The sequence below is a fragment of the Pseudomonas sp. HLS-6 TE3448 genome (assembly GCF_053629555.1).
Genome location: NZ_JBRJIO010000001.1, coordinates 2854886 through 2912183 on the forward strand (window position 1 = coordinate 2854886; position 57298 = coordinate 2912183).

53 protein-coding genes (1 of these 53 only partly in view) are annotated in these 57298 nt (G+C 59.3%); 51 read left to right on the forward strand and 2 right to left on the reverse strand.

Going from position 1 to position 57298, the window contains the following annotated elements; all coding sequences use genetic code 11:
• The 51 genes from flgK to AB7M23_RS13525 all read left to right on the forward strand — a co-directional run.
• Positions 1 to 1684 carry the 3' portion of a flagellar hook-associated protein FlgK gene (flgK, locus tag AB7M23_RS13275; protein WP_454241017.1) on the forward strand. Its footprint begins 362 nt before the window's first position, so 1684 of the gene's 2046 nt are visible here — the last part of the coding sequence; its start codon lies beyond the left edge, outside the window; its stop codon occupies positions 1682 to 1684.
• A gap of 13 nt (positions 1685 to 1697) precedes the next feature.
• Positions 1698 to 3266, forward strand: a complete 1569-nt coding sequence (locus AB7M23_RS13280) for a flagellar hook-associated protein 3 (protein WP_454241018.1) — start codon at positions 1698 to 1700, stop codon at positions 3264 to 3266.
• Positions 3267 to 3359: 93 nt separating this feature from the next.
• A complete protein-coding gene (locus tag AB7M23_RS13285; RefSeq protein ID WP_454241019.1) occupies positions 3360 to 6929 on the forward strand; it encodes a glycosyltransferase in 3570 nt (1189 codons plus the stop codon).
• Positions 6930 to 7074: 145 nt separating this feature from the next.
• Positions 7075 to 7848 carry a glucose-1-phosphate cytidylyltransferase gene (gene rfbF / locus AB7M23_RS13290; RefSeq protein ID WP_454241020.1) on the forward strand — a complete coding sequence of 258 codons (774 nt, stop codon included), beginning with the start codon at positions 7075 to 7077 and terminating at the stop codon, positions 7846 to 7848.
• Complete coding sequence (rfbG, locus tag AB7M23_RS13295; protein ID WP_454241021.1) at positions 7830 to 8912, forward strand: CDP-glucose 4,6-dehydratase; 1083 nt, start codon at positions 7830 to 7832, stop codon at positions 8910 to 8912. Before rfbF ends, rfbG begins: the two co-directional genes overlap by 19 nt.
• Positions 8909 to 9469 carry a dTDP-4-dehydrorhamnose 3,5-epimerase gene (gene rfbC, locus AB7M23_RS13300; RefSeq protein ID WP_163939308.1) on the forward strand — a complete coding sequence of 187 codons (561 nt, stop codon included), beginning with the start codon at positions 8909 to 8911 and terminating at the stop codon, positions 9467 to 9469. Before rfbG ends, rfbC begins: the two co-directional genes overlap by 4 nt.
• 11 nt (positions 9470 to 9480) lie before the next feature.
• Positions 9481 to 10338: an NAD-dependent epimerase/dehydratase family protein gene (locus AB7M23_RS13305; RefSeq protein ID WP_454241022.1), complete on the forward strand. Its 858-nt coding sequence runs from the start codon at positions 9481 to 9483 to the stop codon at positions 10336 to 10338.
• The gene (locus AB7M23_RS13310; protein WP_454241023.1) at positions 10328 to 11395 is read left to right on the forward strand and encodes a class I SAM-dependent methyltransferase; all 1068 of its coding nucleotides are present in this window, start codon (positions 10328 to 10330) and stop codon (positions 11393 to 11395) included. Before AB7M23_RS13305 ends, AB7M23_RS13310 begins: the two co-directional genes overlap by 11 nt.
• An 18-nt stretch (positions 11396 to 11413) precedes the next feature.
• Positions 11414 to 12151, forward strand: coding sequence for a cephalosporin hydroxylase family protein (locus AB7M23_RS13315; protein WP_454241024.1), 738 nt, complete (start codon positions 11414 to 11416; stop codon positions 12149 to 12151).
• Between the two features lie 49 nt (positions 12152 to 12200).
• Entirely contained in the window at positions 12201 to 15131 is a 2931-nt protein-coding gene (locus AB7M23_RS13320; protein ID WP_454241025.1) for a TIGR00180 family glycosyltransferase, read from the forward strand.
• 311 nt (positions 15132 to 15442) lie between these two features.
• Positions 15443 to 16372, forward strand: coding sequence for a ketoacyl-ACP synthase III (locus AB7M23_RS13325; protein WP_454241026.1), 930 nt, complete (start codon positions 15443 to 15445; stop codon positions 16370 to 16372).
• Positions 16373 to 16717: 345 nt separating this feature from the next.
• The gene (locus tag AB7M23_RS13330; protein WP_454241027.1) at positions 16718 to 17569 is read left to right on the forward strand and encodes a flagellin domain-containing protein; all 852 of its coding nucleotides are present in this window, start codon (positions 16718 to 16720) and stop codon (positions 17567 to 17569) included.
• A 72-nt stretch (positions 17570 to 17641) separates the two neighbouring features.
• Positions 17642 to 17989, forward strand: coding sequence for a flagellar protein FlaG (locus AB7M23_RS13335; RefSeq protein WP_454241028.1), 348 nt, complete (start codon positions 17642 to 17644; stop codon positions 17987 to 17989).
• Positions 17990 to 18059: 70 nt separating this feature from the next.
• Positions 18060 to 19475 carry a flagellar filament capping protein FliD gene (gene fliD / locus AB7M23_RS13340; RefSeq protein WP_454241029.1) on the forward strand — a complete coding sequence of 472 codons (1416 nt, stop codon included), beginning with the start codon at positions 18060 to 18062 and terminating at the stop codon, positions 19473 to 19475.
• Between the two features lie 129 nt (positions 19476 to 19604).
• Positions 19605 to 19985 (forward strand): flagellar export chaperone FliS, encoded by a 381-nt coding sequence (gene fliS / locus AB7M23_RS13345; RefSeq protein WP_065759980.1) that lies wholly within the window; start codon positions 19605 to 19607, stop codon positions 19983 to 19985.
• A gap of 24 nt (positions 19986 to 20009) precedes the next feature.
• Positions 20010 to 20306, forward strand: coding sequence for a flagellar protein FliT (locus AB7M23_RS13350; protein ID WP_099773916.1), 297 nt, complete (start codon positions 20010 to 20012; stop codon positions 20304 to 20306).
• A 173-nt stretch (positions 20307 to 20479) separates the two neighbouring features.
• Positions 20480 to 21955: a sigma-54 dependent transcriptional regulator gene (locus AB7M23_RS13355; protein ID WP_454241030.1), complete on the forward strand. Its 1476-nt coding sequence runs from the start codon at positions 20480 to 20482 to the stop codon at positions 21953 to 21955.
• Positions 21956 to 22159: 204 nt separating this feature from the next.
• Positions 22160 to 23368: a sensor histidine kinase gene (locus AB7M23_RS13360; RefSeq protein WP_454241031.1), complete on the forward strand. Its 1209-nt coding sequence runs from the start codon at positions 22160 to 22162 to the stop codon at positions 23366 to 23368.
• A complete protein-coding gene (locus tag AB7M23_RS13365; protein WP_454241032.1) occupies positions 23365 to 24756 on the forward strand; it encodes a sigma-54-dependent transcriptional regulator in 1392 nt (463 codons plus the stop codon). Before AB7M23_RS13360 ends, AB7M23_RS13365 begins: the two co-directional genes overlap by 4 nt.
• A gap of 120 nt (positions 24757 to 24876) precedes the next feature.
• Complete coding sequence (gene fliE, locus AB7M23_RS13370; RefSeq protein ID WP_065759985.1) at positions 24877 to 25206, forward strand: flagellar hook-basal body complex protein FliE; 330 nt, start codon at positions 24877 to 24879, stop codon at positions 25204 to 25206.
• A gap of 15 nt (positions 25207 to 25221) precedes the next feature.
• The gene (fliF, locus tag AB7M23_RS13375) at positions 25222 to 27000 is read left to right on the forward strand and encodes a flagellar basal-body MS-ring/collar protein FliF (RefSeq protein WP_330523228.1); all 1779 of its coding nucleotides are present in this window, start codon (positions 25222 to 25224) and stop codon (positions 26998 to 27000) included.
• Positions 26993 to 28012 carry a flagellar motor switch protein FliG gene (fliG, locus tag AB7M23_RS13380; protein WP_065759987.1) on the forward strand — a complete coding sequence of 340 codons (1020 nt, stop codon included), beginning with the start codon at positions 26993 to 26995 and terminating at the stop codon, positions 28010 to 28012. The genes fliF and fliG overlap by 8 nt, the downstream gene beginning before the upstream one ends.
• Before the next feature lie 135 nt (positions 28013 to 28147).
• Entirely contained in the window at positions 28148 to 28909 is a 762-nt protein-coding gene (fliH, locus tag AB7M23_RS13385) for a flagellar assembly protein FliH (RefSeq protein ID WP_065759988.1), read from the forward strand.
• On the forward strand, positions 28899 to 30257 hold the full coding sequence (fliI, locus tag AB7M23_RS13390) for a flagellar protein export ATPase FliI (protein ID WP_099773922.1): 1359 nt from the start codon (positions 28899 to 28901) through the stop codon (positions 30255 to 30257). Before fliH ends, fliI begins: the two co-directional genes overlap by 11 nt.
• Positions 30258 to 30263: 6 nt before the next feature.
• A complete protein-coding gene (gene fliJ / locus AB7M23_RS13395) occupies positions 30264 to 30716 on the forward strand; it encodes a flagellar export protein FliJ (protein WP_454241033.1) in 453 nt (150 codons plus the stop codon).
• Between the two features lie 88 nt (positions 30717 to 30804).
• Entirely contained in the window at positions 30805 to 31107 is a 303-nt protein-coding gene (locus tag AB7M23_RS13400; RefSeq protein ID WP_454241034.1) for an STAS domain-containing protein, read from the forward strand.
• Between the two features lie 8 nt (positions 31108 to 31115).
• Complete coding sequence (locus AB7M23_RS13405; protein ID WP_454241035.1) at positions 31116 to 32819, forward strand: ATP-binding SpoIIE family protein phosphatase; 1704 nt, start codon at positions 31116 to 31118, stop codon at positions 32817 to 32819.
• 25 nt (positions 32820 to 32844) lie between these two features.
• Positions 32845 to 33192, forward strand: coding sequence for an Hpt domain-containing protein (locus AB7M23_RS13410; RefSeq protein ID WP_099773926.1), 348 nt, complete (start codon positions 32845 to 32847; stop codon positions 33190 to 33192).
• 97 nt (positions 33193 to 33289) lie between these two features.
• Entirely contained in the window at positions 33290 to 34657 is a 1368-nt protein-coding gene (locus AB7M23_RS13415) for a flagellar hook-length control protein FliK (RefSeq protein WP_454241036.1), read from the forward strand.
• A 164-nt stretch (positions 34658 to 34821) separates the two neighbouring features.
• A complete protein-coding gene (gene fliL / locus AB7M23_RS13420; RefSeq protein ID WP_454241037.1) occupies positions 34822 to 35319 on the forward strand; it encodes a flagellar basal body-associated protein FliL in 498 nt (165 codons plus the stop codon).
• Positions 35320 to 35328: 9 nt separating this feature from the next.
• Entirely contained in the window at positions 35329 to 36297 is a 969-nt protein-coding gene (gene fliM / locus AB7M23_RS13425; RefSeq protein ID WP_065759996.1) for a flagellar motor switch protein FliM, read from the forward strand.
• A gap of 48 nt (positions 36298 to 36345) precedes the next feature.
• The gene (gene fliN, locus AB7M23_RS13430; RefSeq protein ID WP_065759997.1) at positions 36346 to 36810 is read left to right on the forward strand and encodes a flagellar motor switch protein FliN; all 465 of its coding nucleotides are present in this window, start codon (positions 36346 to 36348) and stop codon (positions 36808 to 36810) included.
• On the forward strand, positions 36811 to 37260 hold the full coding sequence (gene fliO / locus AB7M23_RS13435; protein ID WP_330523232.1) for a flagellar biosynthetic protein FliO: 450 nt from the start codon (positions 36811 to 36813) through the stop codon (positions 37258 to 37260).
• Entirely contained in the window at positions 37260 to 38012 is a 753-nt protein-coding gene (gene fliP, locus AB7M23_RS13440; protein WP_065759999.1) for a flagellar type III secretion system pore protein FliP, read from the forward strand. The genes fliO and fliP overlap by 1 nt, the downstream gene beginning before the upstream one ends.
• 11 nt (positions 38013 to 38023) lie before the next feature.
• Positions 38024 to 38293 (forward strand): flagellar biosynthesis protein FliQ, encoded by a 270-nt coding sequence (gene fliQ, locus AB7M23_RS13445; RefSeq protein WP_065760000.1) that lies wholly within the window; start codon positions 38024 to 38026, stop codon positions 38291 to 38293.
• Between the two features lie 7 nt (positions 38294 to 38300).
• The gene (gene fliR, locus AB7M23_RS13450; protein ID WP_065760001.1) at positions 38301 to 39077 is read left to right on the forward strand and encodes a flagellar biosynthetic protein FliR; all 777 of its coding nucleotides are present in this window, start codon (positions 38301 to 38303) and stop codon (positions 39075 to 39077) included.
• Between the two features lie 2 nt (positions 39078 to 39079).
• Complete coding sequence (gene flhB, locus AB7M23_RS13455; protein WP_454241038.1) at positions 39080 to 40216, forward strand: flagellar biosynthesis protein FlhB; 1137 nt, start codon at positions 39080 to 39082, stop codon at positions 40214 to 40216.
• A 180-nt stretch (positions 40217 to 40396) separates the two neighbouring features.
• Positions 40397 to 42526, forward strand: a complete 2130-nt coding sequence (gene flhA / locus AB7M23_RS13460; RefSeq protein ID WP_454241039.1) for a flagellar biosynthesis protein FlhA — start codon at positions 40397 to 40399, stop codon at positions 42524 to 42526.
• An 11-nt stretch (positions 42527 to 42537) separates the two neighbouring features.
• Positions 42538 to 43848 carry a flagellar biosynthesis protein FlhF gene (gene flhF, locus AB7M23_RS13465; protein WP_454241040.1) on the forward strand — a complete coding sequence of 437 codons (1311 nt, stop codon included), beginning with the start codon at positions 42538 to 42540 and terminating at the stop codon, positions 43846 to 43848.
• Between the two features lie 120 nt (positions 43849 to 43968).
• A complete protein-coding gene (fleN, locus tag AB7M23_RS13470; RefSeq protein ID WP_065760005.1) occupies positions 43969 to 44802 on the forward strand; it encodes a flagellar synthesis regulator FleN in 834 nt (277 codons plus the stop codon).
• The gene (fliA, locus tag AB7M23_RS13475) at positions 44799 to 45539 is read left to right on the forward strand and encodes an RNA polymerase sigma factor FliA (protein WP_065760006.1); all 741 of its coding nucleotides are present in this window, start codon (positions 44799 to 44801) and stop codon (positions 45537 to 45539) included. Before fleN ends, fliA begins: the two co-directional genes overlap by 4 nt.
• A 106-nt stretch (positions 45540 to 45645) precedes the next feature.
• Positions 45646 to 46020 carry a chemotaxis response regulator CheY gene (locus AB7M23_RS13480; RefSeq protein WP_176717425.1) on the forward strand — a complete coding sequence of 125 codons (375 nt, stop codon included), beginning with the start codon at positions 45646 to 45648 and terminating at the stop codon, positions 46018 to 46020.
• A 20-nt stretch (positions 46021 to 46040) separates the two neighbouring features.
• Positions 46041 to 46829, forward strand: coding sequence for a protein phosphatase CheZ (locus tag AB7M23_RS13485; protein WP_409278269.1), 789 nt, complete (start codon positions 46041 to 46043; stop codon positions 46827 to 46829).
• A gap of 12 nt (positions 46830 to 46841) precedes the next feature.
• Positions 46842 to 49064 (forward strand): chemotaxis protein CheA, encoded by a 2223-nt coding sequence (locus AB7M23_RS13490; RefSeq protein ID WP_454241041.1) that lies wholly within the window; start codon positions 46842 to 46844, stop codon positions 49062 to 49064.
• A 45-nt stretch (positions 49065 to 49109) separates the two neighbouring features.
• Positions 49110 to 50225 (forward strand): protein-glutamate methylesterase/protein-glutamine glutaminase, encoded by a 1116-nt coding sequence (locus tag AB7M23_RS13495; RefSeq protein WP_454241042.1) that lies wholly within the window; start codon positions 49110 to 49112, stop codon positions 50223 to 50225.
• Positions 50225 to 50965, forward strand: coding sequence for a flagellar motor protein (locus AB7M23_RS13500; RefSeq protein WP_065760011.1), 741 nt, complete (start codon positions 50225 to 50227; stop codon positions 50963 to 50965). Before AB7M23_RS13495 ends, AB7M23_RS13500 begins: the two co-directional genes overlap by 1 nt.
• Before the next feature lie 3 nt (positions 50966 to 50968).
• Positions 50969 to 51856, forward strand: coding sequence for a flagellar motor protein MotD (gene motD, locus AB7M23_RS13505; RefSeq protein WP_065760012.1), 888 nt, complete (start codon positions 50969 to 50971; stop codon positions 51854 to 51856).
• Positions 51857 to 51901: 45 nt separating this feature from the next.
• A complete protein-coding gene (locus AB7M23_RS13510; RefSeq protein WP_065760013.1) occupies positions 51902 to 52690 on the forward strand; it encodes a ParA family protein in 789 nt (262 codons plus the stop codon).
• The gene (locus AB7M23_RS13515; protein ID WP_454241043.1) at positions 52690 to 53559 is read left to right on the forward strand and encodes a CheW domain-containing protein; all 870 of its coding nucleotides are present in this window, start codon (positions 52690 to 52692) and stop codon (positions 53557 to 53559) included. The genes AB7M23_RS13510 and AB7M23_RS13515 overlap by 1 nt, the downstream gene beginning before the upstream one ends.
• Before the next feature lie 67 nt (positions 53560 to 53626).
• Entirely contained in the window at positions 53627 to 54106 is a 480-nt protein-coding gene (locus AB7M23_RS13520; RefSeq protein ID WP_065760015.1) for a chemotaxis protein CheW, read from the forward strand.
• Between the two features lies 1 nt (position 54107).
• Positions 54108 to 54500 carry a DUF2802 domain-containing protein gene (locus tag AB7M23_RS13525; protein ID WP_065760016.1) on the forward strand — a complete coding sequence of 131 codons (393 nt, stop codon included), beginning with the start codon at positions 54108 to 54110 and terminating at the stop codon, positions 54498 to 54500.
• Between the two features lie 839 nt (positions 54501 to 55339).
• On the opposite strand, the gene AB7M23_RS13530 is transcribed toward AB7M23_RS13525, so the two are convergent.
• Positions 55340 to 55675, reverse strand: a complete 336-nt coding sequence (locus AB7M23_RS13530; protein ID WP_454241044.1) for an EscU/YscU/HrcU family type III secretion system export apparatus switch protein — start codon at positions 55673 to 55675, stop codon at positions 55340 to 55342.
• Positions 55672 to 57243 (reverse strand): flagellar hook-length control protein FliK, encoded by a 1572-nt coding sequence (gene fliK / locus AB7M23_RS13535; RefSeq protein WP_454241045.1) that lies wholly within the window; start codon positions 57241 to 57243, stop codon positions 55672 to 55674. Before fliK ends, AB7M23_RS13530 begins: the two co-directional genes overlap by 4 nt.
• Positions 57244 to 57298: the final 55 nt, after the last annotated feature.

Genomic DNA, 57298 nt, shown 5'->3' on the forward strand with positions numbered 1-57298 from the left:
GGCCAAGCCGACCGAAGACGCCTCGCGGCAGTTGCTGTTGACCAGTGCCCAGTCGCTGAGCAAGCGCTTCAATACCATTTCCGCGCAGCTCAGCGAGCAGAACAGCAACATCAACGGCAACCTGGCGTCGATGGCTGAGCAAGTCAACAAACTGTCAGCCACCATTGCCCAGTACAACGATCAGATCTCTCGTGTTTCGGCCGTGCAAGGCAGCCCCAACGACCTGCTCGACCAGCGTAACGAAGCCGTGCGCCAGCTCAACGAGTTGGTCGGTGCTCAGGTGGTCGAGCGTGAGGGTAACTTCGACGTTTACCTGGCCAATGGTCAGCCGCTGGTGCTGGGCAAGACCATCAATACCCTGGAAACCGTGCCGAGCAAAAGCGACCCTACCCGGATGAGCCTTCAGCTCAACCGTGGCAGTACCAGCATGGACATCACCTCCAGCATTACCGGCGGTGAAATGGGTGGTCTGCTGCGCTACCGCAGCGAGGTGCTGGATCCGTCGATGAACGAACTGGGGCGTATCGCCCTGGTGGTTGCCGACAGCATCAACCAGCAGCTGGCCCAAGGCATCGACAAGAACGGTGAGTTCGGCGCAGCATTGTTCGGCGATATCAACAGTGCAGCCTTGATCAGCCAGCGCAGCATTGCCCAGGCTGGCAACAGCGCAGGCGCTGGCAATCTGGATGTGACCATCAGCGACACCGGCAAGCTGAGCACGTCCGATTACCAGGTGACCTTCAGCAGTGCGACCCAATATACGGTCAAAAAGCTGCCAGACGGCGATGCCCAAGGGCCTTACGACATCACGGCAACCCCCCCGCAGGAGATTGATGGCTTCAAGCTTGCCCTCAACGGCGGGGCGCCCAGCGCCGGTGACAGCTTCAAGATCACCCCGACCCGCAACGCGGCAGCCAAGCTCGACACGGTGTTGACCGATCCCAAGCGTATTGCGCTGGCGGCGCCCTTGTCGGCGGTCAGCGGCTCCGGCAATCAGGGTACCGGGGTTATCACCCAGCCCGAACTTACCTCGGAGCTGGATATCTATGATTCGACCCAGCGCATTGATCTGCAGAACGGCCTGAAGTATTCCACGCCGGTGAAGTTGGTTTTTGGCGATGAAACAACCAACCCGCAAACCTACAAGCTGTTCGATGCCAAAGGCACCGAATTGTCCTCCGGGACCATTATTCCGGGTGAGAGCAACACGCTGCAATTGAGCGTGCCGATGGTCGATGCCAGTGGCAACCCGATCAAGGACGGCGCGACTCAGAAAACCTTCACTTTTGAAATGACTGTCGCCGGTTCGCCGAAAAACGGTGATAACTACACCGTTTCGCTGACCGGTGCAGGTTCTGCCGACAACCGCAACGGCCAGGCGGTGATCGACCTGCAAACCAAGGCCACGGTTGAAGTCGGGGCTAACGGTAAGGGCATCAGCCTGACCGATGCCTACGGCAAACTGGTTGAAAACGTGGGTGGCAAGACCGCGCAAGCGCAAATGGACAGCAATGCGACGAATGCCCTGCAGACCTCGGCCAAGGCAGGCCGTGATTCGCTTTCTGGTGTCCAGCTCGATGAAGAGGCCAGCAACCTGATCAAGTATCAGCAGTACTACACGGCCTCGTCGCAAATCATCAAGGCTGCCCAGGAAATCTTTACCACGCTGATCAACAGCCTTTAAGGAGTCGTAGACCGTGCGTATTTCTACTTCCCAGTATTACGAAAGCAGCACTTCAACCTATCAGCGTAACTTTGCCAATGCGGTGAGGTCTGGCGAGCAGGTCAGTGACAACTTGCGTATACGTACTGCAGCGGATGACCCGGTCGGCGCAGCGCGGCTGTTGCAACTGGAGCAGCAAAGCAACCTGCTGGGCCAGTACGGTGATAATACGACCAATGTGCGTAACTCGCTGGGCGCCTCTGAGGGTGTACTTAACGGCATCAGTGCGATTTTGCAGCGGGTCAACGAACTGACTATCAGTTCTGGTAACGCTGGTTTCACTGACGCCGATCGCAAGGCCAACGCCCAGGAGCTGGGGCAGCTTGAAGAGCAACTCTATTCGCTGATGAACAGCCGTGACGAGAACGGTAAATACCTGTTCTCCGGTTCGCGAGGCGATACCCAGCCGTATGTGCGTAATTCGGATGGCACCTACACCTATCAGGGTGACCAGGGCACCTTGAACTTGCAGGTGGGCGACATGCTCACAATGGCGACCAATGAAAGTGGTTATGCCGTGTTTGAGCAGGCACTCAATACCAGTCGTAGTGAGACGAATCTGATTTCGCCTGCTGTTGATGATGGCCGGGTTCAGTTGTCTAATGGCCAGGTGTCTGGCAGCACGACCTACAATGACCGCTTCCGCAGCGGTGAGCCCTATACCATCACCTTTCTCAGCAGCACGCAGTTCAAGATCACCGATGCGTCCAATAACGACGTCACGCTTGAGGCCACCCAGGGCGGCACGTTCGACCCGGCCTCCAGCAACAAGATGATCAACTTCCGTGGCGTTGATATGCGTCTGGATATCAACTTCCAGGCGGGCGACAGTGCTGACCCGGATGCTGCTATTGCGGGCCACGCGTTCACGCTGTCGGCCAAACCCGACTCCATTTCGGGTTCACGCAGCCCAGGCAACAGTTCGTCGGCACAGGTCACCGGTGCATCCATCACCGATTCGACGGTTTACAACAGCGCCTTCCCGGGTGGCGGCGCTATTCTGAAGTTCACCAGCGCCACTAACTTTGAACTGTATGCGCAGCCGCTAACTGCCGACAGCAAGCCGGTGTCGACCGGTACGGTCAGTGGCTCTACCGCCACGGCGGCCGGGGTGACCTTTGACCTGGCCGGCGCACCTGTCGCGGGTGATCAGTTCTCGATACAGGTCGATACTCATCAGACCCAAAACGTCCTCGACACTATCAGCAAGCTGCGCACGGCATTGGCCCTGCCAGTCGACAGTGATCCACTGGCCAAGCAACAGTTTCAGGCGGCGCTGGATTCGGCCGTGGGTAACATTGCCAGCGGCTCCAACCAGATCGCCTCGGCCATCAGTGACATTGGTGCTCGTGGTGCAGCACTGGATGTTCAGGCTGAAACCAATGAAAGTTTGAAAATGGCCAACACCAAGACGCAGAGCTCGATACGCGATGCAGATCCGGCTGAGGTGCTGATTCGTCTAAACCTGCAGCAGACCATGCTGCAGGCCTCTCAGCTCGCGTTCAGCAAGATTTCGTCGTTGAGCCTGTTCAACAAGCTCTAAGTTTCTTGGCCCTGAGGGCCTGGTTCCGTTCCAGCTTCAAGGGCGCCTCGCCAGGTATTGGCCAGGCGCCCTTCGTTTGAGAGTGCCCCCTCCGTGACTACAGTCCCCCTCGTCAGCATCGTTATCCCGGCGTTCAGCGCCCGCTTTTTCTCGGTGACCCTGCACAGTGCGCTAAGCCAGACTTACGAGAACCTTGAGATCGTTGTCTGTGATGACAGTCGGGACGATGAAATCGAGCGGATCGTTGCTTCCTTTGAAGGGCAAGGACGGGCCCGTATTCGCTATTTGCGCAACCCGCAGCGCCTGGGATTCCGGCGTAATGTGTTGCGCTGCGTGGAGGAGGCGCAGGGTGAGTACGTCAAAGTGCTGTGTGATGATGACCGACTGTTTTCCCGGTGCATTGAATTACAGGCACAGGTACTTATCGCCCATCCCGATGTCAACCTGGTGCAATCTCATCGATTGCAGGCCGACGCTGATGATTTCGTGCTGCCCATACGTGCTGACAATTGCCCGTTTGCCTTGGTTGATTCGGTGTTCAAGGGCGAAGACCTGCTAGCGATTCAGGAAGGGAGTGCTATCCATTTTCTAGGTAACTTCTCATCTGCCCTGATGCGAACCGGTGATGTCCGGCAGTTGTTGCAGACGTTGATCACTGCGGGTGAGGGATTTGTCGCATTGCTCGACCAGGCGTTGTTTGTTTGCCTGTTGCGGCGGGGCAACATGGCACTGCTGACCCATGTACTGAGCGTTGAACGTTTGCACCCGGCGCGCTTGAGCAGGCAGCCTGAAATCATCCAGGCAGCAACAACCGAGTGGGGCTGGTTGCGTCAAATGCTTGCCGCACGTACCGGAGAGGGAGCGCCTGCCCGTGGTTGGGTTCGCTATGTCGAGCTGGCCGATGCCAATGAGTCAGTTCGCGACTGGAAAGAGTTGTACCTGGTGCGTGCACTGAGCAACTGGCACACCGTGATTCAGGGGCGTGTGGGGAGCAATTGCGAAAGTTATGCCGAGCTTTACCAGCAATGGCTTGCGGCACGACGCTTCTCGGATGTTCAGCGGCGTGTGGTGTGTGAACAGGTGGTCAAATGGCCTTCGCAGCCGAAAATCGTGCCGGTTATTGTCGACCCGGAGCAGGACAAGGCCGCGCTGAACATCACCCTCGATAGCCTTGCCGCTCAGCTTTATGCGCCGACGGCAGTGTTGTTGCTGTCCAACGCCGACTGCGTGGTCGAGCAGCATGTTGTGCATTTGCCGCTCGCCGAGAACTGGGCGGCGCAGGTCAATAGTGCGATGCCGGCGCTGGAAGGCGTGGACTGGATCTACCTGCTGAGGGCTGGCGATCGGTTGAGTGAGTCGGCGTTGCTGCTGCTTGCTGAACGCATTGCTGCGACACCTGGTATGCGTTGCGCCTACAGCGATGAAGGTGCCGTGTTGAACGATGAGTCCTGCGACCCGGTGTTCAAGCCTGACTTCAATCTCGATCTGATGCGCGCCTACCCCTATGTTGGTCGAACCCTGGCGTTCGAGCGCCAACAGGTGCTTGCGCTTGGAGGTTTCGATTCGTCGCTGGGGGAGCTTGCACCTCATGACATGGTCTGGCGTATTGCAGAGTCCAATGGCCTGTTTGCAGTCGAGCATATTGCCGAGATTCAGGTGGAGTCTGCATTCTCCTACGCCCAGTGGCTGTCGTTGCCGTCGGTGATCGAACGGAGCAGTGCGTTGGTCACCGCGCATTTGAGCCGATTGGGGATCGAGCATCGTGTTCATCATGACGCGTTGCCGTTGCTCAACAGAATTGACTACCTGCACCCTGAGCAGCCGCTGGTCTCGCTCATCATGATCGCGGGTGATGACGTGCCGGCCATACAGCGCTGCGTTGAAAGTGTGCTGGAGAAAACCGCGTACAGTCGATATGAGTTGCTGATCGTCGGTCGGTCCGAGTGCAGTGCTCAGATGCGTGACTGGCTCGCCGCGATGGCACAGATGGGCGGTGGCCTCTTGCGCGTGCTGGAGGCGCCGCAAGGTGCCTGTGTGGCGGCTATCAACAACCTTGCTGCCGAGCAGGCGCGGGGCGAGTACCTGCTGTTCTTTGCAGCTGACAACCTGGTTTGTCAGGCCCAATGGCTGGCTGAGCTGCTTAATCATGCGCAGCGACCGGAAGTGGGTGTCGTTGGCGCACGCCTCGTTGATCCCAAAGGCAAGGTTGCCAATACCGGCGTCATTCTCGGCTTGGGTGGTGCGGCAGGGCCAGCGTTTGCCGGTGAGCTTTCGGATGCGCGGGGGTACATGCAGCGTCTTCAGGTTGCTCAGAACTGGAGTGCGGTGAGCGGAAGTTGCCTGATGGTACGCGCGGAGGTATTTGCGAGCCTGGGTGGTTTCGATGAGGCGACGTTTGCCCAGAGCCTGGCCGACATTGATTTGTGTTTGCGGGTTGGCCAGGCGGGTTACCTGGTGGTCGGAACGCCTTATTCAATCGTCGTTCAGACGCGTGAAGACAAGCCGTGCTACTTGGGGGCAGAGGCTGGAAAGCCAGAGCAGGAAGCGTTGATCCAGCGCTGGCTGCCGCAGGTGATCAGGGACCCTGCCTACAACCCCAGCCTGAGTCTGACCCGTTCGGCGTTTACGTTGGAGCCCAGCTTGCGAGACAGTTGGAACCCTCTGGTCCTGCGTACACTGCCGTCCATTCTGGCGTTGCCGGTCAACAACACCGCAGTGGGTCATTATCGCGTCAATCAGCCGCTGCGTGAGCTTGAGGCCGTAGGGCGGGTGTTCGGGCGAGTCAGCTTTGAAGTGCCACCTTCGTTCGAAATCGCACGCATGAATCCGGATGTGGTCGTCATCCAGCTTCGCCATTCCACAGAAAGCGTCGATGACATCGAGCGGGTCAAACGTATCACGTCGGCCCGCAGGATCTACGAGATTGATGACTACGTTCTGGAGGCGCCGAAGAAAAATGACCATGCTCGTAATTCGCCGCGCGATACCGAGCAACAGTTGCGCCGAGGCATCGGCTTGTGTGATCGAGTAGTGGTTACCACTGATGCCCTGGCCAATGCCCTTTCCAGTATGCACCGAGATATTCGCGTGGTGCCGAACATGCTGGCGCCGCATTTGTGGCTGGGCCTGAACAGCAAGCGTGGCACGTCGAACAAGCCACGGGTGGGTTGGGGAGGCGGTACCAGCCATGGCGGCGACCTGGAAATCATTGCCGAGGTGGTGCGTGAGCTGGCCAATGACGTGGAGTGGGTGTTCTTCGGCATGTGCCCGGAGAACCTCAAGCCTTACATCCACGAGTATCACCCTGGCGTTTCGCTGAGCAAATACCCCGCGAAGCTGGCCAGCCTGAACCTGGACCTGGCGTTGGCGCCGTTGGAGTTCCATATCTTCAACGACTGCAAGAGCAACCTGCGCCTGCTGGAGTATGGTGCCTGTGGTTACCCGGTGATTTGCACGGACACCGAAGCCTATCGCGGTTACTTGCCTTGCACACGGGTTCACAGCAACTCTACTCAAGAGTGGTTGCAGGCGATCCGTATGCACCTGGCCGACCCGGCAGCCAGCTATCGCATGGGCGATGAGTTGCGTGAAGCGGTGCTGCGCGACTTCGTTTTACGTGCGGACAACTTGCAACACTGGGTCTGGGGCTGGTTGGCCGACTGATCCCGCACCCTCGCTATAGCGGCGCTGCAACAGCGCCGCTCACACTTCCCGTGCACTTGGCGCACTTCCTGCAGGCTCTCCTTCATATCGCCATAAATCCTTCACTCTGGCCCGGATGGGCCGTGCGAAGAACATGAGGAAACCGATGAAGGCAGTCATTTTGGCGGGTGGTCTCGGCACGCGGATCAGCGAAGAGTCGCACCTCAAACCCAAACCGATGATCGAGATCGGTGGCAAGCCAATTCTTTGGCACATCATGAAGCAGTACTCCGCGCACGGTATTCACGACTTCGTGATTTGCCTGGGCTACAAGGGTTATGCGATCAAGGATTTTTTCGCCAACTACTTTCTGCACACCTCCGATGTCACCTTCGACATGCGCAACAACCGCATGGACGTTCATCAGAACTACAGCGAGCCGTGGCGCGTGACGCTGGTGGATACCGGCGAGGAGACAATGACCGGTGGCCGTTTGCGCCGTGCCGGGCGTTACCTTGAGGACGAAAAAGCCTTCTGCTTTACCTACGGCGACGGTGTCTCTGACCTGAACATCGGTGCGCTGGTCGATTTCCACCTGTCCCATGGCAAGCTGGCAACCGTGACCGCTGTGCAGCCGCCAGGTCGTTATGGCGCGTTGCAGCGCGAGGGCAATCAAGTGCTGGGTTTCACTGAGAAACCGCGTGGCGATGGCGGCTGGATCAATGGCGGGTTCTTCGTTCTATCCCCTAAGGTACTGCCTTACATTGCGGGCGATGCAACCTCCTGGGAAGCTGAGCCGCTGAGTCGCTTGGCCAGTGAAGGCCAGTTGCATGCTTTCCAGCATGATGGTTTCTGGCAGCCGATGGATACGCTGCGAGACAAGAATCACCTGGAGCACCTCTGGCAGAGCGGGGAGGCCCCATGGAAACAATGGGACTAAGCCGCGCGTTCTGGGAAGGCAAGCGTGTGTTGCTTACCGGCCACACGGGTTTCAAAGGCAGCTGGTTGACGCTTTGGTTACAGAGCATGGGTGCTCAGGTCACAGGCTTTGCCCTTGACCCGGCCACCGAGCCCAGCCTGTTTGCGCTGGCAAGGGTGGCCGAGGGGATCGATGATCGCCGTGGCGATGTGCGCGATCTGGGGGTGCTGCTTGAGCTGCTGGCCGAAGTACAGCCCGAGATTGTCCTGCACTTGGCGGCACAGCCCCTGGTGCGAGAAAGTTACCGCGATCCGCTGGGGACGTACTCAAGCAATGTCATGGGTACCCTCAATCTGCTGGAAGCGATTCGGCAGGTCGGTGGCGTGCGTGCGTGCGTGCTGGTGACCACCGACAAGGTCTATGCCAACCGGGAGTGGTTGTGGCCGTATCGCGAAGATGAAGCGTTGGGGGGGCATGATCCCTACAGCAGCAGCAAGGCGTGCTGCGAAATACTGGCGCAGTCCTATGGGGCATCATTCTTCAATCCACAGCAGTATGCCGAGCATGGCTTGGCCCTGGCGACCGCGCGTGCCGGGAATGTTCTGGGCGGTGGCGATTTTTCGGCCGAGCGCCTGATCCCGGATGTGCTCAAGGCCTGGTCGGCCGATGAACCGGTGACGCTGCGTTATCCCCAGGCCGTCAGGCCCTGGCAGCACGCGCTGGAGCCCCTGGCGGGTTACCTGCAATTGGCGGCTGCGCTTTATGAGCAGGGGCCGGTGTTTGCAGGTGCATGGAACTTTGGGCCTGGTGAAGCTGACATGTGCAGTGTGGGTGAGGTGATTGCCTCGCTTGCCAGTCAGTGGCCACAGGCGCCTGGTTTACGCGTTGAACCCAGTGACATGCATGAAGCCGGCTTGCTGCGCCTGGACAGTAGTCGCGCTCGGCAGTTGCTCGGCTGGCAACCGCGTTGGTCGTTGCAGGAGTGCCTGGAACAGACCGTGGGTTGGCATATGGCCTGGCAAGCGGGCAAGGACATGCGTGCGGTAACGCTTCATCAACTGAACCTTTACAAGGACTGGTCATGAGTGACTTTGATCTGCAACCGCTGGCGCTTGAAGGGCTTTGCCTGATCCAGCAAAAAGTCTTTCATGACCATCGTGGCCGCTTCGCCCGCTTGTTTTGCCAGAGCCGGCTCAGTGTGCAGGGGCGGTCCTTCGAGATTCGTCAGATCAACCATTCACGTACCCTCGGCAAGGGCAGTGTGCGTGGTCTGCATTACCAGCAGGCAGGCTACGCTGAAGCGAAATTGATCACCTGCGTGCGTGGTGCTATCTGGGATGTGGCTGTCGATCTGCGCCCTGATTCGCCAACGTTCCTCCAATGGCATGCTGAGGAACTGGTCGCTGACGATGGCCGTAGCCTGTTGATTCCAGCGGGCTTTGCCCATGGTTTTCAGGCGCTCAGTGATGAGGCTGAAGTGCTCTACTTCACAGACGCCGACTATGCGCCAGCGCATGAGGCTGGGTTGTTGGTGAGTGATCCTGCATTGGCTATTTCCTGGCCGTTGCCCGTGTGCAATCTCTCCGCGAAAGACGCGGTGCATCCGTTGCTCGATGCCGATTTTGCGGGTGTGCGCGTGTGAGCCAGCGGCCGATGAAGGTACTGGTTACCGGTGCTACCGGATTTGTAGGACGACATCTGGTCGCTGCATTGCTGGCTGAAGGCATTGCAGTGCGGGCTGTTGCCCGGCGACTCGAGCTGGCGCGGGAATTGCCCTGGTTTGATCAGGTCGAGTTCATGGCTGTCGATGTGCATGCCGCGTCGTTGCAAATCGATGCGTTGGTCGAGGGTGTGGACGCGGTTGCCCATCTGGCCTGGCCAGGCTTGCCGAACTATCAGGCGCTGTTTCATTTCGAGCGCAACTTGCCGGCTGACTACGCTTTCCTCAAGCGAGTCGTCGAGGCGGGTGTGCAGCAGGTCCTGGTGACGGGCACCTGTTTTGAATACGGCCTGCAGAACGGTCAGTTGAGCGAGCAATGCCCTGCGCAACCCAATACGGCGTACGGTCTGGCCAAACATACCTTGAGGCTGTTCCTGGAAAATCTGCAGCGTGAGCAGCCATTCACTCTGCAGTGGGCCCGGTTGTTCTATCTGCATGGCCCCGGACAAGCCCCCAACAGCCTGTTGGCCAGCCTGGATCGCGCCATCGATGCCGGCGATGAGCAATTCAACATGTCGGCGGGGGAGCAGTTGCGCGACTATCTGGAAATCGAAGAAGCCGCCGGGCTGCTGTTGGGCGTGCTGAAACAGCGGACGTTTTCCGGCGTGATCAACTGCTGCAGCGGCAAACCTGTGTCGGTTCGGACACTGGTCGAACAGCGGGTTCGTCAGCGCCATTCGGCGATTACCTTGAACCTGGGGCACTACCCCTATTCGCATCATGAACCAATGGCGTTCTGGGGCTCGACCGAGCGTTTGCGAGACCTGACAGGAGAGCGGCATGACGCATGAGCTATACCGGGCGCAAGGCTTGCCCGTTTTGCAGAACCGTACTTTTGCGACTGCCGAAGAGGCACGTGCCAGTGGATGCGCAGATATCGTACTGGTACAGGATGAGCAGAGCGGTCTGGTCTTCAATCAGGCTTTTGATGCCAGCAAGCTGATCTACGATGCGGACTACCAGAACGAGCAGGCGCATTCGACACAGTTTCAGAAGCACCTGGGGGATGTCGAACAAATTCTGGCGCGCCACTTCAGTGGGCAGCGCTTGATTGAGGTCGGTTGCGGGAAAGGTTACTTCCTGGAGATGCTGCGCGAGCGGGGCTACTCCATCACCGGCATCGACCCTTCCTACGAGGGCGATAATCCTGATGTGATCAAGGCACCTTTCACGCGTCAGTTGGGGCTGTCCGCCGAGGGTATTGTCTTGCGCCATGTTCTGGAACACATGGCTGATCCGCAGGCATTCCTGAGTGAAATTGCCGCCGCCAACCAGGGTGGAAAAATCTACATCGAAGTGCCGTGCTTTGACTGGATTGTCGAGCACCATGCATGGTTCGACGTGTTCTACGAGCACGTCAATTATTTCCGGCTTGACGATCTGCGACGGCTCTTTGGCACGGTTCACGAAACCGGCCATCTGTTTGGCGGGCAGTACCTTTATGTCGTTGCCGACCTTGCCAGTTTGCGCGCGCCGCGTACGGGCTCATCCCTGCTGCAAATGCCGACGGGGTTCACCGCTAGCCTTGACCGGGCGGTACAGATCATCAAGGACGCTCCCGATCAGCGCGCAGCGATCTGGGGGGCGTCCTCCAAGGGGGTTATCTATTCACTGTTCCTGCAGCGCGCTGGCGTTGCGGTGGACCATGTGGTCGACATCAACCCGGCCAAGCAGGGGCGTTACCTGCCGCTCAGTGGTTTGCGCGTTTCATCGCCGCAAGAGGTGCTGGACAGCCTCCCGGATGGCGCAAACCTGTTTGTAATGAACTCGAACTACCTCGAAGAAATCAAGCGCATGACCGATGAGCGCTATGTCTACCACGCCGTAGACAGCGCCTCGTTTCAATGACAATCAGTGAGACCCTACATGACTGACAATAACGTACATCAGGCTTTTGAGGCTGAGTGCAAGGCTGAAATCGATGCCCAGGGCCAGAACGAAACGCTAAAAGGCCTGGCTCGCGACTTTTTCAATGAATCGGCCCGGCATAAGTACAGTTATCACTTCTCGTGGATGGGGCGTCCCATCATTCAATTGCCTCAGGACATGATGGCAATGCAGGAGCTGATCTGGAACATCAAGCCGGATCTGGTGATCGAGTGCGGTATTGCCCATGGCGGCTCGATTATCTACTACGCCTCGCTGCTGGAGCTGCAAGGGCACGGTGAGGTGCTCGGTATCGACAGGGATATTCGCCCGCACAACCGCCTGGCCATCGAAAGCCATCCGATGTTCAAGCGTATCCGCATGATCGAGGGGTCCAGCGTTGATTTGGCCGTCGTCGAACAGGTGCGTGCGTTGGCGGCGGGCAAGAAAGTTATCCTGGTACTCGATTCCAACCATACCCATGAGCATGTGCTTGAGGAACTGCGGCTGTATGCACCACTGGTTTCGCTGGGCAGCTACTGCGTAGTTATGGACACGGTGGTTGAAGACATGCCGGCCGATGCTTTTCCTGATCGTCCCTGGGGGCCAGGTGATAACCCGAAGACTGCGGTCTGGGCCTACCTGGAGGAGAACGGCGATTTTGAAATCGATCAGCAAATGAACGACAAATTGCTGATTAGTGTGGCGCCGGACGGCTATCTGCGTCGGGTTCGTTGAATTCTCTGGTCTAAAGCGCACAGGCCCCAGTGGCTGGCAGGAAAGTGATATGCACGTTGAACACATTGCACAAGAAGGCGCAGCGCTGAAAGAGCGTTTTACGCTGGTCATTATCAGTCATGAACGGCCGGCTTTCTTGCGTCGTACGCTGCAGTACTACCAAGGCTTTAGCGGTAAAGTGCTGGTCCTGGATTCTTCGCGCGAGGCGGCAGACGATCTTGTCCAGGATTATCCTGAGGTGGATTATCGTCACCTGCCGGCGTTCAGCTACAAGGGCCTTCAGGACAAGCTGGTCTACGGCGTGGCACAGGTCAACACGCCTTACATGGCCTTTGCTGCCGACGACGATTTCCTCCTGCACGATGCGTTGGCTGAATCCGTAACCTTCCTTGAGGCAAATCCCGAGTATGGGTTATGCCATGGCTACGGCATGATGTACTTGGCGCGTGGCACCGAGGTGAACTTCTATCGCCGAGACAAGCGGGTTTGTGAAGACTACAACTCTGATCTTTCCGAAGAGCGGGTGCTGGACTTCCTCGGGCAGTTCTTGCCGCCGTTCTATGCAGTGACGCGCACCGACCTGCTGCAGCAGTGGTATGCCGTGCTGCCGGCCAATACCAGTTTTGAATGGCAGGAAATTGGTCACGCGTTCTACCTGCTTGCCAGCGCCAAAGCACGGATCCTGCCTATTCCTTATGCGGTGCGCGAAGTTAACTACGGTAGCTCCGAGCACAACACCAATGTCTTGACCGTATTGACCTATTCCGACCCTGACTCTGTGGCCGAGCGTGAGGCGTTTGCTCAGTTCCTGGCGTCGACGCCAATGGGCTTTCGCAACAAGACGCCAGATCAGATCAAGCACATCGCGCTGATGAGCTTCACCGCAATGGCCAGTGGCTTGCAAAGCGGACGGGCGCTGGAAGCCTGCATGATCGTTCGCTCCGAGTGGTCGCAGCCTGGGGCTGAGCCTGTGCGCTTCTTTGGCGAGAAACAATTCGTCGAGATGCCGTTCTATAACAAGACGATGTTCGATCTGCTTGCACGTATCGAGTTCCTGATTCATTCCATGCCGGCGGGTCGCTTGCAGCTTCAGGAGCTGGAGCCGATCTTGCTGCGTCAATCGGAACTGATGCAGGTTCATGCCAACGACACCGAGCGCACGATCAAGAGTCGCTTGTGGGAAGCCTTGGGGTTGAGCCCGTTCAATCGTACGGTGGTAGAGCGTTTGTTAAAGTCGCTGCGTGCCACCGGCGATGATGAAGAGGTTGCTCCGCTTCAATGCTGGTTTGAGCGTTTGTGCAGCGTGCCCGCTTATGAACGCAAGGTGCTGCTCGATAGCATGGCGTCCGGACGTTTGCTGAACTGGCTGGAAGCGCGCAAGCCAACGGACGTTCAGGTTCGTCTGGCCAACAAGCGTCTGGCTCGTCATGCCGGTGGTCCGACCTTTGGCATTCTGCTGTTGGACCTGGATGCCGACATGTTCAAGCTGCAGGCAACGTTCGACAGCTTGATGGATGGTCACTGCAAGGCCTTCAAGGTTGTGGTGCTGACCACGGGCGATTTGCCCGCCAACACGACACCGGAGCAGACCGTGCACTTCGTCAAGGTCACTGCAGAGGATCATGTTGACAAGCTCAATCGTGCACTGGCTACCCTTGGCACCGATTGGGTGATCCTTGCCGATGCTGGCGACCGTTTCACCGCTGGCGGCCTGCTGCGCGCCAGCCTGGAGTTGCTGGAGGCCGACGGCTGCCGTGCAGTGGCAATGGACGAGGTCATGCGTCAGGCCGACGGTACTCTGGTAGAGGTTTTACGCCCAGGCGCCAGTCTCGACATGTTGCAGAGTGTGCCAGGGCTTATGGCGCGGCATTGGCTGGTACGTCGCGAGTTGCTGCTTGAGGTGGGCGGTTATGATGCTGAGTTTGCCCGGGCACTGGAATTCGACCTGTTGCTGCGCCTCATCGGGCAGGGTGGGTTGGCTGGGTTGGCTCACTTGGCCGAGCCGCTGCTGATCAGCCAGGCGCGAGCGCTCGAGTCTAATGAGCATGAGCGTGCAAGCCTGACACGGCAGGTAATACAACGTGGTTATCCGGGGCAGGTCAGTTCGGCAAAGCCGGGTACTTACCAGATCGACTACCGTCATGAAGCACGCCCGCTAGTGTCGATAGTGCTTTATTGCCAGGACAACATGGAGCAACTACAGCCTTGTCTGGTCAGTGTGCTGCAGCGTACGCGCTACCGGAATCACGAGATTGTCATTGCCGATAACAACAGTCAGTCGCCGCAATTGCTGGCGTGGTTGGCTAGCCTGAGTGCAGGTGGTGATCGTATTCGGGTGGTGCGTAGCGAACAGACCATTAGCCCGTCGGCGATGACCAACCTGGCTTGTCAGCAGGCGAACGGGGAGTATCTGGTGTTGCTGGCCAGCGATGGCGAAGTGGTAAACGCCAACTGGCTGGAAATCCTGCTTAACCAGGCGCAGCGTCCTGAGGTCGGTATCGTGGGTGGCAAGCTGCTCGACCGGGCAGGTACGGTCACTCAGGCCGGCCTGGTGCTGGGCTTTGGGGCGGGGGTTGCTCCGGCTCTGGCAGGTGAGGGCAAGGACGCGGCTGGCTATATGCAGCGGCTGCATGTCGAGCATAACGTTTCGGCCGTATCCGCCGCGTGCCTGATGATCCGCAAGGAGCTGTATCTGGCACTGGAAGGCCTGGATGAAGTCGAGTTCATGACCCATTACGCCGATGTCGACCTGTGCTTGAAATCCGCTCAGGCGGGTTACCTGACGGTATGGTCGCCTCAGGTGCAGGTGATTCATCACGGCACGGTCATGCATGATGAGGCGGCTCTGCAGGCGCTGCGTGAGAAGTGGCCGGGTTATCTGGAAAACGATCCGGCCTATAACGCGAGCCATGCGCGCACGGGCAAAACCTTTGGCCTGGGTGCTCCAACGGCTGTGGAGTGGGAGGCGCTGGTCGGTTAACCGTCCAGTACGCCACTGATCAAAAGCCACGAGCGCCTGGGGCGTTCGTGGCTTTTTTTGTTGTAATCCATTGGTCTGGGTGTTGTTGGCTTGTCAGCAATTCGGCAAATTAAGCGTGACCTGCGAGTCATATCGCGCATCTTCACTGTATATTGTCAGGACCGGGAATCGCCCTGCCATCCGGTATGTGCCTGTCAGGCATGCCTGGCAGCCTGCTTCGCCGCGTTTTTGGGTGGCAAACATCCCTGATTGTCGGTGCCTCTCCACTGTGCGAGCGGCAGGTATTCAGTTGTTAATTAATGGGAAGCCATATGATTGGCATTAAAAGCATCGCCAGTTACGTGCCGGCCGCTGGCGTGGACAACTACGCTCAAGGCGCAAAATTCGAAAAGGATGAAGCCTTCATCCTGGGCAAGATCGGTTCCGCTTTCCTGCCACGCAAAGATGTCGCTCAGGAAACCTCGGACCTCTGTGTAGAAGCCGCCAACGCCCTGTTTGCGGCCAACCCGCAGCTTTCGCGTGAATCCATCGATGCATTGATTGTCGTCACTCAGAATGGTGACGAAGAAGGCCTGCCGCATACCGCTGCCATCGTTCAGGACAAACTGGGCCTGCCGACTCATGTGGCTGCGTTTGATATCTCGCTGGGCTGCTCGGGCTACGTCTATGGTATCTACGCGCTCAAGGGCTTCATGGAAGCCACAGGCCTGAAGAATGGCCTGCTGATCACGGCTGACCCTTATTCGAAGATCGTCGATCCGGAAGACCGCAATACCACCATGCTGTTTGGTGATGCGGCCACTGCTACCTGGATGGGCGAAGATGCACCGTGGCAGTTGGGTAAAGCCAAATTCGGTACCGACGGTTCTGGCGCTGCACACCTGAAGGTCACTGATGGTGTGTTTTTCATGAACGGGCGTCAGGTGTTCAACTTTGCCTTGCTCAAGGTACCGGCCCACCTGCATGAATTGCTGGGTGAAAGCGGCCTGCAGCCGGCAGATATCGATGCGTTCTGCATCCATCAGGGCAGTGCGGCTATCGTCGATGCGGTCGCGCGGCGTTTCGAGGACGACCCGGAGAAGTTCATCAAGGACATGGTCGAGACGGGTAACACCGTGTCGTCCAGTATTCCACTGTTGCTGGAAAAGCACGTGCTTGAGTCGAATTTCAAGCGTGTGGCGTTGAGTGGTTTTGGTGTTGGCCTTTCCTGGGGATCGGCGATCATTCAGCGTGCTGATTAAACACAATGGCTGCTGACGAACCCCCGCTCTTTAGCGGGGGTTTGTTTTTCAGGGCATTTTCTTTCGGGTTTCAAGTTTCGTGGCACAGGCTTACCGGCGATCTGAGTGCGGCATGCTTGCGGGCACTCCATCGCTGCTTTGTGCGGCTTCGGCAGTTGGGGTGGCGCTATTTTCATGGCGTCAAACCCCCGATTTCATTGGGCTGGCACGATGCCAGTAAATTTTTTCAAAAAATCCCTAAAGCAACGTGCGCTGGCGACGATAACTATTACGAAGGTTCTCTAGGCCAAACCCGGTGGTTGCCAAGGCCGGAAGCCGCAGTATCCCACAAACGAGGAATTCGTCATGGCATTAACCGTAAACACCAACGTCACTTCGCTGGGCGTTCAGAAGAACCTGAACCGTGCTTCCGACGCGCTGAGCACTTCGATGACTCGTCTGTCTTCCGGCCTGAAAATCAACAGCGCCAAAGACGACGCTGCTGGCCTGCAGATCGCTACCCGTATGACCTCGCAGATTCGCGGTCAGACCATGGCTATCAAAAACGCCAACGACGGTATCTCCATCGCCCAGACCGCTGAAGGCGCGATGCAAGAGCAGACCAACATTCTGCAGCGTATGCGTGAACTGGCTGTTCAGTCGCGAAACGACAACAATAGTGCATCCGACCGTGAAGCGCTGAACAAAGAGTTCGCGGCAATGTCCGACGAACTGACTCGTATTGCAGACAGCACCCAGCTCAACGGCAAGAACCTGCTCGATGGTTCCGCTAGCACCATGACTTTCCAGGTTGGTTCCAACTCTGGCAGCATGAACCAGATCTCGATCGACCTGAACGGCAAGTTTGACGCTGCTACTCTGACCGTCGACAAGGCTACTATCGCCATTACTGGTACTACCAGTGACGAAGCTCAAGCCAGCTTCGAGCTCGCCATCACTAACATTGATGCCGCTCTGCAGACCATCAACGACAAGCGTGCCGACCTCGGTGCTGCACAAAACCGTCTGACCAGCACCATCAACAACCTGCAAAACATCAACGAAAACGCCGAAGCTGCTCGTGGCCGCGTACAGGACACCGACTTCGCTGCCGAGACTGCTCAGCTGACCAAGCAGCAAACTCTGCAACAAGCGTCGACTTCGGTTCTGGCTCAAGCCAACCAGCTGCCATCTGCTGTACTGAAGCTGCTTCAGTAATCGCCTGATGGTCATCGGCGGGGGAGTGCGTTCATGGCGCTCCCCCGCCTTTTGCATTAAGAGGTGACAGACATGGATATGAGCGTGAAGCTGAACCAGTCTTACCCGGCAGTGCGGCCCACCGAGCAGGTCGCCGAAAAAGCCACGGCAAAACAGAGTGAGCCGTCGCGGGATGCAACCGACAAGGGTGTGCCCGATACTGATAAGGTGAAGAGTGCTGTCAAGGAAATCGAAAAATTCCTGGCCTCAAACCGACGAAATCTCGAATTCTCCACGGACGAAGAATCCGGCAAGATTGTGGTCAAAGTCATCGCTAGCGAGACCGGTGAACTGGTGCGCCAGATTCCCTCGGAAGAAGTCTTGAAGATTGCTAACAGCCTCAGCGATGTAAATAGCCTGCTGTTCAACGCGAAGGCCTGAACTGGCAGACTTACCATGTGTTCGCTAGTCTCGCTGGGCTAGGGAAGCGCGAAACCTAGAGGGATTAACAATGGCAAGTCCAATTACCTCCACTACAGGCATCGGTTCGGGGCTGAATATCAGTTCGATCGTCGAGGCGCTGGTTAACTCCGACACGGCCGCCAAGCAGGCCCAGATTACCCGCCAGACGACCAACAACAAGGCCTATATTTCCGGTGTAGGTGCGCTCAAGAGTGCACTGGCGGCTTATCAGTCCTCAATGGCGAAGCTCAATAGCAGCACCGCACCTGCATTCAATGCCTATGCTGCCACGTCTGCCAATGAGAATGTTCTCAAGGCTACGGCAAGCAACACTGCAGTTCCCGGTACCTATGAAGTCAATGTCTCCCAGTTGGCGACGGGCTCCAAGGTGGCCAGCAGGTTGTATACGACGGCCGAGGGTGGCGCTGCGACCCCGATTCCGAAGGGCGATCTGACCATCGAGCAGAACGGCAAGACCTATACGGTAAGTATCGGTGATGGCGCCACACTGCAGAGCGTGCGTGACTCGATCAACGACGCCCTTGCGGTGAACGGCATCAGTGCGAACATCATCAATGAGGCGGGCGGTTCGCGCTTGGTGCTGGGTTCTACCACTACGGGGGCAGGTTCGGATATCAAGGTGATCGGAGGTACTACCGGCATTGATATCGACGGTACCAAGTCCATGGCTACCAATGGTTCCGGCTATATCAGTGGGCTTGCTCAGGACGCGAAGTTGACCATTGATGGTCTGGAAGTCACCAGCAAGTCCAATACCGTCAAGGATGCCATCAGTGGTATCACGCTCGATCTCGTTGCGAAGAGCGCAGATGCAGCCACCACCACCAAGGTAACGGTCGGTGCCAACAATGATGGGCTGAAAGCTTCTGTGCAGCAGTTCGTCGATGCCTACAATACGATGGTCAAGGCGGTCAACGCGCTGACGGCGACCAGTACGGATGCCGATGGCAATACGGTGCTTGGTTCACTCACCGGTGACCCGACCACGCGTTCGCTTTTGGCGGATATTCGTGGCGAGTTGGCGAATATCGGTTCGGGTGATCGTCTGACTACGCTGAGTCAGTTGGGTATTAATACTCAAAAAGATGGCACGCTTGAGTTCAATAGCTCCAAATTCACCGCTGCCATGAATGACAAGAAGCTGGGCAGTGAGGTGCAGGAGCTGTTCACGGGTACCAATGGTGTCTTTGAGCGCATGAACAAGGCGATTGAGCCCTACATCAAGAGCGATGGCATTCTGACTTCGCGTACCAATAACCTGAATTCGTTGCAGAAGCGACTTGATCAGCAGCAAGAAGACCTTGATCGTCGTGTCGAGCTGCTCACAGCTTCGCTGACCAAGAAGTACATCGCCATGGATACCGTGGTGGGCAAGCTCAAGGCACAAGCCAACAGCATCACCTCGATCTTTGATGCGATCACTGCGCAGCAGAAGAACTCCTGATCGATTGGCGGTGCCAAAAGCCCGGCGTCACCCTTAGGGTGTGCCGGGCTTTTTGCGTTGAGGCTAAAGTTTTTTGACACGCTGTCGATACAGCCGGTATATGAACCCTTTTGTGTGACGAGGTAGAACATGAACCCTATGTTGGCCCTTCGGCAGTACCAGAAAGTTAACGGCCAGGCGCAAACCTCCGAGGCTAGCCCGCACCGTTTGGTACAAATGTTGATGCAGGGCGGCCTGGACCGTATCGCTCAGGCCAAGGGCGCCATGGCGCGCAATGATATCGCCCAGAAAGGCATCCTGATCGGCAAGGTCATCGGTATTGTCGGTGGCTTGCGCGAAGGTCTGGACCTGGAAAACCATGCCGATTCATTGGCGGATCTGGACAGCCTGTATGCTTACATGAGCAAGCGTCTGGTCGAGGCCAATGTGCAGAATGATCCGGAAATCCTCAACGAGGTCGCTCGTTTGCTGATTACCGTCAAGGAAGGCTGGGACGCAATTGGCGAATAATTCGCTTGCGCCGAGGAGGTTGTGATGAGCGCCGTGCTCGAGCGTATTGAACAAACCCGCGATGCATTGCTGGGTGCATTGGCCAACCGTGATTGGGATGCGATCAGTGATCTGGATGTGAATTGCCGCCTTTGCGTCGATGATGTGTTGGGTGAGCCAGAGCTGGATGAAGCTGTGCTGCGTATCAAGCTTGAGGAGTTGCTAGGCGTTTACCGGCAATTAATCGAGGTTGCAAGTGGTGAGCGTCAAACAATAGTCGATGAACTGGCACAGATCCGACAAGCCAAAAACGCGGCAAAGGTATACCATCTATTCACTTGACGCTGGCCGATTCGAGAAAGAAGTGCGCCATAAATTTGACTGTGTGCGGCTTTTTGACTTAACTAGTGGCTGTTTTCTAAATGTTGACGTCCAAGCACTGACGGTTCAGTCGGAATGATGTCGAGCAAGCCCTGAAAGTGGGGCGCTGAGTTGACTAGGGAAGTTGCTATTGCATGTGGCGTGAAACCAAAATTCTCCTGATCGATGACGACAGTGTTCGCCGCCGCGATTTGGCGGTGGTCCTGAATTTTCTCGGCGAAGACAATTTGCCCTGCTCAAGCCAGGACTGGCAGCAGGTCGTCGAGTCGTTGTCATCCAGTCGTGAAGTACTTTGCGTCCTGATTGGTGCTGTGAATGCTCCGGCAAGTCTTTCGGGCTTGCTTAAGACAGTGGCAGCCTGGGATGAGTTCCTTCCCGTGTTGCTATTGGGCGAAATTTCTTCGGTCGACCTGCCCGAAGAGTTGCGCCGCCGCGTGCTGTCCAGTCTTGAAATGCCGCCCAGCTACAGCAAATTGCTGGACTCGTTGCACCGTGCCCAGGTGTATCGCGAGATGTACGATGCCGCCCGTGAGCGTGGCCGACAGCGTGAACCGAACCTGTTTCGCAGCCTGGTCGGCACCAGCCGTGCAATCCAGCATGTGCGGCAAATGATGCAGCAGGTGGCCGATACCGACGCCAGTGTGTTGATCCTGGGTGAGTCGGGCACTGGCAAGGAAGTGGTTGCACGCAACCTTCATTATCATTCCAAGCGCCGCGAAGCGCCGTTCGTGCCGGTCAACTGCGGCGCGATCCCGGCAGAGCTGCTGGAAAGCGAATTGTTCGGCCATGAGAAGGGCGCTTTCACCGGTGCTATCACCAGCCGTGCAGGGCGTTTCGAGTTGGCCAATGGCGGCACCCTGTTCCTCGATGAAATTGGCGACATGCCGCTGCCAATGCAGGTCAAGTTGCTGCGGGTGTTGCAGGAGCGAACCTTCGAGCGCGTGGGTAGCAACAAGACCCAGAGCATCGACGTGCGAATCATTGCGGCGACTCACAAGAACCTCGAGAGCATGATCGAGGTAGGCTCCTTCCGCGAAGACCTGTACTACCGGCTTAACGTTTTCCCGATCGAGATGGCGCCCCTGCGAGAGCGTGTCGAAGACATCCCGTTGTTGATGAACGAGTTGATCTCGCGCATGGAGCACGAGAAGCGTGGCTCTATCCGCTTCAACTCGGCGGCGATCATGTCGCTGTGTCGTCATGGTTGGCCGGGCAACGTCCGGGAGCTGGCCAACCTGGTCGAGCGCATGGCGATCATGCACCCTTATGGGGTGATCGGGGTCTCCGAGCTGCCCAAGAAATTCCGTTATGTCGATGATGAAGAAGAGCATCTGGTCGACAGTTTGCGCTCTGATCTTGAGGAGCGCGTGGCAATCAATGGGCACACGCCAAACTTCTCCCATCACGCCATGCTGCCGCCCGAAGGGTTGGACCTCAAGGATTACCTCGGCAGCCTCGAGCAGGGCTTGATCCAGCAGGCGCTGGACGATGCCAGTGGCGTGGTGGCACGTGCCGCGGAGCGTTTGCGTATCCGGCGTACCACCCTGGTAGAAAAAATGCGCAAGTACGGCATGAGTCGACGTGAGGGTGACGAGCAGGCAGAAGATTGACGCCTGTCGGGTGGTGACACTGGCAGAGTACCTGCTGTCGCCACCAATGCCCCTATTTTTCGCAGGGCTGTGGTGCCCGTTACCGTTGGCTCCTGCCGTTTCTCTCAGGGCTCGTGGTCTTGTCGTGAAAATTATCCGGCACGGCTATTGCTATACCGCTGGCAACATACCGTTTTATGACGGTGAGCCACGCGAGAGAGCACGATGCCCCACGCCGCTACCATCTCCAGTCTCCCTGAGCTGAAGGGAGCGAACACCTCTGAGCAGGACAGTCGTAATGGTCTTGAGCAGGCCTTTGCCCTGTTCGACCAGATGTCGACACAGCTCAGTCAATCCTACAACCTGCTTGAGGCGCGCGTCACCGAACTCAAGGGTGAGTTGGCGGTGGTCAGTGCCCAGCGAATGGCAGAGTTGGCCGAGAAAGAGCGTTTGGCCAATCGCCTGCAGAATCTCCTGGATTTGCTGCCGGGTGGCGTCATTGTCATCGATGGGGCGGGGCGTGTGCGTGAGGCCAACCCGGCCGCACGTGAACTGCTGGGCGAGCCGTTGGACGGTGAGCTATGGCGTCACGTGATCGCTCGCAGCTTTGCGCCGCGTGAAGATGACGGTCACGAGGTATCGTTGCGTGATGGTCGGCGTCTGTCGATCGCCACCCGCTCGCTGGACGCCGAACCGGGTCAGTTAGTGCTGCTTAACGACCTGACCGAAACCCGTCACCTTCAGGATCAACTTGCACGTCATCAGCGACTGTCATCGCTGGGGCGCATGGTCGCTTCGCTCGCTCACCAGATTCGTACCCCCTTGTCGGCGGCCCTGCTTTACGCCAGCCACTTGGCGGAGCAGACCTTGCCGGCGCAAACCCAGCAGCGCTTCGCCAGTACGCTGAAGGAGCGTTTGCATGAGTTGGAGCATCAGGTGCGTGACATGTTGGTGTTCGCGCGGGGTGAGTTGCCGCTAACCGACCGCCTGACGCCCAAGGCACTGTTTCAGGCGCTGCAGCAGGCGGCACATCCCCACGTTCAGGGGCATCTCGTACGCTGGCAGTGCGACAGTCATCTCGGGGATCTGTTGTGCAATCGCGACACCTTGGTGGGGGCGTTGCTCAACCTGATTGAAAACGCTGTGCAGGCCAGTGCGGGCCAGGCCCGTTTGAAAATTCATCTGTACCGCCGAGAGCAGCTTCTGCATGTGTGCGTGAGTGATGCCGGGGCTGGTATCGATGCAGGGTTGCTCGCGCGTTTGGGTGAGCCGTTTCTGACCACCAAGGCGACCGGCACCGGTTTAGGCTTGGCGGTGGTCAAGGCGGTGGCGCGTGCGCACCAGGGTGAGTTGCAGTTGCGCTCGCGTCCCGGGCGAGGCACCTGTGCCCGTGTCAGCTTGCCGTTGATCGGTGCGCAGGAGGGTATGGCGTGACGGCGATCAAGGTGTTGCTGGTTGAGGATGATCGGGTGCTGCGCCAAGCGCTTGGCGATACCCTGATGCTCGGTGGTTTCGACTATCTGGCGGTAGGCTCGGCAGAGGAGGCCTTGGCGGTGGTTGCTGAACAGGCTTTCAGCCTGGTGGTCAGTGATGTGAACATGCCGGGCATGGATGGTCATCAGTTGCTTGAGCTGTTGCGGGTGCGCCATCCGCAGTTGCCCGTGCTGTTGATGACCGCGCATGCCGCCGTTGAGCGCGCGGTGCAGGCCATGCGCCAAGGGGCTGTCGATTACCTGGTCAAGCCATTCGAACCTCGCGCCTTGCTGGATCTGGTAGGGCGCCATGCCGTGGGTGCGTTCGATAAGGCAGAGGGCGATGGCCCTGTGGCGCGTGAGCCCGCCAGTGCGCAACTGTTGGAGTTGGCGGCGAAGGTTGCACGCAGTGATTCTACGGTGCTGATTTCTGGTGAATCCGGTACCGGCAAAGAGGTGCTGGCGCGCTACATTCATCAGCAGTCGCCCCGGGCCAGTCAGCCGTTTGTGGCGATCAACTGTGCGGCGATTCCCGACAACATGCTTGAAGCAACCTTGTTCGGGCATGAGAAGGGATCATTTACCGGGGCCATTGCCGCTCAGGCGGGGAAGTTCGAGCAGGCGGATGGCGGTACCTTGCTGCTCGATGAAATTTCCGAAATGCCGCTGGGCCTGCAGGCCAAGCTTTTGCGTGTGCTGCAGGAGCGCGAGGTGGAGCGGGTTGGCGGGCGTAAGCCGATTGCGCTGGATATTCGCGTAGTTGCAACCACCAACCGTGATTTGGCCGGTGAAGTGGCGGCTGGACGGTTCCGTGAAGACCTCTACTATCGCCTGTCGGTGTTTCCCTTGGCCTGGCGCCCCTTGCGTGAACGCAGTGCCGATATTCTGCCGCTGGCCGAGCGCTTGCTGGCGCGCCACGTCAATAAAATGAAACACGCTCCGGTGGTGCTGTCGCCCCGTGCGCAAGCGTGCCTGCAAGCGTATCCGTGGCCTGGCAACGTTCGGGAGCTGGACAATGCTATTCAGCGTGCGCTGATTCTGCAGCAGGGCGGCGTGATTGAGGCTGAGGATTTTTGCCTGGCCGGCGCTTTGCCCACGCTGACGCCAACTGCAGTCGAGCCGCAGTCGAGCGCGCCTTCGCTGAGCACGCCCGAAGCCACTGGGTTGGGTGACGACTTGCGTCGGCATGAGTTCCAGATGATCATCGACACCCTTCGCGCCGAGCGCGGTCGCCGCAAAGAGGCCGCCGAGCGATTGGGTATCAGCCCGCGAACCCTGCGTTACAAGCTTGCGCAAATGCGTGATGCGGGGATGGATGTCGAGGCCAGCCTGTATGCCTCGGGCGGGTAACGTCGCGGTTATTTAGAGTTTTTATTCGGCTCGCACACGTAGCTGGCACTCTTGTTGCTAAGTCCAGCGTATCCGCTGCGTGAGTGTCAAAAAAATGCGGGCCGTCGGAGAGAGAAGTCCATGAGCCAAGGTGTTGAATTTAATCGATTGATGTTGGACATGCGCGCCATGCAAATGGACGCGATGTCCATGCCCAAGGCTGCGGCGCCAGCGTCTGAGCTTGGCTCCAGCAATTTTGCCGACATGCTCGGCCAGGCGATCAACAAGGTCAGCGACACCCAGAATGCGTCTACGCAACTGGCCAACGCGTTTGAAGTCGGCAAGAGCGGCGTCGACCTCACCGACGTCATGATCGCTTCGCAGAAAGCCAGTGTTTCCTTTCAAGCCTTGACTCAGGTACGCAACAAGCTGGTGCAGGCCTATCAAGACATCATGCAGATGCCGGTTTAAGGGCGAGATTGAGTCATGGCCGAAGCAGTCGTCGATAACGTGCCAGCCAACAGCAGGCCACCAGCACCCAAGCCGCCCCTGTTCGGCTTGTCGTTTCTGGAAAATATTTCGCAGATGCCGGTATTGCGTCAGGTCGGCTTGCTGGTCGGCCTTGCCGCGAGCGTTGCGATTGGCTTTGCCGTGGTGCTCTGGTCGCAACAGCCTGACTACCGTCCGCTGTATGGCAGCCTCACCGGCATGGACACCAAGCAGGTCATGGAAACACTGGCCGCTGCTGACATTCCGTACAACGTCGAGCCCAATTCGGGCGCATTGCTGGTCAAGGCCGAAGACATTTCCCGTGCCCGGATGAAACTGGCTGCTGCGGGTGTAGCACCGAGCGATGGCAATGTCGGTTTCGAAATTCTCGACAAGGAACAGGGGCTGGGGACCAGCCAGTTCATGGAAGCGACCCGCTACCGTCGCGGCCTGGAAGGTGAGTTGGCACGGACCATTTCCAGCCTGAGCAACGTCAAGGGTGCGCGGGTCCATCTGGCCATCCCGAAAAGCTCGGTGTTCGTGCGCGATGAGCGCAAGCCCAGTGCCTCGATTCTGGTTGATTTGTACCCAGGGCGTGGCCTGGAGCCTGGCCAGGTGATGGCCATTATCAACCTGGTAGCGACCAGCGTACCGGAGCTGGAAAAGTCTCAGGTCACCGTGGTTGACCAGAAGGGCAACCTGCTCTCCGATCAGGTGCAGAACTCTGAACTGACCATGGCCGGCAAGCAGTTCGATTACAGCCGCCGCATGGAAAGCATGCTGACCCAGCGCGTACACAACATCCTGAACCCGGTGCTGGGCAATGACCGCTACAAGGCTGAAGTGTCCACCGACGTCGACTTCAGTGCTGTCGAGTCGACCTCCGAGCAGTTCAATCCGGACCAGCCCGCCCTGCGCAGCGAGCAGTCGGTCAACGAACAGCGCTCCAGCAGCATGGGCCCGCAAGGCGTGCCAGGGGCCCTGAGCAACCAGCCGCCCGGCCCGGCCTCTGCGCCACAGCAGACCGGCCAGGCACAGGCCGCCGCTGGCATGATTCAACCAGGGCAGCCGCTGCTTGATGCCAACGGCCAGCAGGTCATGGACCCTGCAACCGGTCAGCCGATGCTCGCACCGTACCCGGCAGACAAGCGTCAGCAGTCGACCAAGAACTTTGAGCTGGACCGCTCCATCAGCCATACCCGTCAGCAGCAGGGGCGTCTGACGCGCCTGTCGGTAGCCGTGGTGGTCGATGATCAGGTCAAGCTCGATCCTGCCACCGGCGAAGCCACGCGTACGCCTTGGGGTGCCGAAGATTTGGCGCGCTTTACCCGACTGGTCCAGGATGCGGTGGGCTTTGATGCCAGCCGTGGTGACAGCGTCAGCGTGATCAACGTGCCGTTCGCTGCCGACCGTGGTGAAGAAGTCGTCGATATTCCGTTTTACTCACAGCCCTGGTTCTGGGACATCGTCAAGCAGGTGCTCGGCGTGCTCTTTATCCTGGTGCTGGTATTTGGTGTGTTGCGCCCTGTGCTCAACAACATCACCGGTAATGGCAAGCAAGCCGCTGGCGATAGCGACATGGAACTGGGCGGTATGATCGGTCTGGATGGCGAACTGGCCAATGACCGGGTAACCCTTGGCGGTCCGCAAAGCATTCTCTTGCCGAGCCCGAGCGAGGGCTATGATGCTCAGCTCAATGCAATCAAGAGCCTGGTGGCCGAAGACCCGGGTCGCGTGGCCCAGGTCGTGAAAGAGTGGATCAACGCCGATGAGTGATAACAGAGCGGTTACCGCCAAACTGACCCGTGTCGACAAGGCCGCTATTCTGCTGTTGTCATTGGGTGAGACGGACGCAGCACAAGTGTTGCGACACATGGGCCCGAAAGAAGTCCAGCGGGTCGGTGTTGCCATGGCGCAAATGGGCAACGTGCATCGCGAGCAAGTCGAGCAGGTGATGAGCGAGTTCGTCGAGATCGTCGGCGACCAGACCAGCCTCGGCGTCGGCTCCGACGGCTACATCCGCAAGATGCTCACCCAGGCGTTGGGCGAAGACAAGGCCAACGGCCTGATCGACCGCATTCTGCTGGGCGGCAACACCAGTGGCCTGGACAGCCTGAAGTGGATGGAGCCGCGTGCTGTTGCCGATGTGATCCGTTACGAGCACCCGCAGATTCAAGCCATTGTCGTGGCCTACCTTGATCCGGATCAGGCTGGCGAGGTGCTGAGCAACTTCGACCACAAGGTGCGCCTGGACATCATCTTGCGGGTATCGTCACTGAATACGGTTCAGCCGGCGGCGCTCAAGGAACTGAACCAGATCCTCGAGAAGCAGTTCTCGGGCAACTCCAATGCTGCCCGGACAACGCTGGGTGGTATCAAGCGTGCTGCGGACATCATGAACTTCCTCGACAGCTCCGTCGAAGGCCAGCTCATGGACGCGATCCGCGATGTGGATGGCGACCTGTCCGAGCAGATCGAAGACCTCATGTTCGTCTTCAACAACCTTGCCGACGTCGACGACCGTGGTATCCAGGCGCTGCTGCGCGAAGTGTCCTCCGACGTGCTGGTGGTTTCGCTCAAAGGTGCTGATGAGCGGGTCAAGGACAAGGTCTTCAAGAACATGTCCAAGCGTGCCTCGGAGCTGCTGCGTGACGACCTTGAGGCCAAGGGGCCGGTTCGCGTCAGCGATGTCGAAGCGGCACAGAAGGAAATCCTCACCATTGCCCGACGCATGGCCGAAGCCGGAGAGATCGTGCTTGGCGGCAAAGGCGCCGAGGAAATGATCTAACGACCCGCACGCCGGTGTCGGCCTTTTTCGGGCCGGCGCCAGCGATGGGATCAATGCGATGCCGGTAGGTGCGCGGTATCTGCATCGCTGGCACGCCAGTGCCGATACGGTGCTTTATTTTGAGCGCGTGGAATCATGTCGACCAACGAGCATTTAACTGAACTGATTCGCGCTGGCGACCTGGAAGCATTCGATCGCTGGGCTTTACCTTCGTTCGACCCGGAGCCAGAACCCGAGCCCGAGCCGGAACCCGAGATCGTCGAAGACGAGATCGAGGAAGTGCCGCTGGAGGAGGTCCAGCCGCTGACCCTGGAGGAGTTGGAGAGCATCCGTCAGGAGGCTTACAACGAGGGGTTCGCTACCGGTGAGCGTGAGGGCTTTCACAGTACCCAGCTCAAGGTTCGGCAAGAAGCCGAAGTGGCCCTGGCCGCCAAGCTGGCCAGCCTTGAACAACTGATGAGCAACTTGCTTGAGCCGATTGCCGAGCAGGACGTCCAGATCGAAAAGTCCCTGGTGCACCTGGTTGCGCACATCACTCGGCAGGTCGTTGGCCGCGAGCTGCGCACCGACTCCAGTCAAATTACCCATGTATTGCGCGAAGCCCTGAAGCTGCTGCCGATGGGTGCGGAGAACATTCGTATTCACGTCAATCCGCAGGATTTCGAATTGGCCAAGGCGCTGCGCGAGCGCCATGAAGAAAATTGGCGCCTGCTTGAAGATGAAGCGCTGCTGCCGGGTGGTTGCCGCATCGAGACCGCCCAGAGCCGCATTGACGCGACCATGGAAACCCGTATCGAGAAGGCCTTGGCGCAACTGTTCGATCAGTTGCACGATCAGAGCCTGCACCCGGCAGCGCCAGACCTGACCATCGAGTTGGATACCCCCGATGCGCCTTGACCGTACCAGCTTCGGCAAGCGTCTTGGCACCTATGCCGAGGCTATTGCCTTGCCGTCACAGCCGGTTGTCGAAGGGCGCTTGTTGCGCATGGTTGGCCTTACGCTGGAGGCCGAGGGCCTGCGTGCTGCCGTCGGCAGCCGGTGTGTGGTCATCAATGACGACAGCTATCACCCGGTGCAGGTTGAGGCCGAGGTCATGGGCTTTTCCGGCGGCAAGGTGTTTCTGATGCCGGTCGGCAGCGTGGCGGGTATTGCGCCAGGCGCGCGGGTGGTGCCGCTGGCTGAAAGCAGTCGCCTGCCGATGGGCATGAGCATGCTCGGGCGGGTGCTTGATGGGGCCGGTCGTGCGTTGGACGGCAAGGGCGGCATGCGGGCTGAGGATTGGGTGCCGATGGATGGCCCGACGATCAACCCGCTCAACCGCGACCCGATCAGCCAGCCTCTGGATGTCGGCATCCGTAGTATCAATGGCCTGCTCACGGTGGGGCGTGGCCAGCGTCTCGGGCTGTTCGCCGGTACCGGCGTGGGCAAGAGTGTGCTGCTGGGCATGATGACCCGCTTTACCGAAGCCGACATCATCGTTGTGGGGCTGATTGGTGAGCGGGGGCGTGAGGTCAAGGAGTTCATCGAGCACATCCTGGGTACTGAAGGGCTGAAGCGCTCTGTCGTCGTGGCCTCGCCTGCCGATGATGCACCGCTGATGCGCTTGCGGGCTGCCATGTACTGTACGCGTATCGCCGAGTATTTCCGCGACAAGGGCAAGAATGTCCTGTTGCTGATGGATTCGCTGACGCGTTTTGCCCAGGCGCAGCGGGAAATCGCCCTGGCCATTGGCGAGCCTCCGGCGACCAAGGGTTATCCGCCTTCGGTTTTTGCCAAACTACCTAAATTGGTGGAGCGCGCCGGTAATGGCGAGGCTGGTGGTGGCTCGATTACGGCGTTCTATACCGTGTTGTCCGAAGGTGACGATCAGCAAGACCCGATTGCGGATTCGGCGCGGGGTGTACTCGACGGCCACATCGTACTGTCGCGGCGGCTGGCTGAAGAAGGGCATTACCCGGCCATTGACATCGAGGCCTCCATCAGTCGCGTGATGCCGCAGGTGGTCAGTCCTGAGCACATGGGGCAGGCCCAGCAGTTCAAGCAGCTATGGTCACGCCTTTCGCAAAGCCGCGACCTGATCAGTGTCGGCGCCTACGTTGCCGGGGGCGACCGCGAGACCGACCTGGCGATTTCGCTGCAACCGAAGTTGGTGCACTTCCTGCGCCAGGGGTTGAACGACAACGTCAGCCTCGCTGCGAGCGGCGAACAGTTGGCCAGTGTGTTCGCGCCTGTCGCGCCGGGTTGATAGATCATGGCCCAGCCAAGTCGAGCGGCGCGTCTTGCGCCCGTGGTGGAAATGGCCGAGAACAATGAGCGGCAAGCGGCTCAGCGACTCGGTCAGTTTCAGCAGCAGGTGAACATGGCACAGGCCAAGCTTGCCGAGCTCGATCGTTTTCGCGAGGAGTATCAGCAGCAGTGGCTGCAGCGCGGCGGGCAGGGGGTCACGGGTAACTGGTTGATGGGTTACCAGCGTTTTCTTAGCCAGCTGGACACGGCCATGGCCCAGCAGCATCAGAGCCTCACCTGGCACAAAAGCAACCTGAACAACGCCCGCGCTACCTGGCAGCAGGCCTATGCCCGGGTCGAAGGGCTGCGCAAGCTGGTGCAGCGCTACATTGACGAAGCGCGGATGGTTGAGGATAAGCGCGAGCAGAAATTGCTCGACGAGTTGTCCCAGCGCCTGCCTCGACATGAACGTTACTGATCTTTGACGGCGGTTCGGGTTGCCGTTGTAGGGGGAGGCTGCTAAACCTTCTTGTGTCTGCAATTGCCATCATCGAAGGAATCGCAAAATGGCTGTGGAATCCGAGCTATCCCAGGACGGGAAATTGACCATTCGCGTGAAGGGTCGGTTTGACTTCGGCAGGCATAGGGAATTTCGAGAGGCATACGAGCACCTAAACGCCGCTCCGCGCACTGTTGTGGTCGACCTCAAGGAGGCGACCTACCTCGACAGTTCTGCGCTGGGCATGCTGTTGCTGTTGCGCGACCATGTGGGTGGGGACGAATCCCGGGTCAGCATGGTCAATACCAGTTCGGATGTGCGCAAGATCCTGGCGATTTCCAACTTTGACAAGCTGTTCGACATCAGTTGAGCGTTAGTATGCCAAGTCAGGATATCTTGACGGTGCTGATCGCCGAAGACAGTGCGACCGATCGGTTGCTGTTGGCCACTATTGTTCGCAAGCAAGGGCATCAGGTGTTGATGGTCGAAGACGGCGAGCAGGCGGTGGCTGTATTTGCTGCGCAGCGACCGCACCTGGTACTGCTCGACGCGTTGATGCCAGTCATGGATGGTTTTGAGGCGGCGCGCAGGATCAAGCTTCTGGCCGGCGAAACCTTGGTGCCTATCATCTTCCTGACCTCGCTGAGTGAAGAGCAGGCGCTGGTGCGTTGCCTGGAGGCGGGTGGGGATGACTTTCTGGCCAAGCCGTATAGCCAGGTGATTCTGGCGGCCAAGATCAAAGCCATGGAGCGCACGCGTCGTTTGCAGGCAACGGTGCTTGAGCAGCGAGACCAGCTTGCCCATCATCACCGTCACTTGCTCAATGAGCAGCGGGTGGCGAAGGCCGTATTCGATAAGGTGGCGCATGCCGGCTGCCTTGGCTCGCCGAACATCCGTTTCCTGCAATCCCCTTATGCGCTGTTCAATGGCGACTTGATGCTGGCTGCCTTTACGCCGTCTGGGGATATGCATGTGCTGCTGGGCGATTTCACGGGCCATGGCTTGCCTGCCGCCGTAGGCGCCATGCCCTTGGCGGAAGTGTTCTACGGCATGACGGCCAAGGGCTACGGCCTGGCGGAAACCTTGCGTGAGATGAATGCCAAGCTCAAGCGCATCTTGCCGGTGGACATGTTCTGCTGTGCCGTGCTGCTCAATATGAGTTTTCAGCGGCGTACGGTGGAGGTCTGGAACGGCGGGATGCCTGATGCCTACTTGCTGCGGGTCGGTGGCGGTGAGCCGTTGCCGCTGGTGTCGCATTTTCTGCCGCTGGGTGTTCTGCCGCCTGAGCAGTTCGATGAGCATACGCAGGTACTGCCCATGACGGTGGGTGATCGCCTGTTTCTGCTCAGTGATGGGGTTGTTGATACCCGTGATGAGAATGAGCAGTTGTTCGGTGTCGAGCGCTTGCGTGAGGTGCTCATTGCCAATCAGGTGCCTGAGCAGTTGTTTGACGATATTCAGATGGCGTTGGCACGTTTTGGTGGGCATCCACGTGATGACGTCAGCATGATGGACCTGTGCATGGTCGAGCATCAGGCGCTGTCGCCGCCGCCGCTCGCGTACACCGACAGCGGGCAGTCCAGCCCGTTGGACTGGTCGCTCAATCTCGAATTTCGTGCCGAAAGCCTCAAGCGCTTCAACCCGCTGCCTTTCCTGTTGCACCTGCTGCAGGAAATTCACGGTTTGCGCGCCCAGAGTAGCGAACTGCACAGTGTGCTCAGCGAGTTGTACTCCAATGCGCTGGAGCACGGCGTGCTGGCGCTTGATTCAAGGCTCAAGCGCGATGCCTGTGGCTTTACCGAGTACTACCGCGAGCGAAACAGACGTCTACAGGCCTTGCAGGAAGGCTGCATCCGCTTGCGTCTGCAGGTAGAGCCGGTCGCCTCGGGTGGGCGGCTGACCATCGAGGTCGAAGACAGCGGTGCGGGCTTCGATGTCGAGCGCGTCCTTGGCTGTTCGCAGGGAGGGCACGGGTTTTATGGCCGGGGCCTGAGCTTGATACGTGGTTTGAGCCAGCAGGCGCAATGGTTTGATGGCGGGCGTCGTGCGTGCGTAGTGTTCGCTTGGGTGTCTGAGGCATAATCAAGCTTGATCAAGGAGTGAGCAAGTGTCTGACAATCATATTGATCGCAAGGTACTGAGCGATTTGCAGGAAGTCATGGAAGATGGCTACTTGTACTTGCTCGAAACTTTTCTCTCGGACTCCGAGACGCGCCTCAGCCAGCTCCATGAGGCCAAGAACGCCGAGGAGTTGGGGATGGCTGCCCATAGCTTCAAAGGCAGTACCAGCAATATGGGGGCAGTGGCGCTGGCCGAGCTATGCCGGCAGCTTGAAGAACGGGTCAAGCAGCGCCCGCTCTACGGCATCGAGGACCTCATCAATCGCATTGATCGTGAGTATGCCGCGGTTCGTCAGCTCTATTGCGCGGAGCGACAACGGGTTCAGATTGGGTGATGTGTGTGGCTGGCGTTGAGTGTTGCTTCGTCCTGGCGTGACTTTTGCAGCGTCTTTTCCATTCCTGTATCAGACACGCTGCCGCGGAGACTCTTTCATGCCTGTCGCCACAAACCCATTGCTGCAATCGGGCTCCGTCGCCAATTCATCGCGCGCATCAGGTGCGTCATCGGACAAGTCGCAGCAGGCGCTTGGCGACAAGGCTTCAGGCTTCTCCCAAGTGCTTTCGCAATCCAAGGACAAGGTCGCGGGCGGGCCTTCCGTCGACAAGCCGTTCGCGCCAGCCAACACCGCCAGCAGTGGCAATTCCAAGGTGGATGGGCAGCAGAAAGTTGCCGGTAGCGGCAAAAGCTTGCCTGCCGATAACGCGAATAAAAAAGAGGTTCAGGGCCAGGATGACGCGCAGGTTGCCGACACGGCGCTGGCGCAAGATGCTGTAGCTACAGAGGATTCAGCCGATCAGGCCGACCCGCAGTTGCTTGATCCGAGCCTGGTTGCCGGCCAGGTCACCGATGCCCAGCCAGGGGCGCAATTGATTCAGGCTCAGGCCGAGGCGGTGGCGCCAGTGGTGCAGGCTGCGCAGCTTCAAGCGCAGGTGCAGGCGCCCGCCAGCGATAGCGCTCCACAAGAGCCGCCTTTCGATCCCGATGTCGATCCGCTTGCTGATTTGCCAACGCTGCGCCTGGCGCTGGAGCAGAGTGCTCAGGCCCAGGGAACCACATCGGTGAATGCCGCGCCAACGGGCAAGTCTGCTCAGCCACAGCCAGAAGCGACGCAGGGGCAGTCTGCCGTCAATACACTGACGGCAATCGTCGACAAGCCGGGTGCTGAGGCGGAGCAGGGTGAGCCGGGCGATAAAGCCTTTGGCGCGCTGATGGATGATGGCCTGAAAGATCTCAAGGGGGCTGCCAGCGACACGCGTGTCGATAACTTTGCCGAGCGCTTGAGCGCCTTGACCCAGGCGGCAACCGCCAAGACCGCCAATGCCGTGCCGGTTCCGGCCGCGCCCCTTAATCAGCCGCTGGCGATGAACCAGAGTGGCTGGACTGAAGGGTTGGTCAACCGCGTCATGTACCTGTCCAGCCAGAACCTGAAGTCGGCCGATATTCAGCTTCAGCCTGCTGAACTGGGGCGCCTCGATATTCGCGTCAACCTGGCGGCGGACCAGCCAGCCCAGATCACCTTCGTCAGTGGTCATGTGGTGGTTCGTGATGCGCTGGAAGGGCAGGTTCATCGTCTGCGTGAGTTGTTTGCCCAGCAAGGCCTGGCGCAACCGGATGTCAACGTTTCCGATCAGTCGCGCGGCCAGCAGCAGGGTGCTCAAGAAGGCCCGCGCCTGAGCGGCGTTGCCGGGCGGCGCGGTGAGGCGGGGGATGGCGCAGAGCAGGCGGAGGCTGATGCTGGCGTCAAGGCTGTCGAGCGCCAGGTAGTGATCGGTTCCAGCGCGGTAGATTATTACGCATGATGTGAGCCGCGGCGCCTCGCGTAAAGCCCCTCCAGGCGCCGGCCCTCCAGGGGCGATCTAGCCGGCGCGCCATGGATTCCATCGCCTGTTCCGGGAAACTGGCATAACACTTGCTGAACCCTCGCCATCTGAGTGAAATCTCGTGTGAGTGACGGATTATTGGCATGGCGAAGAACGACGCAGTGAAAGACCCCGCCTCGAAAGGCAAACTCAAACTGATCCTGTTGTTGGTGCTGGCATTGCTCCTGGCGATTGGTCTGTCCGTGGGGGCAACCTGGTTCTTCCTGCACAAGGCCGACAGCAAGCCTGAGGCAAGCCCTGCGCAGGTGACCAACGTCAAGCCGGCAGCAATCTACGAACCCCTGTCTCCTGCATTCGTAGTCAACTTCAACCAGAACGGTCGTCAGCGTTTCATGCAGGTGAGCATCACCATGCAGGGCCGTGACCAGGCTGCGCTGGATGCACTGAAAGTGCACATGCCGGTGATCCGCAACAACCTGGTCATGCTGTTCTCGGGCCAGGGCTTCGATACCCTGGCAACCCCGGTCGGTCAGGAAATGTTGCGCCAGAAGGCCACTGCCAGTGTTCAGGAAGTGGCGCAGAAGGAAGTTGGCAAACTGGTTGTTGACCAGTTGCTGTTCACCAATTTCGTATTGCAGTAGGAGCCCAAGATGGCCGTGCAGGACCTGCTGTCCCAGGATGAAATCGATGCCCTGTTACACGGTGTCGACGATGGTCTGGTGCAAACCGAAAGCGCCGCTGAGCCCGGTAGCGTCAAAAGTTATGACCTGACCAGCCAGGATCGGATCGTCCGCGGACGCATGCCGACCCTGGAAATGATCAACGAGCGTTTCGCCCGTTATACCCGTATCAGCATGTTCAACCTGTTGCGTCGCTCTGCTGACGTGGCGGTAGGCGGGGTTCAGGTAATGAAGTTCGGTGAGTACGTGCATTCGTTGTACGTGCCGACCAGCTTGAACCTGGTGAAGATCAAGCCGTTGCGCGGCACGTCACTGTTCATTCTTGATGCCAAGCTGGTATTCAAGCTGGTGGACAATTTCTTTGGTGGTGACGGCCGTCACGCCAAGATCGAAGGCCGTGAATTCACCCCGACCGAGCTGCGCGTGGTGCGCATGGTGCTGGATCAGGCCTTCGTCGACCTCAAGGAAGCCTGGCAGGCGATCATGCCGGTCAACTTCGAGTACATCAACTCGGAGGTCAACCCGGCCATGGCCAACATTGTCGGTCCGAGTGAGGCGGTGGTGGTCTCGACCTTCCACATTGAACTCGATGGCGGCGGTGGCGACCTGCATGTGACCATGCCGTACTCGATGATCGAGCCGGTACGCGAGATGCTGGATGCCGGCTTCCAGTCTGACCTGGATGACCAGGATGAGCGTTGGGTCAAGGCCCTGCGTGAAGACGTGCTGGACGTCAGCGTGCCGTTGAGTGCGACGGTAGCCCGGCGTCAGTTGCGCCTGCGCGACATCCTGCACATGCAGCCCGGTGACGTGATCCCTATCGAATTACCCGAAGAGCTGATTCTGCGGGCCAACGGCGTGCCGTCGTTCAAGGCCAAGCTGGGCTCGCACAAGGGCACCCTGGCCCTGCAGATAACCGATCCGATCGAGCGTCGCTAAGCGGCGCTGCTGGTTTACCCCCCGAATTGATTGCCCGTCGAGGACAAAATGGCTGACGAAAACGATATCACCTCCATGGAAGATCAGGCGCTGGCCGATGAGTGGGCCGCTGCCTTGAGTGAAACTGGCGAGGGCGGTCAGGCCGACATCGATGCCCTGATGTCCGGCGGTAGCACCACGCCTGCTTCGGGCCGCCTGCCGATGGAGGAGTTTCCTTCCTCGCCACGCAGCAATGAACAGGTCAGCCTTGAAGGCCCGAACCTGGATGTGATCCTGGATATTCCGGTGAGCATCTCCATGGAAGTCGGCAGTACTGAAATCAACATCCGTAACCTGCTGCAACTCAACCAGGGTTCGGTGATCGAGCTTGATCGCCTGGCCGGAGAGCCGCTGGATGTTCTGGTTAACGGTACGCTGATTGCGCACGGTGAAGTGGTTGTGGTCAACGAGAAGTTCGGTATTCGTCTGACTGACGTGATCAGCCCGAGCGAACGTATCAAGAAGCTGCGCTAAGTGAAAAACACTCTGCTCAAGGGTCTGGCTGCGGCCGGCCTGTTCTGCGTCGACGTGGCTCTCGCGGCGCAGCCGGCGGCGACGGCGTCCGCGCCGGCTGCGCCGGGAAGTGTCGGTGGGCAGTTGGCGCAGTTGGTGCTGGGCTTGCTGTTGGTGGTGGGGTTGATCTTCTTTCTGGCCTGGCTGCTGCGCAGGGTGCAGCAGGCTGCGCCGCGAGGCGATCAGGTCATTGAGATCATCGGTACGCGGGCCTTGGGGCCGCGCGACCGCCTGCTGCTGGTCAAGGTAGGCAATGAGCAGATTTTGCTGGGGCACTCGCCTGGCACGATCGAAGCGTTGCATGTGTTGCGTGAGCCGGTCGAAGTGCCGTCGGGTGCGCGACAGGCTACACCGGAATTCGCTCAGCGCCTGATGGAGTTGCTGGGCAAGGATCAGAAGGACAAGACGTAATGGGCGCATTGCGCATGATGTTGACGCTGCTGCTGATGCTGGCGGCGCCGTTGGCCTTGGCTGCCGATCCGCTGTCGATCCCGGCCATTACCTTGTCCAATGGGGCGAATGGGCAGCAGGAGTACTCCGTCAGCCTGCAGATCCTGTTGATCATGACGGCGCTGAGTTTCATCCCGGCGTTCGTCATCCTGATGACCAGTTTTACCCGGATCATCATCGTCTTCTCGATTTTGCGCCAGGCCCTGGGCTTGCAGCAGACTCCGTCGAACCAGATCCTCACCGGCATGGCACTGTTCCTGACCATGTTCATCATGGCCCCGGTGTTCGACCGGGTGAATCGCGATGCGCTACAGCCTTACCTGAACGAGACGCTTACCGCGCAGGATGCGATTGCCAAGGCCGAAGTGCCGCTGAAGGATTTCATGCTGGCGCAAACCCGGCAGAGCGACCTTGATCTGTTCATGCGGCTGTCCAAGCGTACCGACATCGCAACGCCCGACCAGGCGCCGTTGACGATCCTGGTGCCTGCCTTTGTGACATCGGAACTGAAGACGGCGTTTCAAATCGGCTTCATGATCTTTATTCCGTTTCTGATCATTGACCTGGTGGTCGCCAGCGTACTGATGGCCATGGGTATGATGATGCTCTCGCCGTTGATCATCTCGTTGCCTTTCAAGATCATGCTCTTCGTGCTGGTGGACGGCTGGGCGCTTATCATTGGTACCCTGGCCGGCAGTTTCGGCGGCGTCTAGGAGAATCGCGCATGACCCCGGAAGTCGCTGTCGACCTGTTTCGCGATGCGCTGTGGCTGACCACGATGATGGTGGCGGTGCTGGTAGTGCCGAGCCTGCTGGTCGGCCTGGTGGTCGCGATGTTTCAGGCGGCCACCCAGATCAACGAACAGACCCTGAGCTTCTTGCCGCGGCTGTTGGTGATGCTGGTGACCCTGATCGTGGTAGGGCCGTGGTTGGTTCGCACGTTCATGGAGTACATCCTGTCGCTGTACGGCAGTATTCCGCAGCTGATCGGTTGAGTACGGCATGCTCGAGTTGACCGATGCGCAGATCAGCACGTGGGTGGCGTCGTTCATCCTGCCGCTGTTTCGTGTCGCTGCCGTACTGATGACCATGCCGATATTCGGTACCACCTTGTTGCCAGCGCGCATCCGGCTGTATTTCGCGGTGGCTATTACGGTGGTCATCGTGCCTGGCTTGCCGCCTCTGCCTGAGGTCAATCCCTTGAGCCTCAGTGGGCTGCTGCTGATTGCCGAACAGGTGATCATCGGTGCCCTGTTCGGTATGGCGCTGCAGCTGTTCTTCCAGGCCTTTGTGATTGCCGGGCAGATTGTTGCGATTCAGATGGGGATGGCGTTTGCCTCGATGGTCGATCCGGCCAACGGCGTCAATGTCGCGGTGGTCAGTCAGTTCCTGACGATGCTGGTGACCCTGTTGTTTCTATCGATGAATGGCCATCTGGTGGTTTTCGAGGTGCTCACCGAGAGTTTCACCACATTGCCAATTGGCAGCGGTCTGCTGGTCAATCATTTCTGGGACATGGCCGGGCGCCTGGGCTGGGTATTGGGCGCAGCACTGCTGCTGGTACTGCCGGCGATTACCGCACTGCTGGTGGTCAACATCGCCTTTGGCGTGATGACCCGTGCCGCGCCGCAGTTGAACATTTTTTCCATTGGTTTTCCCTTGACCCTGGTATTGGGGCTCGGGATTTTCTGGGTCGGTCTGGCCGACATTCTGTCCCATTACCAGTCATTGGCCTCCGAGGCCCTGCAATGGCTGCGTGAACTGGCGAGGGCGCGCTGAGCATGGCTGAGAGCGAGAGCGGTCAGGATAAAACAGAAGACCCCACCGACAAGCGCAAGAAGGACGCTCGTGAAAAGGGCGAGATTGCGCGCTCCAAAGAACTCAATACGGTTGCCGTGACCTTGGCGGGCGCGGGCGGGTTGCTGGTCTTCGGCGGTGCGTTGGCGGAAACGCTGATGGAGCTGATGCGGATCAATTTCACCTTGTCCCGCGAGGTGCTCATCGACGAGCGCTCCATGGGGATCTTTCTGTTGGCCTCGGGCAAGATGGCCATACTCGCCACTCAGCCGGTGTTGCTGGTACTGCTGCTGGCGGCGATCATCGGGCCGATTTCCCTGGGTGGGTTTTTGTTTGCCGGCAGTAGCCTGGCACCGAAGTTCAGCCGAATGAACCCGATGTCCGGGATCAAGCGGATGTTCTCCATGCATGCGCTGACCGAGTTGCTCAAGGCGCTGGCCAAGTTCTTTGTGATCTTGCTGGTGGCCTTGGTGGTGCTGTCTTCAGATCGCGACGACCTGATTGCCATCGCGCATGAGCCGCTTGATCAGGCAATCATCCATAGCGTTCAGGTGGTGGGCTGGAGTGCCTTGTGGATGGCGGCGGGTTTGCTGCTGATCGCCGCCGTAGACGCGCCTTTGCAGCTTTGGCAGGCACACAAGAAGCTGTTGATGACCAAGCAGGAAGTGCGTGACGAGTACAAGGACAGTGAAGGTCGCCCCGAGGTCAAACAGCGCATTCGACAGACCCAGCGCGAGATGTCGCAGCGACGGATGATGGCGGCGATTCCCGAAGCCGATGTGGTCATCACCAACCCGACGCACTATGCCGTGGCGCTCAAGTACGACCCTGAAAAGGGCGGTGCGCCATTGCTGCTGGCCAAGGGCACTGACTTCATTGCGCTGAAGATTCGTGAAATCGCGGGTGAGCACAAGATCCAGATTCTTGAGTCGGCGGCGTTGGCGCGCTCGATCTACTACTCCACCGAGCTTGAGGAAGAAATCCCGGCGGGCCTGTACCTGGCGGTGGCCCAGGTGCTGGCCTATGTCTTCCAGGTCCGCCAGTACCGTGCTGGCAAAGGCAAGGCGCCTGACCCCCTCAAGGACGTACCGATTCCGCCGGATTTGCGTCGGGACTCCTGATCCTACCCTGATGTGGTGGCGTCCTGTGGCCAGCCGGCTTGCCTGCGATTACCGCACCGCATACGTTCTGATCCCCCTGAAAGCCTCTTATTGCGTGACAGACGCAAAGTTGGAAGGCTTCTTGCAAAGGCAGCGCCACGCGCCTTCGTGGCGTCAAAAGTTTGCTTGAGAGGAATACCGGTGGATCGCACTCAGTTAATCAACAGCGCCCGTAGCAACCTGGTCGGCCTTGGCCGAGGAAACCTGGGTGTGCCGCTGTTGCTGCTGGTGTTGCTGGCAATGATGATGTTGCCGATCCCGCCGTTCCTGCTCGACGTGTTCTTCACGTTCAACATTGCCCTGTCGATTGTGGTCCTGCTGGTGTGTGTCTACGCACTGCGCCCACTGGATTTTGCTGTTTTCCCGACCATTTTGCTGGTGGCGACGCTGCTACGGCTGGCGTTGAACGTAGCGTCGACGCGGGTAGTCATGCTCCATGGTCATGATGGTCACGCTGCGGCCGGTAAGGTGATTCAGGCCTTTGGTGAGGTGGTGATCGGCGGTAACTACGTGGTCGGTATCGTGGTCTTCGCCATCCTGATGATCATCAACTTCGTCGTGGTTACCAAGGGTGCAGGGCGTATCTCCGAAGTGAGTGCGCGGTTTACCCTCGACGCGATGCCGGGCAAGCAAATGGCAATCGACGCCGACCTCAACGCCGGCCTGATCGATCAGGCCCAGGCCAAGGCGCGCCGCTCCGAGGTGGCTCAGGAGGCTGAGTTCTATGGTTCCATGGACGGTGCCAGCAAGTTTGTGCGCGGTGACGCCATCGCCGGCCTGCTGATTCTGTTCATCAACCTGATCGGCGGTATGGCCGTCGGTATGTTCCAGCACAACATGACCTTCGCCGATGCGGGCAAGGTGTACGCCTTGTTGACCATTGGTGACGGTTTGGTGGCGCAGTTGCCATCGCTGCTGTTGTCCACCGCTGCGGCGATCATGGTGACGCGTGCCTCGGGTTCCGAGGACATGGGCAAGCAGATCAACCGACAGATGTTCGAGTCGCCGAAGGCCTTGGCGGTTTCGGCCGGGATCATGCTGGTCATGGGCCTGGTGCCGGGTATGCCGCACGTTGCCTTTATCGGCTTGGCGGCGCTGGCCGGTGGTGCCGCCTACATGGTGTGGCGCAAGCAGAATCAGGCCAAGCTCAAGGCGCAGGAAATGGCTCAGATGCAGCAAGACCTGCTGCCGTCTCCACAGCGAGCCATGGAAACCAAAGAGCTGGGCTGGGACGACGTCACGCCGATTGACATGATCGGCCTGGAAGTGGGCTATCGCCTGATTCCATTGGTCGACCGCAATCAGGGTGGGCAACTGTTGGCGCGGATCAAGGGCGTGCGCAAAAAGCTCTCCCAGGACCTCGGTTTCCTGATGCCGACGGTGCACATCCGCGACAACCTCGACCTTGCGCCAAGTGCCTACCGCCTGACGCTCATGGGGGTCATCCTGGCTGAGGCGGAAATCTATCCTGACCGGGAGCTCGCGATTAACCCGGGGCAGGTCTTTGGTACGCTCAATGGCATTGCCGCCAAGGACCCGGCCTTCGGCCTGGAGGCTGTGTGGATCGACGTTGGCCAGCGCAGCCAGGCCCAGTCGCTGGGTTACACCGTGGTCGATGCCAGCACCGTGGTTGCTACGCACTTGAACCAGATCCTGCACAAGCATTGCCATGAGCTGATCGGTCACGAAGAGGTTCAGCAGTTGCTGCAGGTATTGGCCAAGGGCTCGCCGAAACTGGCCGAGGAGTTGGTACCGGGCATCATGTCGCTGTCGGGGTTGCTCAAGGTGTTGCAGGCGCTGTTGTCCGAGCAGGTGCCCGTGCGTGACATCCGCAGCATTGCCGAAGCCATCGCGAACAACGCCGGGAAGAGTCAAGATACCGCCGCTTTGGTAGCCGCGGTGCGCGTCGGATTGTGTCGCGCCATCGTGCAAAGCATTGTCGGCACTGAGTCTGAGCTGCCAGTTATCACGCTTGAGCCAAGGTTGGAACAGATTTTGCTCAATAGTTTACAAAGGGCCGGGCAAGGTCAAGAAGAGGGCGTTCTTCTTGAGCCAAGCATGGCTGAAAAGCTTCAGCGTTCGTTAATCGAGGCTGCCCAGCGTCAAGAAATGCAAGGGCAACCAGCGATCTTGTTGGTCGCAGGGCCGATACGGGCAATGTTGTCGCGTTTTGGTCGCCTGGCAGTACCGAATTTGCATGTTTTGGCGTATCAGGAAATACCTGACAACAAGCAAGTCACCATCGTTGCCACAGTAGGCCCCAACGGCTGAGGTAGTGGGTTATGCAAGTTAAGCGTTTTTTCGCAGCCGATATGCGTCAGGCCATGAAGTTGGTTCGTGATGAGCTGGGGGCTGAGGCCGCCATCATCGGCAACCGACGGATTGCTGGCGGTGTCGAGCTGACGGCTGCGCTGGACTACAAGTTGTCTGCCTTGGCGCCACGTGTGCCCAACGTTGAGCTTGAAGATGAACTGCGCAAGACACAGTCGCGCATCGTAACTGCCCAAGCCGAATTGAGCAGCCGCGTCGAGGGTGATGAGACGGCGAATCGCCAGTTGTTCGCCGGCCTGCCACTGACTGCATCGGAGCCGCTGATCGAGCCGCATGTCGATGAGCCGGAGCGCCCTCGGGTCGCGCCAGCGCCTGCGGTAGATCAGCGCCTGTTTGACTCGATGCGTAACGAGCTGTCTGGTTTGCGTGAATTGCTGGAGGTGCAGCTGGGGTCGCTGGCGTGGACTCAACTGCAGGGCAGCAAGCCGCAGCAAGCGAGCCTCTGGCGCCGCCTGCAGCGTATTGGCTTGTCCGGACCGCTGTCGCGCGAGCTGCTTGACCTGACCGCCGAAATTGAAGAGCCACGCCATGCCTGGCGGATGTTGCTGGCCCACCTGGCGCGGATGATCAGCGTACCGGAAGTCGATCCGATCGAAGAGGGCGGCGTGATCGCCATGGTCGGCCCGGCGGGTATGGGCAAGACCACTACGCTGGCGAAGTTGGCAGCCCGCTACGTGCTCAAGTACGGCGCGCAGAACCTGGCCCTGGTGAGCATGGACAGTTTCCGCATCGGTGCCCAGGAACAACTGAAGACGCTCGGGCGTATCCTCAATGTTTCGGTCACCCATGTCGATCCGGGGCAGTCCTTGGGGCAGGCGTTGGAGCCCTTGCTGCGCAAGCGCGTGGTGCTGATCGATACCGCAGGTTTGCAGGCCAGTGATCCGGCCCTGCGCATGCAGTTGGAGACGCTGGCCGGTCGCGGTATCCAGGCGAAGAACTACCTGGTGCTGGCGACGACCAGCCAGAAACAGGTGCTGACGGCGGCCTACCACAGCTACAAGCGCTGCGGGCTGGCCGGTTGCATCCTGACTAAACTTGATGAAACCGCCAGCCTCGGTGAAGTGTTGAGCCTGGCGATCAGTCATGAATTGCCGGTGGCCTATCTGACCGATGGGCCGCGCATTCCGGATGACTTGCACGTGCCGCGCCGCCACCAGTTGGTCAGCCGCGCGGTCAGTGTGCAAATGCAGGACGAACCCAGCGAGGAGGCCATGGCCGATATGTTCGCTGATCTCTATCACGGCCCGAAGCGTGTTGGCTGAGGTGCCGGTGAAGACGTTGCAAAGTATCTACATCAATGGTCTGCCAGGCATTTTTCAGGTGTTTGAAAGTGCAGCCAGTCATGTGGCCTCGGTCTAAGCAAGACAAGGTAAAGAACAAACATGGGTAGCATGCATCCCGTACAGGTGATCGCCGTGACCGGCGGCAAAGGTGGCGTTGGCAAGACTAACGTGTCAGTGAACTTGTCACTGGCGTTGGCCGAGCTCGGCCGTCGCGTCATGCTGTTGGACGCCGACCTGGGCCTGGCTAACGTCGACGTGTTGCTGGGCCTCACGCCCAAGCGAACCCTGGCCGACGTTATCGAAGGGCACTGCGAGCTGCGCGACGTGCTGCTGCAGGGGCCGGGCGGTGTGCGCATCGTGCCTGCCGCTTCGGGTACGCAAAGCATGGTTCACCTGGCGCCCGCTCAGCATGCCGGCCTGATTCAGGCGTTCAGCGATATCGGCGACAACCTCGATGTGCTGGTGATCGACACTGCTGCGGGTATTGGTGACTCGGTGGTCAGCTTCGTTCGAGCAGCCCAGGAAGTGTTGCTGGTGGTCTGTGACGAGCCGACCTCGATTACCGACGCCTATGCGTTGATCAAGCTGCTTAACCGTGATTACGGCATGAACCGCTTCCGCGTGCTGGCGAACATGGCGCAAAGCCCTCAGGAAGGGCGCAATCTGTTCGCTAAGTTGACCAAGGTCACGGATCGCTTCCTCGATGTCGCCCTACAATACGTCGGTGCAGTGCCGTATGACGAGTGCGTGCGTAAAGCCGTGCAGAAGCAGCGAGCGGTCTATGAAGCCTTTCCGCGTTCCAAGTGCGCGCTGGCGTTCAAGGCCATCGCACAGAAGGTCGATAGCTGGCCGCTGCCAGCCAACCCGCGCGGCCATCTGGAGTTCTTCGTCGAGCGTCTGGTGCAGCCGACCAGTGTGGGGCCTGCTCTATGAGTGCCAGCGGTTTCCGGATGTACAGCAAGGCTTCGCGCGACGCGCAGTATGAGTTGGTCGAACGCTACGCGCCGCTGGTCAAGCGCATCGCTTACCACCTGTTGGCGCGTTTGCCCGCCAGTGTTCAGGTTGAAGACCTGATTCAGGCCGGCATGATCGGTTTGCTTGAGGTGGCGAACAAGTATGACTCAAGCAAAGGTGCCAGTTTTGAGACCTATGCCGGTATTCGCATCCGCGGTGCGATGCTGGATGAGGTGCGCAAGGGGGATTGGGCGCCGCGTTCGGTTCATCGCAATACCCGCATGGTCAGTGATGCAATTCGCGCTGTTGAAGCAAAAACAGGTCGTGACGCTAAAGATCATGAAGTTGCTGCCGAACTTCAATTGAGTCTCGATGATTATTACGGGATTTTGAATGACACCTTGGGCAGTCGCCTGTTCAGCTTCGACGACCTGTTGCAGGACGGCGAGCATGAAGGGCTGCACGAGGACGGCGCCAGCGCCCAGGTCGAGCCTTCGCGCGATCTGGAAGACGAGCGCTTTCAGGCAGCGTTGGCAGATGCGATTGCCAACTTGCCTGAGCGTGAGCGGCTGGTGCTGGCGTTGTATTACGACGAAGAGCTGAACCTCAAGGAAATCGGCGAGGTGCTTGGGGTCAGTGAGTCGCGGGTCAGCCAGTTGCACAGCCAGTGTGCTGCACGCTTGCGTGGGCGGCTGGGAGAATGGCGCGCGCGTTGATTGCTGGGTTTCATGCAGTCGTGAAAATGTTGTGCCGGATTTGATTGAGTGCGCGTTCAGCGCTGAGCGCGTTAAAGACTGCTTGGAGGTCTAATTGGACAAGAACATGAAAATCCTCATCGTTGACGATTTTTCGACGATGCGGCGGATCATCAAGAACCTGTTGCGTGACCTGGGCTTCACCAATACCCAGGAAGCGGACGACGGCGTCACTGCACTGCCAATGCTGCACAGCGGCAACTTCGATTTCCTGGTAACGGACTGGAACATGCCTGGCATGTCCGGCATCGACCTGCTGCGTACTGTGCGCGCTGACGAACGCCTGAAACACCTGCCGGTGCTGATGGTAACGGCAGAGGCCAAGCGTGATCAGATCATTGAGGCGGCTCAGGCTGGCGTTAATGGTTACGTGGTAAAACCATTCACGGCTCAGGTGTTGAAAGAAAAGATCGAGAAGATCTTCGAGCGCGTCAATAGCTGAGGTACGCCACGGGGGCGCTTATGGAGCATAAACAATCGTCGTTGGGCGACTTCGAGTCGACACTGAAGAAACATGCCAACGAGCTTGTCGAGAGCCTTGAACGAGGTAAATTCGGCGACGCGGTACAACTGATCCATCAGCTGAACCAGACCCGTGATCGTGGCCTGTATCAGGAAGTCGGCAAGCTCACCCGCGAGTTGCATAGTGCGATCGTCAGTTTTCATATTGACCCGCAGATGCCGCAGGCTGAGGAAGTGTCGCAGATCACCGATGCCACCGAGCGCTTGTCCTATGTGGTCAAGCTCACCGAGGGCGCGGCTAACCGGACCATGGACCTGGTCGAGCAAAGTACGCCGGTGCTTCAAGAATTGAGTGCCGAGGCAAGTACCTTGAGTGCCGACTGGCAGCGTTTCATGCGTCGAGAAGTGGCTGCGCCGGAGTTTCGCGAGCTGGCGCGTCGCGTTGACAGTTTTCTGACGCGCAGCGAGGCCGGCACCCGTGAAGTGGCAGGCCACCTCAATGACATTCTGTTGGCTCAGGACTACCAAGACCTGACCGGCCAGGTGATCAAGCGCGTCACGCAACTGGTTACCGAAGTAGAAAGCAATCTGCTCAAGCTCGTATTGATGGCCAGTCAGGTCGACCGCTTTGCCGGTATTGAACATGACCACCAGCAGCTACGTGCTGAAAAAGATCAAGAAAAACATCCGACTCGGGGTGAAGGTCCGCAGATTCATGCCGATAAGCGTGAAGACGTCGTGTCCGGTCAGGACGATGTCGACGATCTGTTGTCCAGCCTGGGTTTTTAGGGAGCACGTTTAATGAGCTTCGGCGCCGATGAAGAAATCCTCCAGGATTTCCTGGTAGAAGCCGGCGAAATTCTTGAGCAACTGTCCGAGCAATTGGTCGAGCTGGAAAGCCGGCCTGATGATGCGGATCTGCTCAATGCAATCTTTCGCGGCTTTCACACTGTAAAAGGGGGCGCCGGCTTCCTCCAGCTCAATGAGCTGGTGGAGTGCTGCCATATTGCCGAGAACGTGTTCGACATTCTGCGCAAGGGCGAGCGTCGCGTGGACTCCGAGCTGATGGACGTGGTCCTGGAAGCCCTGGACACGGTCAACAGCATGTTCGGCCAGGTCCGCGAGCGCAGCGATGTGACGCCGGCCACGCCAGAGCTGCTGGCTGCGCTGGCACGCCTGGCTGAGCCGGCTTCGGCCCAGCAGGCTGCTGCACCCGAGCCTGAGCCTGAACCGGTTGCCGAGGCGCCCGCTGAGCAAGCGTCTGGCGACATTACCGACACGGAGTTCGAGCAACTGCTCGACTCGCTCAACGCCGTCAAGGCCGAGGCCGAGGCGCCTGCCGCTCCGGCAGCTGCGGCGGGTGATGAAATCACCGATGCCGAATTTGAGTCATTGCTCGACCAACTGCACGGCAAAGGCCAGTTTGCTGCCGACAGCCTTCCCACACCTGCTGCGCCTGCGTCGGCAGCGGTTGTCGAGGCAGGTACTGAAGCCAGCAACGAAATTACCGACGACGAATTTGAAGCGCTGCTGGACCAGCTTCATGGCAAGGGTACCTTTGCTGTGGATGCACTGCCGGCCGCGGCTGTCGAGCCCGCTGCTACCGAAGCGTCGGGCGACCATATTTCCGAGCACGAGTTCGAAGCGTTGCTCGATCAGATCCACGGCAAAGGTAAATTTGCCGAGGGCGCAGCAGCAACGGCCTCGGTCGCAGAAGCAGCAGTAGCCAAGCCTGCGGCCAAGCCCGCGCCCGCTGTGGCTCCTGCACCTGCTCCCGTCGCCAAGCCTGCTGCAGCGGCAGCACCTGCGCGTCAGGCCGCTCCGGCGTCAGCCGACAAGCATGCCGCCAGCGAAGCCGAAACCACGGTGCGCGTCGATACCGCCCGCCTCGATGAGATCATGAACATGGTCGGCGAGCTGGTACTGGTGCGTAACCGTCTGGTTCGCCTGGGCTTGAACAGCGGCGATGAGGCCATGTCCAAGGCGGTGTCGAACCTTGACGTGGTCACCGCTGACCTGCAGACCGCGGTCATGAAGACCCGCATGCAGCCGATCAAGAAGGTTTTCGGGCGCTTCCCGCGCCTGGTTCGTGACCTGGCGCGCCAGTTGAAGAAAGAGATCAACCTGGAGCTGGTGGGCGAAGAGACCGACCTGGACAAAAACCTGGTCGAGGCCTTGGCCGACCCGCTGGTTCACTTGGTGCGCAACGCTGTCGACCACGGTGTCGAAACACCGGAAGAGCGTGAAGCCGCAGGCAAATCGCGTGGTGGCAAGGTCGTATTGTCGGCTGAGCAGGAAGGTGACCACATCCTCTTGTCGATCTCTGACGACGGCAAGGGCATGGACCCCAACGTGCTGCGCGCCAAGGCGGTGGAAAAGGGCCTGATGGACAAGGATGCAGCCGATCGCCTGAGCGAGTCGGACTGCTACAACCTGATCTTCGCCCCGGGCTTTTCCACCAAGACCGAGATCTCCGATGTGTCTGGCCGTGGTGTCGGCATGGACGTGGTGAAAACCAAGATCTCCCAGCTCAACGGCTCGATCAACATCTACTCGGCCAAGGGCCAGGGTTCGAAGATCGTGATCAAGGTGCCGTTGACCCTGGCGATCATGCCGACGCTGATGGTCATGCTGGGCAATCAGGCGTTCGCGTTCCCGTTGGTCAACGTCAACGAAATTTTCCACCTCGACCTGTCGCGTACCAACGTGGTTGACGGCCAGGAAGTGGTGATCGTACGCGACAAGGCGTTGCCACTGTTTTACCTCAAGCGCTGGTTGGTCAGCTCTGCCGCTCATGAAGAGCAGCACGAGGGCCATGTGGTGATCCTCTCGGTGGGCACTCAGCGGATCGGCTTCGTCGTCGATCAACTGGTCGGCCAGGAAGAGGTGGTCATCAAGCCGCTGGGCAAGATGCTGCAAGGCACCCCTGGGATGTCGGGCGCCACCATTACCGGTGACGGGCGCATTGCGCTGATCCTCGACGTTCCGAGCATGCTCAAGCGTTACGCTGCCCGGCGTATTTGATCCCGGTGGCGCGGTCTTTCGACCGCGCCCCGTAATGGAGTGTTTATGGCAGTCAAGGTCCTGGTGGTGGATGATTCCGGTTTCTTCCGCCGCCGTGTCTCGGAAATTCTTTCAGCGGACCCGACTATCCAGGTCGTGGGCACCGCGACCAACGGCAAGGAAGCGATCGACCAAGCACTGTCGCTCAAGCCTGATGTGATCACCATGGACTATGAAATGCCCATGATGGATGGCATCACTGCCGTTCGGCACATCATGCAGCGTTGCCCGACGCCGGTGTTGATGTTCTCCTCGCTGACCCATGAAGGTGCTCGCGTTACCCTTGATGCACTGGATGCCGGTGCGGTGGATTACCTGCCGAAGAACTTCGAGGACATCTCGCGCAACCCGGAAAAGGTCAAGCAACTGCTGTGCGAAAAGGTTCATACCATTTCCCGCAGTAACCGCCGCTTCAGCAGTTTCGCCACGCCAGCACCGGCTCCAGCGCCCAGCGCCCAGCACAGTGTCAGCAGCATGGCGTCGCCAAGCCTCTCGCGCCCTGCGCCTGTTAGTGCGCCAGTACGTGCTGCCGCACCCAGCTCGCCTGCCCCCAAGCGCAAGTCCTACAAGCTGCTGGCCATCGGCACGTCGACAGGCGGCCCGGTTGCCCTGCAACGCGTGCTGACCCAGCTGCCGGCAAACTTCCCGGCGCCGATCGTATTGATCCAGCATATGCCGGCGGCGTTCACCAAGGCGTTTGCCGAACGCCTGGACAAGCTCTGCAAGATCAGTGTCAAGGAAGCCGAGGACGGTGACGTGTTGCGTCCTGGCCTGGCGCTGCTGGCCCCGGGTGGCAAGCAGATGATGGTCGATGCGCGGGGTACGGTGAAAATCCTCCCGGGCGACGAGCGCCTGAACTACAAACCGTGCGTGGACATCACCTTTGGTTCTGCCGCGAAGTCCTACGGTGACAAGGTCTTGGCCGTGGTGTTGACCGGCATGGGCGCTGATGGCCGCGAAGGTGCTCGCCTGCTCAAGCAGGGCGGCAGCCAGGTCTGGGCTCAGGATGAAGCCAGCTGTGTGATCTATGGCATGCCCATGGCGATCGTCAAGGCCAATCTGGCGGACGCGGTGTACGGCCTGGATGACATCGGTCGGCATCTGGTCGAGGCGTGCGTCTAATGGATGTCTTGAGCCTCATCGGGATCATCCTGGCCTTTGTTGCCATCATCGGTGGCAACTACCTGGAAGGCGGCCACCTGTCTGCGTTGATCAACGGCCCTGCGGCGCTGATCGTGCTCGGCGGCACGTTGGCGGCTTCGTTGCTGCAGTCGCCGATGAGCGCTTTCAAGCGCGCGATGCAGATTGTCATCTGGATCCTGTTCCCGCCACGGGTCGACCTGGCCGGTGGTATTGATCGGGTCGTCAACTGGAGCCTGACGGCGCGCAAAGAGGGCCTGCTGGGCCTGGAAGGGGTGGCTGACGCCGAGCCCGATCCCTATGCGCGCAAGGGCTTGCAACTGCTGGTCGATGGTGCGGAGCCGGAAGCGATTCGCAGCATTCTCGAGGTGGATTTCTACACCCAGGAAAGCCGCGATATCCAGGCTGCAAAAGTGTTCGAGAGCATGGGCGGCTATGCGCCAACCATCGGCATCATCGGTGCGGTAATGGGTTTGATCCATGTGATGGGCAATCTGGCCGACCCATCCCAGCTGGGCAATGGCATTGCCGTTGCGTTCGTGGCGACGATCTATGGTGTTGCCAGTGCCAACCTGATCCTGCTGCCGGTCGCCAACAAGCTCAAGGCGCTGGCCCTGCGTCAGTCGCGTTACCGGGAAATGCTCCTGGAAGGCCTGTTGTCGATTGCAGAAGGTGAAAACCCGCGTTCGATCGAGTTGAAGCTTCAGGGCTTCATGGAGTAATACATGGCTCGCCGTCGCGCCCCCGAGGAACATGAGAACCACGAACGCTGGCTGGTGTCGTACGCCGACTTCATTACCTTGTTGTTCGCCTTCTTCGTGGTCATGTACTCGATCTCCTCGATCAACGAGGGCAAGTACAAAATAATTTCCCAGGCCCTGCTCGGGGTTTTCAATGACCCCGAACGGAGCATGCGGCCGATTCCGATTGGCGATGAGCAGCCGCTCAGCGTCAAGCCAGCCGAACCGCTGATCCGCGATAGCGAACAGGTCGATGCCGGGCTTGCTCAAACCAACAGCGATCCACTCAAGACCATCACCAACGATGTTCGGGACGCCTTCGGTGATTTGATCAAATCCGATCAGATGACGGTGCGCGGCAACGAGTTGTGGGTGGAGATCGAGTTGAACTCTTCGCTGCTGTTTGGCAGTGGCGACGCCATGCCCAGCGACGCGGCCTTCAATATCATCGAAAAAGTGGCGCGGATCCTGAAGCCTTTCGCCAACCCGGTGCATGTCGAAGGGTTCACCGACGATTTGCCGATCCGCACGGCGCAGTACCCGACCAACTGGGAACTGTCGTCGGCGCGTGCGGCCAGCATTGTGCGCCTGTTGGCGATGGAAGGCGTTAACCCCGCGCGCATGGCGTCGGTGGGCTATGGCGAGTTCCAGCCGATTGCCAGCAATACCACGGCAGAAGGGCGTGCGCGCAATCGTCGGGTGGTGCTGGTGATCTCGCGTAACCTGGAGGTGCGCCGCAGCCTGACCGGTACGGGCAGTGCCAATGCCACGCCAGATGCAGCAATGAAGCGAGCTGGCACACAAACTGCACCGCGAGTGGTATCACCGACGGTCGGGGCCAGCCCCGTCAATTCCCCGTCACCGACCTTATAACCGATCCCGGTAGGGCAGGTTGCCGTAGCGGGAGGAAGCAGCGCAATGAGAGTCTGGGCAGTAGCCAATCAAAAAGGTGGCGTCGGCAAGACCACCACGTCCATCGCCTTGGCCGGTTTGCTGGCTGATGCGGGCAAGCGCGTGGTCGTGGTTGACCTCGACCCTCATGGGTCCATGACCAGCTACTTCGGGCACAATCCCGATACCCTGGAGCACAGCAGCTTCGACTTGTTCCTGCACAAGGGGACTGTCCCCGAAGGCTTGCCGGGGCAACTGCTGCTGCCGACCAGCCACGACAATATTTCGTTGTTGCCATCGAGTACCGCCCTGGCCACCCTGGAGCGTCAGTCCCCTGGGCAAAGCGGCCTGGGCCTGGTGATCGCCAAGAGTCTGGCGCAGCTGTGGCAGGATTTCGACTACGCCATCATCGACAGCCCACCGTTACTCGGCGTGTTGATGGTCAACGCCCTGGCTGCCAGCCAGCAACTGGTGATTCCAGTGCAAACCGAATACCTGGCGGTCAAAGGCCTGGAGCGCATGGTCAGCACGCTTGCGATGGTCAACCGCTCACGCAAGCAGGCGTTGCCGTTCCATATCGTGCCGACCTTGTTCGATCGGCGTACCCAGGCTTCCATGGGCACGCTGCGGGTGCTGCGTGACAGTTACCCGGAACATATCTGGCAGGGCTACATCCCGGTTGATACGCGCCTGCGTGATGCCAGCCGGGCCGGTTTGACGCCTTCGCAATTCGATGGCAAAAGCCGTGGCGTAACCGCTTACAGGGCGCTGCTCAAGCAGTTGCTTACCCACAACGCTGCAGCGCAGGTGGCTTGATGACTCGCCCCGCGTTGATCGCCACCCGGCCACAACTGGCCCTGCAATCCTACCTGGATGGCTTGTTGCAGGAAGCGACCGAAGAGTTGGAGCCGCCGCGTGTTGAAACGGTTCGCCCGCCTGTCGAAGTGCCAGCGGAACTGGACGAATTTCAGGCTGCCGTGCTTGAAGAGCAGGTGCGTGATGCCAAGCGCCAGCCGTCTGTATCGGTAGAAGTCACCACAACGGTCTTTGCCGAGCCGAGCCGGCTGGTAATGCCTGTTATCGCGCCACCGCTGGAGGTCGCGGTAGCACCAGCGGCTCCGGTGGTTGAGGCGCCAGTGCCGGTTGAACCCTTGGTTGAGGTTCATCTGCCGCCTGCGCTCAATCCGCCAGTGCCTCCGGCTACCACAGACGGTCGCCCAGCCTGGGCTGCCGAACCGTTTGAATGCCTGTTGTTCGATGTCGCCGGGCTGACGCTGGCCGTTCCGCTGGTCTGCCTGGGCTCGATCTACTCGCTGGCGGGTCAGGAACTGACACCGTTGTTCGGCCAACCTGACTGGTTTCTTGGCATTCTGCCGAGCCAGGCCGGCAACCTGAAAGTGCTGGACACTGCCCGTTGGGTCATGCCGGACCGCTACCGCGATGATTTCCGTCAAGGGCTGCAGTATGTGATTTCGGTGCAAGGCTACGAGTGGGGGCTGGCGGTGCATCAGGTCAGCCGTTCGCTGCGCCTGGACCCTAGCGAAATCAAATGGCGTAGCCAACGTGGCCAGCGGCCATGGCTGGCCGGCACCGTGATTGAGCATATGTGCGCGCTGCTGGATGTCGCCGAATTGGCTGAGCTGATTGCCAGCGGCGCGGTCAAGCAGATGCACAAACAACCATAAATGATGGCCGCACCGCGTGCGGTCACACTGAGCACACCGCCAACGGCGGATTTTGAGGGTTAGGGGAATGAAAAAGACATCTGCACAAGGTTCCGAAGATCCGATTCTGCAGTGGGTGACCTTCCGCCTGGACAACGAGTCCTACGGCATCAATGTGATGCAAGTGCAGGAAGTGCTTCGCTACACCGAGATTGCGCCTGTGCCGGGTGCGCCGAGCTACGTGCTGGGCATCATCAACCTGCGCGGTAACGTCGTCACCGTGATCGATACGCGTCAGCGCTTTGGCCTGGCACCGACCGATGTCAGCGACAACACCCGTATCGTCATCATCGAAGCGGACAAGCAAGTCGTTGGTATTCTGGTCGACAGCGTTGCCGAAGTGGTTTACCTGCGCCAATCGGAAGTTGAAACCGCGCCGAATGTGGGCAACGAGGAATCGGCCAAGTTCATTCAAGGCGTGTGCAACAAGAACGGCGAGCTGCTGATTCTGGTTGAGTTGGACAAGATGATGACCGAGGAAGAGTGGTCAGAGCTGGAGAACATCTGATTTGATTTTCGAGGTTGCAGTCATTTTTCTGGCGCTGCTCTGGGCGGTGAGCCTGTGGCTGTTTCTGGGGTATAGCAAGCGCCAGCGTGAGCTGGCCTCGCAACAGGCCCAGGGGGATGCGCTGCGCGATCAGCGCATCAAGGACCTGGCCAAGCGCCTGGACGATTACCAGAATGGCACCGTGCGAATGGGCGAAGCCCTGCATGAGTTGCGTGCGGTCGTGGCACCGTTGCCTGACAAGCTGATGCAGTTGGAGCAGCGCGACCCCAACAGCCTGTCGTTTGCCCAGGCCGAGCGCTTGGTCGGCATGGGTGCCAGCGTCGACGAACTGACCCAGTCCTGCGGCCTGACCCAGGCCGAGGCAGAGCTGATGAGTAAGCTGCACCGCGGCTAAGCACCCAATCAGCTGCATCAAGGCCAAGATAAACCGCCGTTTACCTTCACGGATAAGCGGCGAGTTCCTGCGTGGGCTTTGTTTGTCAGTGCGCGAAGTAGCAGGCGCTGCAGGGTGTCCCTTCAGTAGGCTGAGTGGAGCCATCGCGGCCACAGACACGCATCCCCCCTGATGAAAGCAAGCATATCCATTCGCGATGTTGGGCCTGATGCCCCGTTCCGCCTTTACGGCGGGGCACTTTTGTCGGGGCAAAAGTGCCCAAAACCCCTCGTCCCAACATCCGCCCCTCCGCTGCGCTGCGGGTTCTCTCACTCCGGCAGTGCTCCCGCCGGGGCCGCGCTGAAGGGCCTTCCTGGCCCTCAGCCCTTGCCAGGCATCCATGCCTGGCACCCGACTACGCACTGCCTGCGTTCGACCTCCTGAAGGGACAATTTGGCGGTGCCTGCAGGTTCAGCGTATGAAAAAGCAATGCCGAAAAGCCCAAAATCTTCGCAGGCAAGCAAAACAGCGAGCATCTGCTTGTCAGTGCGCGGAATGTCAGGCGCTGCGGGGCGTCCCTTCAGGAGGCTGAGTGGAGCCGTCGCGTAGTGGGGTGCGAGGCATGGATGCCTCGCAAGTGCTGATGGGCCATGGATGGCCCGTCGGCGCGTCCACACGGGAGCGATGGCGTAAGGAAGGAACCCGAAGCGCAGCGTAGGGCCGGATGTCGGGACAGGGCGTTTTGCCCACTTTTGTGCCGTTCAAAAGTGGGTCGCCGTAAAAGGCGAAACCAGTCGGTAGTGCCGCTACAGGGAATGGATAAGTTCGCGAGACAAGTGCCACAAATCCCCCGTTCCCTTTTACAGCGGTGCCTTCAGGCCCAGCACCTGTGGCGTCACATCCCGTTCCTGCGGTCCCTCATCGACAAAGCCCACCGGCACCTTGCCTTTGAGTTGCCAGGCGAAGGCGATGATTTCGGCGATGGTCAAGTACAGCGCTTCGGGGATACGGTCGCCCAGCTCCATCCGTGCCAGCAGCTTCACCAGGTCGGCGTTTTCATAGATGGGCACTTCATGCTCGCGCGCCAGCGCCAGGATCGCCTCGGCCAGTGCGTCATCGCCTTTGGCCGTGAGGGTGGGCGCTTGTTGGCCGTCGTAGCTCAGGGCAATGGCCTGGCGGGGTGTTTGCTCAGTCATGCGTTTTCATCTACCCAACGTTGTTCCAGGCGTGTACGCGGCCCTTGCGGCGGCGTGCCGTGATGACAGTTCAGCTCGCCGACGCTCAGCCCCCGTGCGAGTAAACGAGTGCGCAGCTCGCTCAGCTGGCTTTCGATCAGGCGCACTGTGCTGGGCAGCTCGGCCCACAGATGGCTCGACAGGCAGCCCTGGGCAAGCTGCGCCTGCACTTGCAACGGCCCCAGCGGGCTGAGGTCGAACGACAGCTCAATCTTCCAGAGCATTTCCAGAGGGTCGCGCTTTTCACGTTCCGGGTCGGCCTGTTGCTCAGGCGTTTCTTCGCGTTGCAGCTTGATCTGCAAGGGCATGAAGTCCTGGCCGGTGCGCAGCGGAATTTCCAGTTGCCAGGTGGTCTGCAGGGTGCCTTCGGCGGTATTGCCGGTTTGCTCCAGGCTAGCCAGTTGATGGCTTTGCAGTCGAGAGACGGCCGCCGCCGCGAGGCGCAGCACGTGCTCAAGGTCGCCTTCGCCCTCCAGGCTTTGCAGCAGCCGTGAGGGCAGGGGGAAGCTGGAAGGGGTGATCCGTGCACCCACCTGGCCGAGCATGCCCAGCGCGTTGCGCAGCATGCCCGGCATGGCCTGGGACAGGGTGGTCGCTGCGGTGGCGGGGTTGAATGGGGTACTGGTGGGCAGCCCCGGCAGTATCTGTGCGATCAGGCGTACTACCTGGGCCTTGAGGTCCGGTGCAAGGCCGCTTGGCAGGCCGTTGAGCAACTTGGCTTCCAGAAACAGGCCGCTGTTGTTCATGGCGTGGGCCAGGCCCTTCGCATCGCTGAGCTGGCGTACATCCGGCAGGCTGGCAAGCAGCGTGTCGATACGGGTACGCAATGGGGCAGGTTGTTGATCATCGCTGGCGATCCGCTGCAAGGCCGCCAGCAGACCTGGTAATGATGCCTGGCGGGTTTGCTGGCTGCTCAGGTGTTGGGCGATTGCCAACTGGTCCTGGCGACCACTCAGCGGCATGAACGATAGCTGTTGTTCACTGCGTACGACGGCGCTGAGCAAGCTGCCCAGAGGCAGCGGGCGCGGGCTGTCCACGGCCAGCGTGGCGCCTGCCTGGACAGTATTGAGCAGGCTAACCAGTGAGCGGAACACGCTGGCCTGGCCGTTGGCCTGGGGCAGGGCCTGGCTGGTCAGTACCTTGCCTTGCAGCAGGGTGCCGACCGGCAACTGGCGGGTGTCGATCTGGGTCAACGTGGCGACAGTACTGGCCTTGGCCTGTTGCACGCCAATAGCCAGGGCCGAGGCGCTGGGCTGGCTGACGGTAAGCTGGGTGCCTTGGGCCAGCGGCTGGCTGCTGTTGGCTTGTACATTGGTTTGCCGCCCGCTGTCCTGGGTCAACTTGATCAATAGTTGGAAGTCTTGACCATTCTGCTTCAGCGAGAGAACTTCGGCGTCTGCCGTTTCGCCGGGGGCCAGCAGGCCCTGCTGAGGCTGCAAAAGCCTGAGCAGTTCGCCGGTCATGGCGGCACCGCGCGCCTGTGGATTGGCCAGTGCCTGCGTGCCGACGCTGTTGATTTCGCCTGTCATCAAGTTACAACCTGTCGAAATAGCCCTCTTTGCAGTAGGACATGGCATGTATAAT

What these genes read in the sequence shown, in the direction of transcription:
- fliG (WP_065759987.1), top strand. Translation starts at nt 26,993, where the DNA reads ATGAGTGATAACAGAGCGGTTACCGCCAAACTGACCCGTGTCGACAAG.
- motD (WP_065760012.1), top strand. Translation starts at nt 50,969, where the DNA reads ATGGCTCGCCGTCGCGCCCCCGAGGAACATGAGAACCACGAACGCTGG.
- AB7M23_RS13500 (WP_065760011.1), top strand. Translation starts at nt 50,225, where the DNA reads ATGGATGTCTTGAGCCTCATCGGGATCATCCTGGCCTTTGTTGCCATC.
- AB7M23_RS13495 (WP_454241042.1), top strand. Translation starts at nt 49,110, where the DNA reads ATGGCAGTCAAGGTCCTGGTGGTGGATGATTCCGGTTTCTTCCGCCGC.
- AB7M23_RS13405 (WP_454241035.1), top strand. Translation starts at nt 31,116, where the DNA reads ATGCCAAGTCAGGATATCTTGACGGTGCTGATCGCCGAAGACAGTGCG.
- AB7M23_RS13355 (WP_454241030.1), top strand. Translation starts at nt 20,480, where the DNA reads ATGTGGCGTGAAACCAAAATTCTCCTGATCGATGACGACAGTGTTCGC.
- AB7M23_RS13360 (WP_454241031.1), top strand. Translation starts at nt 22,160, where the DNA reads ATGCCCCACGCCGCTACCATCTCCAGTCTCCCTGAGCTGAAGGGAGCG.
- fliQ (WP_065760000.1), top strand. Translation starts at nt 38,024, where the DNA reads ATGACCCCGGAAGTCGCTGTCGACCTGTTTCGCGATGCGCTGTGGCTG.
- rfbF (WP_454241020.1), top strand. Translation starts at nt 7,075, where the DNA reads ATGAAGGCAGTCATTTTGGCGGGTGGTCTCGGCACGCGGATCAGCGAA.
- AB7M23_RS13350 (WP_099773916.1), top strand. Translation starts at nt 20,010, where the DNA reads ATGAGCGCCGTGCTCGAGCGTATTGAACAAACCCGCGATGCATTGCTG.
- flhF (WP_454241040.1), top strand. Translation starts at nt 42,538, where the DNA reads ATGCAAGTTAAGCGTTTTTTCGCAGCCGATATGCGTCAGGCCATGAAG.
- fliH (WP_065759988.1), top strand. Translation starts at nt 28,148, where the DNA reads ATGTCGACCAACGAGCATTTAACTGAACTGATTCGCGCTGGCGACCTG.
- fliI (WP_099773922.1), top strand. Translation starts at nt 28,899, where the DNA reads ATGCGCCTTGACCGTACCAGCTTCGGCAAGCGTCTTGGCACCTATGCC.
- fliL (WP_454241037.1), top strand. Translation starts at nt 34,822, where the DNA reads ATGGCGAAGAACGACGCAGTGAAAGACCCCGCCTCGAAAGGCAAACTC.
- fliN (WP_065759997.1), top strand. Translation starts at nt 36,346, where the DNA reads ATGGCTGACGAAAACGATATCACCTCCATGGAAGATCAGGCGCTGGCC.
- fleN (WP_065760005.1), top strand. Translation starts at nt 43,969, where the DNA reads ATGGGTAGCATGCATCCCGTACAGGTGATCGCCGTGACCGGCGGCAAA.
- AB7M23_RS13305 (WP_454241022.1), top strand. Translation starts at nt 9,481, where the DNA reads ATGAAGGTACTGGTTACCGGTGCTACCGGATTTGTAGGACGACATCTG.
- AB7M23_RS13485 (WP_409278269.1), top strand. Translation starts at nt 46,041, where the DNA reads ATGGAGCATAAACAATCGTCGTTGGGCGACTTCGAGTCGACACTGAAG.
- AB7M23_RS13320 (WP_454241025.1), top strand. Translation starts at nt 12,201, where the DNA reads ATGCACGTTGAACACATTGCACAAGAAGGCGCAGCGCTGAAAGAGCGT.
- AB7M23_RS13530 (WP_454241044.1), bottom strand. Translation starts at nt 55,675, where the DNA reads ATGACTGAGCAAACACCCCGCCAGGCCATTGCCCTGAGCTACGACGGC.
- fliK (WP_454241045.1), bottom strand. Translation starts at nt 57,243, where the DNA reads ATGACAGGCGAAATCAACAGCGTCGGCACGCAGGCACTGGCCAATCCA.
- AB7M23_RS13400 (WP_454241034.1), top strand. Translation starts at nt 30,805, where the DNA reads ATGGCTGTGGAATCCGAGCTATCCCAGGACGGGAAATTGACCATTCGC.
- AB7M23_RS13480 (WP_176717425.1), top strand. Translation starts at nt 45,646, where the DNA reads ATGAAAATCCTCATCGTTGACGATTTTTCGACGATGCGGCGGATCATC.
- rfbG (WP_454241021.1), top strand. Translation starts at nt 7,830, where the DNA reads ATGGAAACAATGGGACTAAGCCGCGCGTTCTGGGAAGGCAAGCGTGTG.
- AB7M23_RS13325 (WP_454241026.1), top strand. Translation starts at nt 15,443, where the DNA reads ATGATTGGCATTAAAAGCATCGCCAGTTACGTGCCGGCCGCTGGCGTG.
- fliA (WP_065760006.1), top strand. Translation starts at nt 44,799, where the DNA reads ATGAGTGCCAGCGGTTTCCGGATGTACAGCAAGGCTTCGCGCGACGCG.
- AB7M23_RS13520 (WP_065760015.1), top strand. Translation starts at nt 53,627, where the DNA reads ATGAAAAAGACATCTGCACAAGGTTCCGAAGATCCGATTCTGCAGTGG.
- flhB (WP_454241038.1), top strand. Translation starts at nt 39,080, where the DNA reads ATGGCTGAGAGCGAGAGCGGTCAGGATAAAACAGAAGACCCCACCGAC.
- AB7M23_RS13415 (WP_454241036.1), top strand. Translation starts at nt 33,290, where the DNA reads ATGCCTGTCGCCACAAACCCATTGCTGCAATCGGGCTCCGTCGCCAAT.
- AB7M23_RS13310 (WP_454241023.1), top strand. Translation starts at nt 10,328, where the DNA reads ATGACGCATGAGCTATACCGGGCGCAAGGCTTGCCCGTTTTGCAGAAC.
- AB7M23_RS13515 (WP_454241043.1), top strand. Translation starts at nt 52,690, where the DNA reads ATGACTCGCCCCGCGTTGATCGCCACCCGGCCACAACTGGCCCTGCAA.
- AB7M23_RS13330 (WP_454241027.1), top strand. Translation starts at nt 16,718, where the DNA reads ATGGCATTAACCGTAAACACCAACGTCACTTCGCTGGGCGTTCAGAAG.
- AB7M23_RS13490 (WP_454241041.1), top strand. Translation starts at nt 46,842, where the DNA reads ATGAGCTTCGGCGCCGATGAAGAAATCCTCCAGGATTTCCTGGTAGAA.
- fliD (WP_454241029.1), top strand. Translation starts at nt 18,060, where the DNA reads ATGGCAAGTCCAATTACCTCCACTACAGGCATCGGTTCGGGGCTGAAT.
- fliS (WP_065759980.1), top strand. Translation starts at nt 19,605, where the DNA reads ATGAACCCTATGTTGGCCCTTCGGCAGTACCAGAAAGTTAACGGCCAG.
- fliE (WP_065759985.1), top strand. Translation starts at nt 24,877, where the DNA reads ATGAGCCAAGGTGTTGAATTTAATCGATTGATGTTGGACATGCGCGCC.
- fliP (WP_065759999.1), top strand. Translation starts at nt 37,260, where the DNA reads ATGGGCGCATTGCGCATGATGTTGACGCTGCTGCTGATGCTGGCGGCG.
- AB7M23_RS13335 (WP_454241028.1), top strand. Translation starts at nt 17,642, where the DNA reads ATGGATATGAGCGTGAAGCTGAACCAGTCTTACCCGGCAGTGCGGCCC.
- fliM (WP_065759996.1), top strand. Translation starts at nt 35,329, where the DNA reads ATGGCCGTGCAGGACCTGCTGTCCCAGGATGAAATCGATGCCCTGTTA.
- AB7M23_RS13510 (WP_065760013.1), top strand. Translation starts at nt 51,902, where the DNA reads ATGAGAGTCTGGGCAGTAGCCAATCAAAAAGGTGGCGTCGGCAAGACC.
- fliJ (WP_454241033.1), top strand. Translation starts at nt 30,264, where the DNA reads ATGGCCCAGCCAAGTCGAGCGGCGCGTCTTGCGCCCGTGGTGGAAATG.
- fliR (WP_065760001.1), top strand. Translation starts at nt 38,301, where the DNA reads ATGCTCGAGTTGACCGATGCGCAGATCAGCACGTGGGTGGCGTCGTTC.
- AB7M23_RS13315 (WP_454241024.1), top strand. Translation starts at nt 11,414, where the DNA reads ATGACTGACAATAACGTACATCAGGCTTTTGAGGCTGAGTGCAAGGCT.
- rfbC (WP_163939308.1), top strand. Translation starts at nt 8,909, where the DNA reads ATGAGTGACTTTGATCTGCAACCGCTGGCGCTTGAAGGGCTTTGCCTG.
- fliF (WP_330523228.1), top strand. Translation starts at nt 25,222, where the DNA reads ATGGCCGAAGCAGTCGTCGATAACGTGCCAGCCAACAGCAGGCCACCA.